Origin of the sequence: Hydrotalea sandarakina (assembly GCF_003254115.1) — a bacterium.
In the GTDB taxonomy this organism is placed as follows: Bacteria; Bacteroidota; Bacteroidia; order Chitinophagales; family Chitinophagaceae; genus Hydrotalea; species Hydrotalea sandarakina.
The window spans coordinates 1-57,671 of sequence record NZ_QKZV01000011.1 but is presented as its reverse complement, the minus strand read 5'-3'; the positions used below and the strand labels follow the sequence as shown (position 1 = coordinate 57,671).

The window sequence follows — 57,671 nt, the reverse complement described above, 5'->3', positions numbered from 1 at the left end:
AGTGCCGGGAATGGTATATGCTTCTATAGAACGTTGCCCTGTTTTTGGTGGCAAACTGGTGAAGTATGATGATACCGCCGCTAAAAAAGTGAAAGGTGTAATTGGGGTAGAAACTTGTGAGCGCGACATTAACGGGCATCATTCGGTTGGAGTGGCTGTTTTAGCAGAAAACTACTGGGCGGCTTTGCAGGGAAGAAAAGCATTGAAGGTAACATGGGATTATGATGGGCATGAATCATTCAACTCCAACAGCTTTGCCGAAAGTTTACGACAGGCAGCAAAAGAAGAAGGGGCCATTGATCATGAACAAGGGAATTTCGATAAGGCTTTTGCCGATGCCCCTGTAAAATTAGAGGCATTTTATGAAACGCCTGTTGTATCGCATTCTGCTATCGAGCCTATGAATTGTATCTGCAGTTGGTACGATAATAATAAAATTGAAATATGGGCATCTACGCAAGTACCCGGTCGTATCATGGATCAATTCACGAAAAAATACAATGTGCCTGAAGAAAATATTACCATACATGTTTTATTCAGTGGCGGTGGTTTTGGAAGAAGATTATATCCCGATTATGTGGAAGAAGCATTGGAATTAAGTAAAAAAGTGGGCAAACCCGTTAAATCTATTTGGACAAGGGAAGATGATACAAAAATGGGTCCTTTCCGTCCCATGACTTTCTCTGCATTCAAAGGGGCTTTAGACGCAAATGGTAATCCCGTTGCCTTTCAACATAAAGTAATTGCCCCAACTTTAGATGGAAATAAAAATTATGATAAAACAAAGACGAACAAAACTATGACTGAGGGAATTAGCGAACAGAAATACGAAATTCCTAATATGAAAAATCTGTTCGTATTCCATTATATGCCTGTACCATTGGCTGCTTGGCGAGCAGTTACCAGTACCACTTTAGCGTTTGCACATGAATGTTTTTTGGATGAAATGGCGGTTGCTGCCAAAAAAGATCCTATGGATTTTAGAATGGCCATGCTTACCAAGCCAAGTGATACCAAAACATTGATGCAAAAATTACGCGAAGTATCAAAATGGGACACACCTTTGCCCAAAGGTTGGGGTAGAGGCGTAGCACAATGGGAGTTTTTTGCCGGATTAGCAGGATATGTAATTGAAGTTTCTAAAAAAGGAAATGGCATTAAAATAGAAAAAGCATATGCTGTTATTGACTTAGGAACAGTGGTAAATCCCGATACAGTAGAAGCGCAAGTGCAAGGTGCTGCGGTAATGGCATTAGGTGCCGCCATAAAAAATGGTATTACTTTTAATAACGGACAAACTGTTCAAAGTAACTATAACAATAATCCTATTATTCGCATCAATGAAATGCCGCCGGTAGAGGTACATATAATTGCTAATGGAGGTCCTGTTATTAAAGGCGTGGGCGAACCCGGATTACCACCCTTTGCCCCTGCATTGTGCAATGCTATTTATGCCGCAACCGGAAAAAGAATAAGAAAACTTCCATTTGATATAAACAATATTGTTTAACCTAACTATACGCACACTTAAATATGAAAAAAATTATTAGCAGCATGGCTTTATTAACGATTGGCTTTTTGGCGGTTTCATTTCAACAAGATAAAGCATTAAAGGAAAGTATAGCAAGAGGCAAAGAAGCCTATGCTTTGTATTGTCAAAACTGCCATATGGAAAATGGAAAAGGGCAAGAAGGCATGTTTCCGCCTTTGGTTAAAACCGATTTTATGCAAAAGCCTGTTGAGGCATTTATAAACGTAATTTTAAAGGGTCAACAAGGTACCATAACCGTTAATGGCGTACAGTACAATAACGTTATGCCTGCTCAGGATTATTTAACCAACGAACAAATTGCAGACATTATTAATTATACACGAAACAGTTGGGGTAATAAATTAAAAGGCATGGTTACACCCGACAAAGTAAATGGTTTGCGTAATTAAGTAGTTTTAAAATGAGGCATGAAAGAAATAAAAGATATTATTGTTGCTTACACCAAAGCCTGTGCTTTACAACAACATACGGCTTTGGCAACAGTGGTAAAAGTTGAAGGTTCCTCATACAGAAGGCCGGGTGCCAGAATGTTGGTAAACGAAACGGGTGAACTTACAGGTGCCATAAGTGGCGGATGTTTAGAAGGTGATGCATTGAAAAAGGCACTGTTGGCCATACATCAAAATAAAAAGAAAATTGTAGTTTACGATACTACCGATGAAGATGATGCTAAATTGGGCATTCAGTTAGGATGTAACGGAATTGTATCCATTTTATTTGAGCCATTACCATTAGAAGTTGAAGTGCCCAACAATCCGATAAATACCTTACGGAATGCCATTGCCGATAGAGGAAACACTGGTATTGTGATATGTGGCTTTGATTCCGCCTCACAAAAACACTTAGGAACCACAGAATTGAACTTACTCCCATCTTCCATACAGAAAGCCATTACCGATATTTTACAAACAGAAAAGATTAATAATGGTCATATTACGCAAGAATGGGAGGGTTCCCAACAGCAATTGTTTATACAACAGGTTCAACCTTCCATACAATTAATAATTGTTGGTGCGGGAAATGATGCCATTCCTTTAGCCAAAATGGCTGCAATAGCCGGCTGGCAAATAATATTGGCCGATGGCAGAAAAACACATGCAACGGCTCAACGTTTTCCTCAAGCGGAACAAATACAGGTGGGAAAACCGCATGAAGTGGTTCCGCAATGGCCGATAGATACAAATACCGCTATTGTATTAATGACCCACAACTATAATTATGATTTAGCTGTGTTAGCGGAATTGCAAAAATTACCTCCATTGCCATACATCGGCTTATTAGGCCCCGCTTCTAAAAGAGATAGATTATTGAATGATTTGGCTGAACAGGGAATTGAGTTCTCTGATGATCAAAAAAAGAATATTTATGGTCCTACCGGCTTAAACCTTGGTGCAGAAACTGCAGAAGAAATTGCCGTTTCAATTGTAGCAGAAATTATGAGCGTATTAAATAAAAAAAATCCGTATCACTTACGTGATAAATCAGCGGCCATTCATGCAAATCATTTATGAAAACAGGCATTATTATATTAGCTGCAGGCGCTGCAACAAGAATGGGTAAACCTAAAATGTTATTGCCATATGGCGAAAAAAATCTATTGCAACACATTGTTCAACAAGCACAACAAATACCATCTGAAGGCATATTAATTGTTACCGGTTATTATGATGCCATGATAAAACAAGCATTCAACAATTATCCAATAAACTTGGTTTACAATGAACAATGGAAGGAAGGAATGGCTTCTTCTATAAAATTGGGATTACAGTGGTGGCTTGAACAGAATAATGCTTTAACACAAATAATGATTTTAGTGAGTGATCAACCTTATTTAAATGCTGATATTTTAAATAAACTATTACAGCAACAGCAACAAACACAAAAGGGAATCATAGCGGCCACTTATGATGGAATAACAGGAACCCCTGTTTTGTTTACGCGCCCATATTTTCCCCAACTACTTCAATTGATGGGTGATAAAGGTGCCGGAAATATTTTAAAAGCATTTTCTGAAGATGTAGCTGCCATTTCTTTTGAAGCGGGAAAATATGATATTGATACACCGGAGGATTATGAACAATTTTGCCTCCACAATAACTAAACCATGTTAATTGATTCGCATCAGCGCATACATACTTATCTACGTATATCTCTAACCGATAATTGCAACCTGCGATGTTTTTATTGTATGCCGGCTGAACAATATAGTTTTATGCCTACAGCACATTTAATGCAGCCTTCTGAAATTTTTCAGTTGGCCAAGATATTTGTTGCACAGGGTGTTACTAAAATTCGTTTAACCGGTGGTGAACCTTTGGTAAGAAAAGATATTGCTGAAATTATTCATTTGCTGGCAAGCTTACCGGTATCATTAACCTTAACAACCAATGGAATAAGGGTTCACCGATTTATTGATGTATTCAAAGCAGCGGGCATAACATCAATCAATGTTAGTTTAGATACCTTACAAAAAGATAAATTCAAACAACTAACCCGCCGCGATGAGTTTGAACGGGTAAAAAATAATATTGACTTGTTGCTTCAACATAATTTTAAAGTAAAGGTGAATGCAGTAGTGGTGAAGGGTGTGAATGAAGATGAGTTGTTAGATTTTGTGCAATGGACTCAACATACCCCCATTGACGTACGTTTTATTGAATTTATGCCTTTTGAAGGAAATCAGTGGAAAAGCGATAAATTGGTAACCTATCAACAAATGTTGGATAGAATTGCATCAGTGTATGATATTGTGTCCATTCCGGGTGATATACACGACACAAGCAAGCAATTCAAGGTGCATAATTTTGTAGGAACTTTTGCAATGATAACTACCATGAGCGCACCTTTTTGTGAAGGTTGTAATCGTGTTCGATTAACGGCAGATGGTAAAATGAAAAACTGCTTATTTGGTGCCGAAGAAACAGATTTGCTAACACCTTTAAGGAATCAACAAGATGTATTGCCATTAATTCAACAAAATATATTGGCCAAACATAAAGCTTTGGGCGGTCAATTTTCTAATCAATTTAATTTAATTGATGCCAATAGCTTGCACAATAGAAGCATGATTGCTATTGGCGGATAATGTGAATAATAAAATTATGGTTGCAGTAAATACCGCAAAAAAAATAATTGCTGAACAATGTGTGCAACTGCCTGTTGTGCAGGTTGATTTACTCAATGCCCTGAATTATGCATTAGCAGAAGACATATTTAGTCCTATTCAATTTCCGGCATTTCGTCAATCATCAATGGATGGCTATGCAATTTATTGGGAAGAAAAAGCCAACCCCTTATTCATTCAGGCAGCCATGCCGGCAGGTACAGAACAACCCTTGCTGTTACAGAAAGGAAAAGCCATTCAGGTATTTACCGGAGGTCCTATACCGGATGGTGCCAATTGTGTGGTTCAAAAAGAATGGGTTACCGTCAACAATTCAACCATTGAAATTCAACTCAATAACAACATTCAATTGGGTGATCATATTCGCAATATTGGCAGTGACCTGCAAAAAAATACTTTATTGCTGCAAAAGCATACAGTTATACAACCATCGCATATTGCTTTAATGGCTAGTGCCGGTATTACAACCGTAAAAGTTTTACAAAAGCCTTCTGTTGGTATTTTAATTACCGGTAACGAGTTGGTACAGCCCGGTAATACATTATCATTTGGTAAAGTGTACGATTCAAATGCTTTTACCATTCAAGCACATTTAAAAAAGGTTGGCATAACACAAATGCAAGTGCGTTATGTTTCCGATAATTTGCAGGAAACGGAAAATTCTATAAAAGAGTTACTACTGCATCACGATATCGTAATTATTACCGGTGGCGTTAGTGCCGGTGATTATGATTATGTTCCACAAGCTTGTATCAATGCCGGCGTGCAACAACATTTTCATAAAGTAAAACAACGCCCGGGCAAACCTTTGTTTTTCGGCACACAAAAAAATAAGCTGGTATTTGGTCTGCCTGGAAATCCGGCCGCGGTAATTTCCTGCTTATACCAATATGTTATTCCTGCTATTGATCAAATATGTGGTACACATACTATTCAATCCACAACAGCTAAAGTAAGTACAGCATTTCAAAAAAACATTCCATTAACCCAATTTTTAAAAGGATATTTGGAAGGAAACACGGTTAAAATTCTTCCTGCTCAGGCTTCCTATCAATTAAGTGCTTTAACCAATGCCAATTGTTGGATAGAATTAGAAGAATCAGATACACAAATTGAATCAGGGACAGAAAAAAGAGTTTATTTGTTTTTATAATGTAACTGTATGCATGAAATTTGGATTTATTTGTTATTCTTTTTGGTGGCTTTTTTCTATTCCAGTATTGGACATGGAGGCGCCAGTGGTTACTTAGCTGTAATGGCGCTTTTAAATTTTACACCGGCAGTAATGAAACCAACTTCTTTGCTGTTGAATACTTTGGTTTCATTCATTGCATTTGTATCATTTTACAGAGCCGGACATTTTAAATCAAAATTATTGTGGCCGCTAATTGCAGCTTCCATACCCTTTGCTTTTTTAGGCAGCATTTTACCTGTATCTGAATTGATATATAAGAAATTATTGGGTGTGGTATTGCTTATTTCTATTTTACGCTTGTTGTATCAAAATGCAGAAAAGCCCGTGGTAAAAAATCCGAAGTGGTATGTATTGTTTATCATTGGTGCATTAATTGGTTTAGTGTCGGGTATGATTGGTATGGGCGGAGGTATATTATTGGCACCGGTTTTATTACTGATGAGTTGGGCTACACAAAAGCAAACAGCCGCTATTTGTGCTATCTTTATTTTCTTAAATTCAATTTCGGGTATGGTAGGGCAACTAAACACCGGGTTCCCACTCAGTGCCCAAATTATTAGCATTATAATTATTGTTTTAGCAGGCGGATGGTTGGGTGCGTACATTGGTTCAAAAAAATTAAACGAAAAAGGCATGAAATACATGTTGGCCATTGTACTAATCATGGCATCCATTAAATTATTATTGGTTTAATTTGTACGTATGCAAGTATTGGTTTTTGGAAGTCTTACAGATATTGTTGCGCCTTTGCCTAACGATATAATCTGTGATAATACAGAACAATTGATTGGCTTGCTGGAAGCAAAATATCCGGCTATAAAAACAACTACCTATTTTATAGCTGTGAATGGGAAAATGGTACGTGAAAATACTTCATTACAACCAACAGATACGGTAGCCTTAATGCCGCCATTTTCAGGAGGATAGTGCATGTTAAAAAGCATAAATGAACGGTATAGCCGTCAAATCATATTACCGGGTTTTGGAGAAGCTGCCCAGCAAAAACTACAGCAAGCCAAAGTATGTATTGTAGGTATGGGCGCTTTAGGATGTCCTGCATTACAATATTTAACGGCTGCAGGTGTTGTCAATATGGGTATTATTGATGGGGATGTAGTTCAATTACACAACTTACATCGTCAACCGCTTTTTTTTTCTAATGAAGTTGGCGCATTAAAAGTAATGGTGGCAAAACAAAAAATGCAGCAACTCAATCCGTTGGTAAACATAACGGACTATCCTTTCCATATTCATCCGAAAAATGCATTACAAATACTCAGCGAATACGATATAGTTATTGATGCAACCGACAATTTTCCAACAAAATATTTATTAAATGATGCTTGTGCAATATTGCAAAAGCCATTGGTGTATGGAGCTGTTTCGCAATATGAAGGTCAAGTATCTATTTTTAATAATAATTTGAATGGCGGAAAAAATATACAATATCGAGATGTATTTCCAGACCCTGCGGCTACTGCAAATATTCAATCCTGCGAACAAGCGGGAGTGTTAGGCGTATTGCCGGGAATAATCGGCACATTACAGGCAACTGAAGTGATTAAATTCATTACGGGTATGGGACAGTTGTTGGATGGTCGTTTATTAACTTATAGAAGCTTAGAAACTCAATTTTATGAAATTGAACTTACTAAAAATGCTAATACTGTAAACATAAATGTAACCGAGTTTCAGCAAACAGATTATCAGCACATCTGTAATGCAGCGTCAACGGAAGAGTCGTTAAGTGTTGATCAGTTTAAGCAAATGCTGCAACAGCAATTATTGTTTGTTGTAGATGTTAGAGAGATGGGCGAATTGCCGCATGTAAATTTTGTAGATCATCAAATACCTTATTCACAAATAATACAAGCGAAAAATAATTTGCATATTCCCGTAACGAATAAAAACATTTGTATAATTTGTCAACAAGGTATTCGTAGCAGAAATGCTGCTACTATTTTTCAAAGCAAAACTTTGCAAAAAATATTTCATTTGCAAGGCGGGTTAAATGCATATTTCAACAGTTAAATGTATGAGTGAAAAAAAAATAAAAAACATTTTTGTAGAAGGGCCTATTTCCCCACAAAAAATAGCAGAGAGTATTGCACAACATGCCAGTAAAAAAAATATTGGAGCACATAGCATATTTTTAGGACAAGTACGGGCCGATGAAAAACCCGAAGGCATAGTTACTGCTATTGAATATACGGCATATGTTGATATGGCATTGGAACAAATGCATACCATTCGCGAAGCTATATTTCAAAAATATGCACTCACCTGTATGCATGTATATCATAGTTTAGGAGTAGTACCTGCCGGCGAGTTAAGTTTATTTGTATTTGTATCATCGCAGCATCGGAAAGCCGCTATAGATGCTTGTGAAGAATTGGTAGAAGCCATTAAATTTCAGCTGCCGGTTTGGGGCAAAGAATTATTAGATAATCAGCAAACCATTTGGAAAGAAAATCATTAATATGGTCAACATCACCCATAAATCAAACACTTTACGCAAAGCTGTTGCCGTTGCAAACGTAATGGTTTCTTTGCAAGAAACCATTCGGGCAATCAATGAAAAGCGAGTTCCTAAAGGCGATGTTTTTTCATTTGCTAAAGTGGCAGCACTGTTTGCCGTAAAAAAAACAGATACTGTTATACCCGATTGTCATCCTTTACCGGTTGAGTTTACTGATGTTCGATTTTCCGTGCATGATTTATGCATTACTTTGGAAGTAGAGGTGCACACCATTTATAAAACAGGCGTTGAAGTGGAAGCCATGCATGGGGCAGCTGTTGCAGCACTTACCTTGTATGACATGTTAAAACCAATTGACCCGCATATTGAAATACAACAAATAAAATTATTATCAAAATCTGGCGGCAAAAGTGACAGAAAAAATACGGAAGCCATCAATGCGGCAGTAGTGGTTTGTTCCGATTCTATTTCACAACAAAAAGCGACTGATAAAGCCGGCTTGGCTGTGGTTGATAAATTGAAGCAATGGCAAATTAATACCTTGCATTATACTATTATTCCCGATGAAGTAACAACAATACAAAATACTATTCATGAATTTGTGAACAAAAATATTCAGCTATTGATTTTTGTTGGGGGAACCGGAGTGTCTAAGCGTGATGTTACACCCGATGTGGTAAAACCTTTATTAGAAGTTGAATTGCCCGGCATTATGGAGCAAGCCCGCAGTTATGGTCAGGAGCGGATGCCATATGCTATGTTATCGCGGAGTGTAGCAGGATTTATTCAAAACACATTGGTATTAACCTTTCCGGGCTCAACAGGCGGAGCCACGGAATATATGGATGCTTTATTTCCTGCAGTATTGCATGCATTGAGTATTCGCAACAACGAACCACATTAGCAAATCTTCTATCTTTTTCATCTATCAATTATTTTATACTACTGTACGAAAATGATACAGTTTGGTGTGCCACCCATCATGCAAAAGCATGAAGTTTAGTTAATAAAAATAAAATAAAAATATATATGTAAAAAATTGAACAAATAAACTTTCCTTATATCATATTAAAAATACCATTTACCCTTTTTCAATTGTTACGCGAAATAATGCTTAAGAAATTTGTTGTGTAAATAAACCCTGCATGCAAACTTTTCTTGCTTATTTAAATAATTGGAAGTGGAACGATGAAAAAGCTTTGCATCATTTTGCAGATGCATTTACACCTTTGCGTGTAAAACGAAAAACTTTATTAACAGTAGCCGGGGAAACAGAGCGATACTTATATTTCGTAAATGAAGGTGTGCAAAGAATATTTTATGTAACCGATGAAGGGAAAGACATTACTTTATTGTTTGGTTATTCGGGTTCATTTTTTGGAAATGCAGATAGCTTTTTATTACAAAAGCCCGCAGCTTATTTTTTTGAAACACTAACGGCAAGCCATTTTTTACGCTTGCATTATGATCGATTACAACAATTCGTTCAGCAATACCCTTTCATTCAATATTTTTTATTAAGTGCAACCGCAGCGGCTTTACAAGGTACTATTCAAAGGCAAATTGAGTTACAGACTTACAGTAATGAACAAAAATTTCATGCTTTAATGCAGCGCAATGCCCACTTGCTAAATAAAGTGCCGCATAAATACATTGCTTCTTATTTGGGTATGGATGCTACCAATTTTAGTAAACTGCTTAATCACCAAAAAATTACAAATCATGGTAAATGCCAACATTTAGATTAATGCCATTGTACATTTTTGCATTGCGTATTCATATTTGATAGGTATATGTAAAATAAAAATTACTGTATGAAAAAAGTTGATACCCATTTATTCATTGAATCATTAATAGAAAAAGTACGTTCCACGATTTTTGAAGTGCAACAGTTAAGCCATTTCAACACAACGGTTTTATCTCTGCAACCAAACCGGCAATCATGGAGTGTGGCACAGGTTATTCAGCACTTAAATATTTATAACGAGTACTATATTCCTACTATAGAAAACAAGTTACATCTGCATAATACTAAGCCATTGCCAAAATTCACATCAGGTTGGTTAGGTAATTACTTTACTCATTTAATGGAACCTAAATCAGGTAATAATATTGGCAAAAAAATGAAGGCAATGAAAAGTGCTATTCCACAACAACAGCCCAATGCAGCAAAGGAAATCAGTGCCTTTATTCAAAATCAACATCAATTATTACAATTGCTTCAAGTTGCTACTAATGCCAATTTACAGACAATTCGTATTCCTACCTCTTTAAACAAATGGGTAACTCTAAATCTGGGTGATACGTTTCGTTTTTTAATTGCCCATCAAGAACGCCATTTCATTCAAATTAAAAATACTTTATCCATTACATCACAGCAAAACAAACAATATTACCCATCTGGTAGTCATGTTGTCCATCATCAATAAACTTTAAAAAATAAATTTATGTTTACTTTTAAAAAAATATTTGTCGTGTTATTGAGTGCAGCAGCATTTTTTTCCTGCACAAAAAAACCGGTTTGTCCAATACCTCCGCCGGAACCTTCATCCAATATGGTATATTTTAATTTGAATGACAGGGTTGTTAAACCCAATCAGAATGCTATTTCTATTGATGTAAATACCGATGGCAGGAAGGATTTGTTTTTTGGAGTAATGATGGTGGGTGATCCTATATTAAAACAAGACAAATGGGAGTTTATGGTTACATCGGATTTATATACACTTTTAGCGGTAAATTTAAATGAAGAAATGCCGGTAATGGAAGCAAACACGCTCATTCCTACCAATACTTTTTCCGGATATTTCTGGTATGGTGCATCCAGCATTATGATGGTTCAAAAGGTAATTAGCTTCGATAGGCCTGATTATTGGGAGGGCCACTGGATGCATGCCACCAAAAAATATTTACCCTTTCAATTGGTAGTAAATGCCAGACCTTATACCGGTTGGATTGAGCTAACCGTTGATACTGATAATGAACGAATAATTTTACATCGTGGCGCCATTTGCACACAAAGTAATGTTGCTATAAAAGCCGGGATTTAATGAAAGATACAATGTAGGAATGTGTTGCCGCAAAGCCTTGAATTGCCAGGGGGTGTTTTGTGAAAGCAATATATTCCTACATTGTTTTTTTTCTTTTATTTGCAAATGGAAAAAGTTGCAAATAAAATTATCATTATTACAGCCCCATCCGGTGCAGGTAAAACATCAATTACGCATTATTTATTAGCCAAATATCCCAAATTAGCATTTTCTATTTCAGCAACTACTCGTAAACCGCGCAATAATGAGCAAGATGGGAAAGATTATTACTTTATTAGTACCGATGAATTCCAACAAAAAATAAAAGAAAATGCTTTTATTGAATGGGAGATGGTATATGAAGGAAAATATTATGGCACCTTGCATGCTGAGTTAGAGCGTATTTGGGCGAATGGTAAAGTGCCTGTTTTAGACATAGATGTAAAAGGTGCTATACATGTGCAACAGCAATTTCCTAATCAAACGCTTTCCATATTCATTGAAGCCCCCAGTTTAGAGGAGTTGAAAAAACGGTTAGAAAGCAGAGGAACGGAAACCCCTGAAAGTTTGGCTACCCGATTAAATAAAGCCAGTTATGAAATTTCATTTAAGCATCATTTCAATATTGAGATAATTAATAACAATCTACAAGAGGCCTGCCATCAGGCAGAAACAGCCATTTGCAATTTTTTAGGCTGGTAACAATTGTGTAATTACAATAAATTTTTAACACCGCAATTTTTATAAAAACAAATAGCTTATCTTGTTTCCAAACAAGTAGCTTATGTTGTTTCAAAATAAAACCGTTTTCATTACCGGTGCCAGCAGAGGTATCGGCAAGGCTATAGCGTTAGCTTTGGCTAAGCAAGGGGCTAATATTGTTATTGCAGCAAAAAGTACTGAAGAAAATCCCAAATTGGGGGGTACTATTTTTTCTGCTGCTGATGAAGTAAAAGCGTTAGGTGCAAAAGCATTAGCTGTTCAAACCGATATTCGTTTTGAGGAACAAATACATGCAGCAGTTGATAAAGCAGTAGCCACTTTTGGTGGAATTGATATTTTAATTAATAATGCTTCAGCCATTCAACTTACCGATACACTTTCAACCGAGGCCAAACGATTCGATTTAATGCATAGTATAAATGTAAGAGGCACTTTTTTAGTAACGCAGGCTTGCATTCCACATTTAAAAAAAGGAAAGAATCCCCATATTTTAACCCTTTCACCCCCTATTAATTTGCAACCTAAATGGTTGGCACCACATATAGCTTATACTTTAACCAAATACAATATGAGTATGATGGCCATTGCTTGGGCACATGAATTAAAAGGTGATGGTATAGCCTCAAATGCCTTATGGCCCAGAACTACTATTGATACTGCTGCGGTGCGCAATTTGTTGGGTGGTGTTGCTTTGGCCAATCAGAGTAGAACACCACAAATTTTAGCGGATGCAGCTTCCTATATTTTACAAAAAAAATCAACAGAATGTACCGGCAATACTTTTATTGATGAACAGGTATTAACGAATGAAGGGATTACTGATTTTGATGTTTATTCCGTTGTTCCGGGTGCTACTTTGTTTAATGATTTATTTGTGTAAATTCATGGTTACATAATTTTCCTATTACTATATTACCAAAACTAAACACTTATGCGAAAATGGAAATTAATACTATTGGCCGGTACATTTATTTGGCCAATGGTTACAATGGCGCAAAATAGCCCATTAAAACAAACTGCTTTAACCGATTTGCAAGGGCAATACAACCACTATAAAAATGTGGAATTGCAAATTTGGAACTTTGCTGAAGTAGGGTATAAGGAAGTAAAAAGTTCTGCATTATTACAGCAGCAATTAAAAGATGCCGGATTTACTGTAGATGCCGGTGTTGCCGGTATTCCTACTGCTTTTGTTGCAACGTACGGCAATGGAAAGCCCGTTATTGGTATTTTAGCCGAGTTTGATGCATTGCCCGGTTTATCACAACAAGCGGTTCCGGAGAAACAACCCATAAACGGGCAAATAGCAGGACATGGATGTGGACACCATTTATTTGGTACTGCATCAGTAGCAGCAGGAATTGAAATTCAAAAACTAATTGCTTCAGGTCAATTAAAAGGAACTATTAAAGTTTATGGGTGCCCGGCTGAAGAAGGAGGAAGCGGAAAAGTATATATGGTACGTGCCGGATTATTTAACGATGTAGATGTTGTTTTGCATTGGCATCCCGGTGCAGAGAATGGCGTAACCATGACCAGTGCGTTGGCAAACATATCTGCCAAATTCCGCTTTCATGGTATTGCTGCACATGCAGCCGCTTCACCCGATAAAGGTCGTTCTGCATTAGATGCAGTAGAAGCAATGGATTATATGGCCAATATGATGCGTGAACACGTGCCACAAGAAACCCGCATTCATTATATTATTACGAATGGAGGTAAAGCACCCAACGTTGTGCCCGATTTTGCAGAGGTATATTATTATGTACGTCACCCCAATAAAGAACAAGTAAAATCAATCTTTGATCGATTGGTAAAAGCCGGTGAAGGGGCTGCATTGGGTACCGGCACCACAATGGATTATGAAATTATTGGTGGCACGCACGATTTATTGTTGAATAAAACCTTAGCACAGGTTATGCAAACCAATCTGGAACAAGTAGGTGGAGTTAGCTATACTGCCGATGAAATTGCATTTGGAAAAAAATTGCAATCCACATTCAACTTCACACCGCCACCTATTGAATCTGCAGCTACTATTAAGCCATTGAAAGAAGAACAAGATGCCGGAGGTGGTTCAACCGATGTGGGTGATGTTAGTTATGCAGTGCCAACTGTTGGTTTAAGAGCTGCAACCTGGATTCCCGGAACCCCGGCCCATAGTTGGCAGGCAACAGCTTGTGGAGGCACTGATATTGGCGCTAAAGGTATGATGGTGGCAGCCAAAACCTTAGCATTAACGGCAATTGATTTATACCAAAATCCATCGGTGATAGAAGCCGCAAAAAAAGAATTTGTACAAGCCAAAGGGAATTATCAATACAAGGCATTGTTAGGCGATAGAAAGCCCGCATTAAATTACCGCGATTAAACTAATAAGACTCATTTAATAGAAACCGCTTTCCGGAAAGGAAGCGGTTTTTTCATGTATTGGCAAATTTGTTTACAAAAAATTTTATTACTTCTTGTTTTTCTTCAAAATTGTTAACAGTAGTGCCCTAATTTTGGCAATTAAAAGCATCGCAACCATTTATACAAAGCAATGAAAGTAACCGAACACATTCAACAAGCTAAAAGCACTTTATTATCTTTTGAAGTTTTACCCCCGCTTAAAGGAAAAACCATCACTTCTATTTACGACCATTTAGACCCCTTAATGGAGTTTAAACCTTCTTGGATAAATGTAACTTACCACCGCAGTGAAACCATGTTTAAGAAAAAGGCAGATGGTTCGTTTGAAAAGGTTGAAGTGCGTAAAAGACCCGGTACGGTTGGCATTTGTGCTGCTTTAATGAACCATTATCAAATTGATACTGTTCCACACTTAATTTGTGGTGGCTTTACGAAACGTGAAAGTGAAGATGCACTTATTGATTTGAATTTTTTGGGCATTGATAATGTTTTGGTTTTACGAGGCGATGCTGCAAAAAATGAAGCCGGCTTTGAACCCGAACCTAACGGACACGCACATGCCATTGATTTACAAAAACAAGTAGTAAACCTGAATCACGGAATTTATATTGATGAAGATATTCGCGACGGCGGCAAAACCAATTTTTGTATTGGAACAGCGGGCTATCCTGAAAAACATTTTGAAGCGCCTAATTTAGAAATTGATTTGCAGTTTTTAAAAGAAAAAGTAGATGCCGGTGCCGATTATATTATGACGCAAATGTTTTTTGATAATCAAAAGTTCTTTGCTTTTGAAAAAGCTTGTCGCGATTTAGGTATTCAAGTTCCTATTATTCCAGGCCTAAAGCCAATAACTACTAAGAAACAATTAACCGTATTACCTCGTATTTTTCATGTAGATATTCCAACCGATTTATCGAATGCTATCCTAAAATGTAAAACAGATGCCGAGGTTGAAGCTATAGGAACAGAATGGTTAATTCAACAATCTAAAGAATTAAAATCGCACGGTGTTCCTGTGTTGCATTACTATACTTTGGGAAAACCTAAAGTAATACGTAATGTGGTGAAGGAAGTGTTTTAAACGTATTGGAAAGAAATATTTTTACGCCTCAATTTTTTTCTTTCCGGAGGTGTAATTAACCTCATCTGATTTTTCATTTTATAATGAAGGCTTTTTTACGCAGTTATTCGTGAGTTTCATCTTAACTTTAAAACCAAGTAAATGGAATTAACTACTTGCTAAACATGTTAAGATAAAACATCAACAAGATATATGCGTAAAATAATTATAGTGCTTGGTTGCCTTATGATATGGGGAACAACAAGTGCACAAGATGATAGTTCATATCAACCAAGTTCAGAAAACCTCAAAGCACGCCAATGGTTTCAGAATGCCAAATTTGGTTTGTTCATTCATTGGGGGCCTTTTAGTATTCCCGGTGAAGGGGAATGGGTAATGAATAATAGAAATATTACGGTAAAAAATTATACGCGCTTAATGGACTTCTTTAATCCTATTGCCTTTGATGCCGATGCATGGGTTAAAATGGCCAAAGATGCGGGCATGCAATATATTACGTTAATAACCCGACACCATGATGGATTTAGTATGTGGGACACTAAGCAGTCCGACTTCAACATAATGAATACCCCCTATCATAAAGATGTAGTAAAAATGATGGCAGATGCCTGCCACCGACAAGGGATAAAGCTGTTTTTTTATTATTCCTTGTTAGATTGGCGAAGGGAAGATTATTCGTGGACTACAGGTAGAACTGGTAAGGGAACTGGACGAACCCATCAAGAAGATTGGAATCATTATATACAATTCATGAAAAACCAACTTACAGAATTATTAACTCAATATGGACCTGTTGCGGGCATTTGGTTTGATGGTTATTGGGATCAGCTGCCAAAGGGTGAGAATAGTGTTAATGCACCTTTAGTAAATTGGCATTTAAATGAAATATACAAGCTTATTCATCAATTACAGCCGGCCTGTTTAATTGGCAACAATCATCATTTGCAACCTCTTTCCGGTGAGGATTTTCAAATGTTTGAAAAAGATTTGCCCGGTGGTAATACAACCGGTTTTGGTGGAGCTTCTATTTCCGGTTTGCCATTGGAAACCTGCGAAACCATTAACAATTCATGGGGGTTTAATATAACTGACACCAGTTACAAATCAACTACGGATTTAATTCATTATTTAGTACGTGCTGCCGGTTTTGGCGCCAACTTCTTATTAAATATTGGTCCAATGCCCAATGGTGCTGTGCAGCCTGAATTTCAGGAACGTTTAGCTTTTATGGGCAAATGGTTAAAAACATACGGGACTAGTATTTACGCAACCAGGGGAGGATATATACGTCCTCAACCATGGGGTGCCATTACACAAACTAACGGTAAGGTATTTGTGCATGTATTGGCAGATAGTGTTACTAATTTACAGTTAACTAATTTTCCTTTTCAGCAAATAAAAAAAGTGTATTGGTTAATGAATCAACAACAGGTTCCGGTAAAAATGCAAAATCATGTTTTAAGCATATCGGCTATTCAGCAGCAACCCAACGAGCCGGATAGGGTAATTGTTGTGGAAGGTGAATAAACAAGTATTGATGTAATTGTATGTTAATTTCAATTGCTTCAATTTATAGCTATTTTTGTACTAATGTTTAATGTTTTATTGGCACATATTCAGGAAAAGGTAACCCTTTCAGTGGGTGATGTAGATTTACTAAAATCATTCTTCATTCCTAAGAAGCTAAGAAAGCGCCAATACATTTTACAGGAAGGTGATGTTTGCAAATATTTAATGTTTGTAGAAAAAGGGTTGTTACGCATGTATCATGTGGACGATAAAGGTGCCGAGCATATGATACAATTTGCTTGGGAAGGCTGGTGGATGGCGGATACATACAGCTTTTTATCCGGCGATATATCTCAATATAATATTGACGCTATTGAAGATGCTGAATTATTGATGATTACTCTTCCCAATTTTGAAGCCATGTTACTTCAACTTCCTGTAATGGAAAGATATTTTCGCATACTTTTTCAAAATAATATTATTTCCAAGGAAAGAAGATTGATTAATACTATCAGTTATTCGGCAGAAGAAAGATATAAACGTTTGGTTGCTGCTCATCCTGAAATGATTCAAAGAATTCCGCAAAACCTCATAGCCTCTTATCTTGGATTAACACCTGAAACCCTCAGTCGAATTCGCAAAAAATTAATTCAATCTTAATTAACGGGTTGATGTAAATCAATTGAATTTCTTGTGCTGGCTCAAGTTTCTAAAATTACTAACGGAGTAGCTTTGCAGTATGAAAAGCATAGGCTATAATAATAGTGTAGCAATAATTGGTGCAAACAGTAATATGGGCGCACAATTTGCAATGGCAATAGCTAAAGCATATCGTTTGTTGTTAATTGATAGTGACGAAATGCAAACGTCATTATTAGCTGCTAAAATCAAACATATAACACAATTACCTGGTGCTGTAGAAGTGCTTTCTTGCAGTAAAGATGCTTCTTGGGAGGCAGATATTATTGTATTGGCTTCTCCAACAGTTACACATGCTTTAATTGCAAAAAAAATTGCAGAAGTAACTACCTGTAAAACTATACTGCAAATTTCAAATGCAAATGATGAGTTGGTCTCAATCCAGAACATTCTACCCCACTCTCATGTTATCAAAGTAACAATCAATGATTCAATTGCTATGTTTGAGGGAAAAAATAGGGAAGCCATACAATCAGCACTGCAATTGTTATCATTTACTAATTGGACTATAATTGAAAAAACAAATTAACATAAATTTATTATTGATATTTTTTACAATTTATATAAAATAAAAAAACATGCAGCAAGAACTTTTATTTACACCTTACAATTTAGCAGGATTAACTTTAAGTAATAGAATGGTTATGGCACCAATGACTAGAAGCCGTGCAGATAACCCAGGCCATGTACCTACAACGTTAATGGCTGAGTATTATGCTCAAAGAGCCAGTGCGGGATTAATTATTACGGAAGGCGTGCCTGTTAGTACAAAAGGAGTAGGTTATATTAATGTTCCCGGCATATATACACAAGAACAAGTAGAAGGCTGGAAACTGGTAACCAAAGCAGTACACGATAAAGGCGGTAAAATTTTTGCTCAACTTTGGCATGTTGGACGCATATCGCATCCTGATTTTCATAACGGAGAATTACCTCTGGCGCCTTCAGCCATTAATCCTAACGAAAAATCATATACCGTTAATGGATTTGTAGATACCGTGACCCCAAAAGAAATGACTTTGGCCGATATTCAACAAACTATTCAAGATTTTAAGCAAGCAGCAATAAATGCTATGGCTGCAGGTTTTGATGGCGTTGAAATACATGGCGCAAACGGATACTTATTGCACCAGTTTTTTAATGGAACTTCTAATAAGCGTACCGATGCTTATGGCGGCAGCATTGAAAATCATGCCCGTATATTGTTCGATATTTTAGAGGCTATACAACAAGCGGTTAGTTTGCAAAAAGTTGGGGTTCGGTTAAGTCCTTCGTTAAATGGATTATTTGGAATTACCATGGATGAAAATACCATTCCTACCTTTGAATACATAGTAAAAAAATTAAACGACTATCCGTTAGCTTATTTACATTTAACAGAGCCATTTGTGTCTGTTGATCATTTGCCTTATGCGGTTACACATGTTGCAAAACATTTTAGACCTTTGTATAAAGGAACTTTGATGATTAACAAAGGGTTTAATAAAACAACTGCCAATGCAGTATTGGCTGCCGGCGAAGCAGATCTGGTATCTTTCGGTGTGCCCTATTTAGCGAATCCGGATTTGGTGGAAAGATTTAAGCAAGATGCACCATTAAATGCACCGGATCAAAGTACTTTTTATACCCCCGGTGCAAAAGGATATACAGATTATCCAACTCTATCCACAACAACAGTTTAAACAATTTTTATAACCATCAATTAATTAAGACTATGGAATCATTAAACGGAAAAACAGCCATTGTAACCGGTGCAGGTAAAGGCATTGGTAAAGCGTTGGCACTTGCTTTAGCCAAAGAAGGTGTTCATGTAGGATTAATTGCCCGTAGCGAAAAAGATTTGGAACAAGTAGCCAATGAAATTAGGGCAATGGGTGTGAAAGCTACTTATCACCATGCCGATGTTAGTAATCGTCATGAAGTAGAAACAGCAGTACAGCACATCCAAAAAAAATTAGGCCCTATTGATATTTTAATTAATAATGCCGGTACCGGTAAATTTGGTAAATTCTTAGAATTAACCCCCGAAGAATGGGAATACCAGGTGCGTGTGAACCTATTTGGTGTTTACCATGTAACCAGAGCCGTGTTGCCGGAAATGATAGAACGCAAAACCGGCGATATTGTAAATGTTTCCTCAACAGCGGGTTTAAGAGGGGCAGCTTTAACCAGTGCCTACAGCGCTTCAAAATTTGGTGTAATGGGATTAACAGAATCTTTAATGCAAGAAGTGCGTAAACACAATATTCGCGTAACTGCAATGGCACCTAGTACGGTAGTAACAGATTTGGCTATACAATCCAATCTCATTAATAATAATGAAGAAAAATTAATGCATCCGGAAGATTTTGCCGAATTGGTAATTGCTCAATTAAAATTGAATAGAAGGGTATTTGTAAAAGATGCTTCTATTTGGTCAACAAACCCCTAATTTTTATTAAGAAAGTTTATTACATGAAGAAAGTATGGTTTATAACCGGATGTTCCACCGGATTTGGTCGTGCCCTAGCCAATGAAGTATTGGCGCAAGGCTATAATGCTGTTGTTACAGCGCGTAATACAGCCGATATTGCAGATATAGCTTCACGCTATCCTAACACCGCATTGGTATTGTCTTTAGATGTAACAAGCACTACAGCTATTAAAAATGCAGTAACTAGGGCTATAGAACATTTTGGACAAATTGATGTGTTGGTAAACAATGCCGGTATTGGTTATTTTGCTGCAGTAGAAGAAAGTGAGGATGCCGAGGTAAGGAAAATGTTTGAAATTAATGTGTTTGGATTGGCTAATGTTACCAAAGAAGTATTGCCCTACATGCGCCAACGCCGAAGCGGGCATATTCTAAACATTGCTTCTATTGGCGGTTTGCGATCTTTCCCCGGGGTTGGTTTTTATAATGCCACAAAGTATGCGGTTGATGGGTTAAGCGAAGCATTGTATAAGGAGGTTGCCCCATTAGGCATTAAAGTAACCATCGTTGCGCCAAGTGGTTTTAGAACCGATTGGGCAGGTCGTTCAGCCAACAATTCATCTATACAAATTGCCGATTATGCTACTACTGCCCACAAAAACATTAACGATATAAGAGGGTATAGTGGCAAACAACCCGGCGATCCGGTAAAAGCAGCAAAAGCAATGATTCAAATAGTTGAATCTGAAAATCCGCCTTTACGATTATTGTTGGGAGCAGCTGCTTTACGAGGTGCAAAAGCCAAGTTGGCAGAGCTGCAACACGATTTTGAAACTTGGGCCACTGTTACGGAAGGCGCCGATTATCCTAAAGAAGAATAGATAGAATAGAAAATTAACACACACACTAAGCGGTAGTAACAAGCGTAGTTACTGCCGCTTTTTTATTTTCCATTAATTGAAGCAAATAATATGCTTGTGCTATTATTAGCTTAAGCCAAATAATGCATTTACAATACATTGGTTAATAACCAACTATGTTAAATATTGAAAATCAATTATTTTGAATGTTTTATTTAGAATCTTGGTTCACAACTGTTTTTTTAACTATTCTTTAAATTTTTTAGTATAGTTCAATAAAATTTGTAAAGTAATAAAAAGAACAACTATTTAAGATTTAACCTCTTCTGGCTCAGTTCAGTATTTGAGTTTTAAAAATTAAATAAACTGCATTTTCAAATTTATTATAAAAAATTAAGCTATATGCCTAAAATAATGCTACAAAATCAGGAAGATTTTCAATATAAATCAGATATAGAACAAAAAGAAAAAACGGACGGGCGTTCTTCAAGTTCGCATCAATTTCTCAATTTAAAGAAGCGATCACTTGCCTATATGAATTGCATTGAAAAACTTGATGCAGGAAATTTAGCGAATAACACAAAGAGTATAGAAGAAGTAATTCAAACAATTAAATCAGAATTTTCGAAAGATGATTTGGTTGACCTGCCATTAGGAATTTTATCGAAGTGTGCTTTAGGTCATCCGTACGACGTGCATTTAATTGATTTAAGTGGCAAACAAATTATACGTCATTACAAAATCAGCGAATTTTTAGATGAGCAATTTGAGAGGGGACGCAATTTGGCCAGGCATGATGCTTATAAGATGATAGAAATTTATACAAATAAAATCGTGTTGATTCGCAAAGATGGTTCTACAGTACAATTATAAAAAAACAACATAAAAACATTAATATGGCAAATCATGTAATATCCTATGCCGACCTTTCTTACATCAATAGCGCTTTAAGAGCAATCAGTTCTGATGTATCGGAAATTAACTCTGAAATCAGTTTATTGAAACTCAGTCATCAGTCAATTCAAGCCGAATTAACAATATTAGCCAGCAAGTTTTACCAATTTTTAAAAGAGGATGCCAAGCATAAAGCCTTACAACTTGCTGAAACTAGACAAGGAAATTTAAAGCAGGATTTGCACATTAAATACGGATATTATGCAGAAGTGAGAAGATTGGCTACGGGAATACTGCAAGGCGTTGATGCTGGAATTGTAAGTGATGGGGCAATAAGAATGGCTACTGAAGAAATGATGTTAAAGGCGCCGGGATATTGGTTAGCCCCTGCCTTGGTAACAATAGCATCATGGATTAGAAATGATAAATCAACTTGCGAAAAAGCATTAAAAGAAGCACTAAGGCGTGATGATTACAGGACTTCCCTATTTTTAATGCTAATAATGCGCAGATTAAAAAGGATGCAAGCCAGTACAAAGTGGTTAGAGCGCTGTTTTATGCACCAAGATCCATTTAATCTTGAAAGAGAGTTCATAATAATACTAGAGGCAGTTACTATGGGCTTATTTTTGCCTTCTGCTCGCCAAATAATGATGTCTCATATAAAAAATTGGCTAGAAATAATTTCTCAAAAGGAAAACTTTATAGAGGAACAAAAATTACAATGGGTTAATTTCTTTGCCTCAAAAGCACCAATTAAAGAGAATGAATATGTATTATTAGAAAAATTTTCAACTAATTGGAATGAGTTAGAAAATTCATTAAAAGAGGCAAGAACTCATGAAGTTTTGAGCAATTATTTTAAAGATATAATTAACCCTTCCAGAGATTTTTCGAAAAATGTGGTAGAACAACTAGACGAAATACTTAATTTATTGGTAACAAATTTTGATGACGAAGAATTACCATTGCAAAAAGAGGTTAGATTAAATCAACTCATCATTCAAATGGAAGGTGATAAAGCTGCTGCTCAGGCGGTAATGGATGCGGAAAAAAATATTTATAAAGAAAAAGTAAATTTTTTACAACTACTTGCAAATGCCACATTCAATCCTGATATATCAGGTGCTAATAAAGTAACACAAGCATTAGCTGTTTCAATTTGTTTGCCGTGGATAATACCTGCCTATGAAACATTTACGGCGCAATGTAGAAATAAAATTCCAGCAACAGTAGAGTTAGACATTGACGGGTTTAAAGCAACTACTATAGATGGTAGCAACCAAAACGAATTGTTCGAAAAGCATGATGCATATTTTCAACAAATTTTATTAAAAGAAACAGAAAAAATACCTCAAAATACTGCTGGTTATTTAATGGCACTTTTCTTTATATTGATAAGTATTTTTATTTTTTACAACTACAGTAGTTTATACTTTTTTAGTGCTGTCATTTTAATATTTGGTATAGGATTTTTTATTTATTTATTAAATAAATACAATAAAGCCAAGAAAGCCGTTAATCAAAGAATTAATGAAAGAAAAGAAAAGTCCAGTATTATTTTAAATGGCTGTATTACTGAAATTGTAGATTATAGAAAAGAACTAACACTTGAAGATGCCAAATCGGAGAAACTTTCAGAACTGCTGGCATCTATTGTTCCTGAAAACTTTACCGGTATATCAAGAGAAACTGCTAGAAATATTATATAAATTAAAATATTTTTTTTATGGCCAATATTTTGTTTAATCAATCTGAAAATCAATCTGAAAAAAATCAAATTTCAACCGAAAAAAATATTGCAAATATGCAAGATGTAAATAATAAAGAATATTTACAAAGCATTAATGAAAATAAAAATTCCATATTTCCTGATTGGGATATCTTTCCGCCATATGAGTTTATTAATCCTCGAATTAAAAAACAATCATAATGTCTTTAAAAACATATTCAGAATTTGTAAATCTTTTGGAAAAATTTAGTAAGGGTGATGATACTGTATTGAATCAATTGATGGAATCAGATTTCAAAATTGATAAAGGCAGTGCTTACCGCTACTGCCTGAAAGTAGAATCGGCATATAAGGAGCGAAAACTTAGCTGGCTTGATAAATTTCATCGTTCTTTTCAAGTTCAAACCTATAAATCTATTAATGAATTTGAAATTACATTGCATAATGCTTTTCAAAATTTTATACCGCTTGCCAAATTTATTGCTTTGAAAGACTTACCGAAAGAAGTAAGTGAAGCTTTAAAAAAGGATCTTGAAAGCTTTATAGAAGAGATCAAAAAAACTTTAAGGAAAAATATTTCCCCGTATTCTAATAAAAGCGATCATATGCTAATGCTGATAAATGCATTTACATTGAGTAATATTTTAGAAAATTTCACAGCAGTTAATACGGGTAATAAAAAAGAGAAATCTAATTCAAATGATAAACAACCGCCATTAGGACGGCAAATCATATTCTAACATGTCAAATAAAAAAGAATTCAAAACATCACTGCAACGAATGCTAAGAGCTCGTATACCATTTATTTCAATTAGAAGTATTGAAAGGACAAGGGTATTAGAAGTTATTCAGCAATTGGCAGAAGAAATTAATATTCCCATTTATGTACACAGTTTATCACATGGTACGTTTGATGTTAGAACCAAAAAAAATGTGAATGATGATCGGACTGTTGCGGGCGGATTAGATTTTGCTGTTCAAAACATTGCACAAAGACTTAATTTGACCTTCGTTTTTACTGAAGTCAGTGATATTGAAGATGATAACATAGTTTCTCGACACATTTATGATGGTGTTGTACAAGCAATAGAACATGGTGGAAGTATCTGTTTAATTACAACAAAAAGCATTTGGCCACAATTACAAAGATTGGGAATGACAATTACTTTGGATACACCGAATGAAGAAGAAATGTTAGAAGTTGTAAAAGATTGTGTGCTTCCATATAAAAATTCCATTACGATTGAATGGGATGAATCAGATTATAAAATGGCTGCATCCATTTTGGCAAATATGACCAAAATTGAAGCTGAAAATGTTTTGGCTACACAAATGGCAAAGGGTAATTTAACAAAAGATGACCTTAAAGAACTAGTTAATGCGAAAGATAAGTTATTTAGTGATATTTCAGGTCTTGAAAAAGTAAAAATTGAACCTTCATTACTTTCTGTGGCCGGATTGTCTGGTTTGCAACATTGGTTAGAACATCAAAAAAAATTATTAACTGCAGATTTAAAATCAAGAAAATTAAGACCACCTCGTGGAGTATTATTGGTTGGTGTGCCGGGATGTGGAAAATCTCTTTCCGCTAAATACATTGCAGCAAATTGGAATTTACCTTTATATAGGTTGGATCTTGCAGCAATTCAGGGGCAATATCTCGGTCAATCGGAAAACAGATTAAAAGACGCATTAGCTTCTGCTGACAATGCAGCACCCTGCATTTTATGGATTGATGAAATAGAAAAAGGCTTATCGGGTGCAACTGCTTCAAGTGATGGTGGAACTTCAGTAAGAATGGTAGGCCAATTTTTATTCTGGTTACAGGAAAGCACAGCAAAAGTTTTCATAGTTGCAACAGCTAATGATGTGTCTAAATTACCACCAGAACTATTGCGCAAAGGAAGGTTTGATGAACTTTTTTTTGTTGATTTACCCGGCGAAGAAGAAAGAAAAGATATTATTCAACTTTATATACAACGTAATCTCTTATCAAAACCCTCAGATCAAATGCTGCAACAGCTTATTAATATATCAGAGGGCTTTGCCGGTTCTGATATAGAAGGTGCAGTAAGAGATGTTGCCATTCAAGCTGTAATACACGGTGATAATTTTGTAGATGATACCTTATATGAAAAATGTTTTAAAAATATTGTTCCCTTAAGCAAAACCGCACCGGAAAAAATTGAAGCTATTCGAACTTGGGGAAGAGAACGAGCTCTCCCCGCCTCAGGTGTGGCATGGGGAAATACCATGAGCGATAGAATATTAAATAAACGTTCAATCATTGTTTAAAATGAAAGGAGTGTTATTGATAATTGCATTTTTCATATACGGTAGTGGCTTTTCGCAAAAAGTTTTTGTGGTAAATTATGCCAGCCAAGCCGATGTTAAAGTTTTTATTGTAAACTATGAGTCGCAGGCCGATTTAAAAGTATATAAAGTAAAGTACCAATCAGAAGCAGGAAATAACAATGGAAAATGGTTTTTTGTAAACTATGCATCAGAGGCAGACAAAAAAATTTACTTTGTTAATTACGAAACACAGGCCGACCTTAAAATTTATTTTGTAAAGTATGAAGCACAAGCAGGGTGGAGAAATAAAAACAAAGCATATTTAATGTATTAACTATGAACAGATTGATACTTAAACGAATAAACATTTTGACATTGCTGAACGAATAATATTTAAACGTTAATTTTTATTGATAATACATAAATACAATGTTGCTTCATTAAAGAGCTGATAAAGAAAAATAATTTAGTTGTTTACATTGTTTTGAATAGCGACTCTTTAATTAAAAAATAACAATTACAAAATCAATCTTAAACCACAATTGTATGGAAAATTTCAACAATCAAAAACCGCCAAAATCATGGCTGGTTGAATCAATTTTGGTAACGTTATTTTGCTGTTTACCATTTGGCATTGCCGGAATTGTAAATGCTTCAAGAGTAGAATCAAGGTTCTATGCCGGTGATATAGAGGGTGCGAATAGAGCCTCTGCAGAAGCAAAAAAATGGACTATGGTAAGTTTCTTTATTGGTATTGCTATCGCTATTATCTATTTTATTTTAGTAATAGCCGGTGTAGCCAGTGCTTTTAAAATTGCCGGTGCTGCAAATGCGTACACTTAATATTTTTAAATGGGCTATTGCAATTATTTTCATTGTAATGATGGCAATGGTGTATAGAATTTTTAATCCTATTCATAGTGTGTTTTTTCCAAAATGCCCATTTCTATTATTAACCGGTTTAAAATGTCCCGGTTGTGGTTCGCAACGTGCAATACATTATTTGTTAAATTTTGATATTTTAAAAGCAATAAATGAAAATGTTTTGCTGGTGCTTTCTATACCATACCTATTAGCAGGGATAGTTTTTGAATCATTATTGTTGCCTAGCGATAAAATGTTGAAATGGAGGAAAAGGTTGTTTGGACAGCGAGCAATAATCGTCATTATAGTAATTGTAATGGTATTTTGGATATTTAGAAACATAACAATGAATAATATGATTTTTATAATTCTCTAATATATATTTGTAAAAATTAATTTGAAACGCCATTCATTCATCATTAACAATATACCCATGAAAAATATTTTAATGGCATTGGTTTTATTAACTATATGCACCAATGCTATTTCCCAACACAAATACATAAAAAAATTTAAACCATTGGTTGATTCGCTTTCTACTGTTTATGAAATTCCTTTTTCTGTTATTATGGGAGTATCAATTATAGAATCGGGGCTTGGTAGAGACAGAAATGCAAAATTATTAAACAATTATTTTGGTTTTGTTGGTAAAAATAATTTGATGAAAACACATGGCATTAAAACAAGGTATAAGCAGTATAACTCGGCAAAGGCTTCATTCGTTGATTTTTGCGAAAAAGTTTCTAAGCAATCATATTACCCCAAATTGCGCGGTAATATGCAATATGATTTATGGTTGAATGCTATGGCAAAGTCTGGTTATTCAAGTAAACCGGATATATGGAAAAAAGAAGTTACCTCAGTAATCAAAAAATATAAATTAGAACAATTATAATTTTTGATCAATGGATTATACTAAAAACCTTATTCGTTTTGTTATACTAATTACTTTTTTACTGTTTGCCATTTCTATTATTAGCAGTTATTCAAAATTTAAATGGAAACCGGTAAATAGCATTAACATTATAGCTGATGTAATTAAAGCCGATACACCAACATTAGTATTGGCTGAAACATCTGTTGACACAACATCTAAGTTTAATACTCCCGCTGTAGTAGTTGATTCTATTCAAGTAAATGATACACTGCAGAATAAAACAAATAATGATACATTAAGGACAGAAGTAGTACATACTGTATTTCAAAATTTTAGTGAACCTAACAGGATAACTGATTTTCAGCAAGATCCATCTGGCATCGTATTAAAACGATTCATAAATAAATTAATTGAACTGAAAAATGGGCAAAGAAAAAAAATTCGAATTGCATATTTAGGCGATAGTATGATTGAAGGCGACTTAATAACACAAACGCTTAGAAAATTATTGCAACAAACTTTTGGGGGTTACGGTATTGGCTTTATGCCCATGAGCAGTTTATATGGTGCTGATAGAAACTATGCTAATACAAGTTATTCCAACTGGCAGGAATCAAATTTTATTGCAAATAAAAACGGAAAAAAATTGTTCTTGTCAGGTCGTTGCTTTGAAGCAAATGGTTATGCTTATACACAAATAAAAGATAAAACTGCACCTTCAACCAGTATATTAGAAAAACATTTATTGTTTGGTAATACTTTAGGAACAACTACTGTTACTGTGAATGGTAAACCTGTCACCATTCAATCTGCCAATATTATGAATGATACCATTTTGGAAAGCAGTGCGGGCAATGCCCTTCGTTTTGAAGTTGTAAATGCGAATAATTTATACGGCTTTTCCTTAGAATCGCCTTTTGGTATCATTCTCGATAATTTTTCATTTCGTGGAATTAGTGGCCATGAATATGGAAGAATGGATACTGCATTTCTTTCCGCTATTGCAAAAACTCACTCCTACGATTTAATTGTTATGCAGTATGGCGTAAATATGTTTGTAAAACCTACCGATAGCGAGTTTAATTGGTTTTTTGGCCCTTTCACAAAATCTATTTATAAGTTAAAAGCGGCATTTAAAGATGCCGATGTTTTATTGGTTAGTTCTGCTGATAAAGCATTTCGTTATGATGATAGCTATAAAACGGCTATAGGTTTGCGTAACCTGCTAACCTTTCAACAAAGAGTTGCTTATTCAACCGGTTCGGCATTTTATAATACTTACGCCAGTATGGGTGGTGAGGGTAGTATGGTGCGTTGGGTGAATAGTAATCCGCCATTGGCTTATAAGGATTATACGCATTTAACACCCAAAGGCGCCGATATAATTGGTAAAAGCATTTATGATGCCATTTTATTTGAATATAATAAAGCTGTACAAAATAGTTCTAATTAACCCAATATATGTTCCCAACATTCGACCTTGATAAATTCTTGCACCAATTAGTATATGATGAAAACAATCCCTTATTGTTTAATAATGGTTTTTTTGTATACCTCTTCTTTATCTTCATTATACTGTACTATTTGCTTCGAAATAATTTAACGGCACGAACCAATTTGTTTTGCCTAACCTCTCTTTATTTCTTTTATAAAGCAAGTGGCTATTTTGTGGTGTTGGTAATTATTTCAGCTATTGCCGACTTTCTTATATCGAATGCCATATACAAATCTAAATCTCTCATTAAAAAGAAAGCGTTACTAATATTTAGTATTACCCTTAATTTAGGCTTATTATTCTATTTTAAGTACAGCAATTTTGCTATTCAAATACTCAATGACATATTTTTATTTCAAGTTCATCCGTTAAATATTTTATTACCCGTTGGTATTTCATTTTACACTTTTGAAAACATTAGTTATACGGTAGATGTGTATCGTGGTGAATTTGTTCCGGTAAAAAAATTTAATGAATATCTATTGTTTCTATCTTTTTTTCCTAAACTGGTAATGGGGCCTATTGTACGTGCAAAAGATTTTATTCCTCAGATAACCCTTCCTTTTCACATAACAAAAGAAGATTTTGCAAATGGTTTTGTATTAATTGTTTCGGGCTTATTTAAAAAACTGATTATTTCAGATTACATTACTTTAAACTACGTAAACTATATTTTTGATGCTCCTGAGCGATATAGCGGCTTAGAATGTTTGTTTGCTGTTTATGGCTATGCGGTAGTTATTTATTGCGACTTTAGCGGGTACAGCAACATTGCCATAGGTATTGCACAATGGTTAGGCTTTAAAATTCCCCCTAATTTTTTATATCCCTATCAAAGTTTAGATATCACTGATTTTTGGCGCAGGTGGCATATTTCGCTTTCAAATTGGCTAAGAGATTATTTGTATATACCATTGGGTGGTAACCGAAAAGGTAAATTAAGGCAATACCTAAACTTGGCTGCCACAATGTTACTAGGGGGTTTATGGCATGGTGCAAGTTTTAATTTTATAATATGGGGTGGGTTACATGGTATTGCTTTATCCATACATAAATTGTGGCATCAGGCTACGAAAAAAATTACCAATCATTGGCAAAAATTCGGTATTTACCAATTTTTCTCATTGCTGCTTACCTTCAATTTCGTTTGCTTTTGTTGGATATTTTTTAAGGCCAGTTCATTAACCGAGGCTGTAACCATGATTAACCAAATATGCTATCATCTAAATTTTTCTGTCTGGAATAGATTTTGGGAAAACTATCATAGTGTTATTATAATGATTGCCTTTGGTTTAGGCTTGCATTTTATACCGGCTCGTTATAATCATCGCTTTACATTGGGTTTACAACGGATAGGCCTTGTTGGTTATGCCATTATTTTTTTGTTATTGGTTCTTACCTATGGGTATTTCAAATCTAGCGATCAGGTTTTACCCATTTATCTTCAATTTTAAAAACCAATTCAACTAATATAAAAAAAGAGAGGCTGCGTTTTATAACAACCTCTTTGTATTGATTATATAATATTATAATGAATATGTGATTAAGTCATTCAATAAAGGCTCCCTTCAATGAATACTTATATGCCTACTTTGGTACTTCTTCGTTCCATTAGAATGGTGTTTTTCCATTCACTACCCAATTGGCCAATTTTTTCGCGATAGCCCACTAATCTAAATCCTACAGACTCGTGCAGTTTTGCACTGGCGGTATTTTCAGCAAAAATGCCGGCTTGTAAGGTCCAAATTCCATTGGCTTCACTTTCTGTAATTAATTGTTGTAATAGCTTTTTGCCTACACCTTTACCTCTTTGTTCAGGCGCAATGTAAACACTTACCTCTGCTACACCTCCATATACACATCGGTTTGATACAGGGCTAAGTGCGGCCCAACCAATTACCTTGTTATTTTCCACGGCTACCAATCTTGCAAAGGGTAAGTGGCTGTTATTCCATTGCTCCCATTCAGGTGCTTTGGTTTCAAAAGTGGCCATACCTGTGGCTATACCACTTTCGTAAATAGATTTTACTTGCTGCCAATTACTTGGTAAAAGCGGCATGATGATAAATGTTTCCATAACTGCCGGTATTTTTTGAGGTTAAAGCTTCGGTTTGTGGTATGTTAGCTTTTTGGCCATCATTGCCAGCCCATTGTTCCATTACTTCGGGTGCGGGTTTGGCATTAATGCCTTCGCCATAAACAGTTGCTGTGCCATGTGTATAAAACACTTCCCAATCAACGCCTTGTGGGTCGGTAATCCAGCTTTTTTGCGATTTTGCATAGCAACAAGTGCATTCACCTTCTTCTCTAACCGTGCCTTTTGCCTTTTGCATATGCTCATAAGCTTCATGTAAATCTGTTTCAGATTCAACTTGTAATCCCAGGTGTTCAATACCGTTTTCACTGTGTCCGGTTGATATGGCATAATTAATGCGTGGATCTTCTAACATCCATTTGGCATAATCGGGCTTTACAACAGTAGGTTCTGTGTTGAATAAAGCGGAATAAAAAGCAATGCTTTCTTGTAAGTTTTTTACACGAACGTGTACATGGAATCGTTTCATAAGTTTAATGTTTTTTGATAACGATAACAAGACGAAGCAGTGCTAAAAAAGACGCAAATTATTTTTCAATTTGCTTTTTTAAGTTTTGTAATGGCTCACAAGATGCTTTAATTTGGAAGGATATAAGATTTCCTTGTTTGTCGGTTTCAAAACGGCAACAAGTAATAAACTCGGCCTTTAATAATTGCCTGGCTCGTTGTATTCTGCTTTTGGTAGCCGATAATGTTAGGTTAAGTTCACGAGCAATATCGGCTTGTTTTTTATTGTCAATATCGTACATTTTTAATGGCGTTGCATATTCTTCAGGCAGAAATGCTAACATGGGTAAAATGTATTGTTGTGCTTCTAAAAATGCAGCATTGTCTTCTTGCTCTACAACTTGTTCCTCAATATATTCTTCTGAAATGGTGTTTTTATTTTTACGGTAATAATCGGCAATGGTATTTTGTGCAATTTGAAATAGCCAACTTTTCAGATTTTGAACTCCTGATTTGGAAAGACAAAATCCATAAACTTTTAATAATACTTCTTGCAAAATATCTTCTGCAATAGTATTATCCTTCACCCGCTTAACAATATAGCGGTATAAAGCTTCTTTGTATTCCTGCCATATAGCAGGTACATTGCAATTGGGGGTTTTGTTTTTAGGTAAAGTCATGCTAATTTATAAATGCGTGTTGTAATAACCGCCAGATAAAAATATTGAAAACAATTGAACTGATGTGCAATTAAATTTTAGTTCTGTCAGATTTCCATCATCCAATCTTAATTATATGCATAAAGTACTAAGGCCAAGAATTTATTTTGAAAAGCGGTAGTGACCCCGCAGGGACTCGAACCCTGGACCTACTGATTAAGAGTCAGTAGCTCTACCAACTGAGCTACGGAGTCAATTAGATTTTGCTTTCATAAATTTATTGAAAAATCCATGTGTAACCCCCTCTGGAAATTGCTATTAATGCACAATTAATATTTCAACACCTTGCTTCAACACATTTATTCGTAACTTAACAGCTTAATAAATGAATGCGCATGAATGCTGACTATCGTATATATGCTTTAAGCGATACAGCTATGGTTATTGATTGGGGTAACTTAATTAATGACGATATTAACCACACAGTACTTACCCTTTTTCATTGTATTAAGCAAGAAAATAAACCTTTTGTTCGCGATGTAATTCCTGCTTACAGTACTTTAACTATAGTGTACAATCCGGTAATGCTTTGGAAACAAGGCATTGAAAATATGGAAGCTTATTTGCGCAATTTTATTGAAACGGTAATGGGTCATTGCAGTGAAGAGGTCATGCAGCAACAGCCGCTTATTCAAGTGCCGGTGTGTTATCATCCACAAGTGGCACCCGATTTATTGGCATTTTGCGAAGCGAAAAATATTACGGTTGAAAAATTGATTGAGTTGCATAGCCAAACAATTTATCGCGTATTCATGTTGGGCTTTTTACCGGGTTTTGCTTATATGGGAACTGTTCCCGAAATATTGGAAATGCCGCGAAAAGCTTTGCCCGCTCAACAAGTGGCGGCGGGTAGTGTAGGAATTGCGGGAAGACAAACGGGTGTATATCCCTTCAATTCACCGGGCGGGTGGCATATTATAGGGCAAACACCCGAAGCAATGTTTCAACAAAACCGAATGCAACCGGCTTTATTACAGCCGGGTAATCGGGTTCAATTTGTGCCTATAGATTTAAATACTTTTAATTCATTACTTCAAAATAAAAACTAGTGTCAGTTGTTGTTATAAAACCGGGCATTGCCGATTCTATTCAAGATAATGGTCGTTATGGATGGCAACATGTGGGTATTAATCCCGATGGTGCTATGGATAAAACTGCGGCAGCAGTTGCTAATATTTTGGTGAATAACACTTTGGATTGTCCGGTATTAGAAATGAGTTTTCCCTCTCCGGTTCTGTTGTTTCAGCAACAGGCATTGGTGGCAGTAAGCGGCGCTAATTTTACGGCATGGGTAAATGATATTCCTGTACCCGTAAACACACCATTTATTATTCAAAAAAACTGTGTGCTGCAATTTAAACAGGTAAAGCGAGGTGCTTGGTGTTATTTATCTGTAAAAAAAGGATTTGGTATTCCTACCTGGATGGGAAGCTATAGCACCAATACTATTGCCGGTACCGGCGGTTTTAAAGGTCGCTTCTTGAAAAAACAAGATGAACTTCCGTTGGTTGATACTACTGATTACAGCCCTGTATTAGAGAATAAAGATGTATATGTTTTTCATGTTCAAGCCGATGCTTTACAATGGTATTTAAACACCAATGCCATCCCCGCTATTTTGAGTAAAGATTGGCATTTGCTAAATAAAGAAGCACAGAAACAATTTCAAGACAATGAGTTTCAGGTACAGCCCAACAGTAACCGCATGGGTTATTACTTACAAAGTAATGCCATTAAACCCGACCATCCTGTAACAGTTGTTTCAACTGCTGTTACCAATGGTACCATACAGTTGTTACCTAACGGACAGTGCATTGTGTTAATGTCGGGACACCAAACCACAGGCGGTTATCCTATATTAGCTACTGTTTGTAGTGCAGCACTATCTACATTGGCACAAGTTCGGCCACATGAATATGTGAAATTTACGCCTGTAACTTTGCGATATGCACACGAACTGATGCAACAACAACAACAATATTTGCAGCAATTACAATATGCTGCCATTGCCAAATTAAATGAATTGTTTTCAGCTTATGCTATCCATTGATTTGAACTGCGATATGGGCGAGGGAATGGAAACGGATGCCCAACTAATGCCCTATATTTCAAGTGCCAATATTGCTTGCGGTTTTCATGCCGGTGATGCCCAAATAATGCAACACACGGTTGCATTATGCAAAAATTATGGCCTTGCTGTAGGTGCACATCCGGGATTTAATGATAAAGAAAATTTTGGTAGAAAGCCAATACCGTTATCTGCTCATGAAATTGAAGTTTTATTGCAACAACAAGTGGATGCATTACAACATATTTGTACACAAATGAACGTGCCTTTGCATCACATAAAACTTCATGGAGCACTGTATAATATGGTATCTGCCGATGCTGCCTTAGCCAAACAAGTTGCGGATATTTTATATAAACTGTATCCAAACATTATGGTGTATGCATTAAGTGGAAGCCATTTTATGCAAGCTTGCTTGCAAAAGCAGTTGCCGGTTGCTGCCGAAGTTTTTGCCGATAGAACTTATACCAATGCAGGGCAATTAACACCACGTACACAACCCAATGCTTTAATACACACTACATCAGAATCGTTGCAACAAGTATTGCGTTTTATACAAGAAAAGGCTGTAATTACTACCTCAGGTAAAAAAATTGCCATTGCTGCTGATACCATTTGTTTGCATGGTGATGGTGCGCATGCAGTTGCTTTTGCAAAAACTATTCATGAAACGCTTCAACAACAAGGTATTGGCATACAAACCCTCTAACACACGTTCCGCTATTATAGGCGCTGCATTTTTAATGGCAACTTCTGCCATTGGGCCGGGTTTTTTAACTCAAACTACTGTTTTCACCAATAAACTGGGCGCTGCTTTTGCTTTTGTAATAGTAGTAACCATTTTAATTGATATAGCCGTACAGCTCAATATTTGGCGAATGATTAGCATGAGTAATTTACGGGCACAGGATTTGGCTAATAAGGTATTACCGGGCCTAGGCTATGTGTTAGCCGGTATGATTGTTTTTGGTGCTGTGGCATTTAATACTGGAAATGTTGCAGGTGCAGGTTTGGGTGTGCAAGTATGTACAGGGTTACCCACCCCCATTGGTGCAGCAGTAAGCGCATTGGTGGCTATTATTATTTTTTGGCAAAAAGATGCCGGCCATGCCATGGATGTATTTACCAAATACATGGGGTTATTAATGATTGTACTAACTTGTTACGTTGCATGGATAGCGCATCCACCTATGATAAGTGTGGTACAACAAATATTTTGGCCACATACTACCAGTACTATGGCAATTGTTACCATTGTTGGTGGAACAGTAGGGGGTTATATTTCGTTTGCAGGGGCGCACCGTTTGTTAGAAGCGGGAATAGTTGGTGCATCACAACTTAACAAGGTAAACAAAGGTGCTATTTCAGGAATTGTATTAACAGGCATTATGCGTTTTGTTTTGTTTTTGGCAGCATTGGGTGTGGTAATGCAAGGGAAAAATTTAGATGCAGCTAATCCTGCGGCAGCTGTTTTTAAATTATCTGCCGGCCAATTAGGATATTTCTTTTTTGGAATGGTGATGTGGGCTGCTGCTGTCACCTCCATTATTGGTGCATCTTTCACAGCCATTTCATTCATTAAAACATTTCATCCGGCAATTGAAGCACAACAAAAAATATGGGTAACGGGTTTCATACTACTATCTACCGGAATATTTGAATGGATAGGCCAACCTGTTAATGTGTTGGTATGGGCCGGTACCGTGAATGGGTTTATTTTACCATTAGCTTTATTTATTATTTTGATTGCAGCCTTACAACATAGGCTTACACCCAATTATAAACATGCACTTTGGTTACAAGTGGCTGGGTGGGTGGTAGTGGTAGCTTTATTATGGTTGGCGATGGAAACAATAAAAAAAATTTAACATTTGTTTCCATTTTATTAAATTCGAAAAAATATTATTTTATGACTTACCTCCCCGCAGTTAACTAGTACAATAAAAAATCATAGTATAAAATGTACCAATCTATTTATAAGCAAACTAGCGATTACTATATTATTCGTTAGTTTGTTATTTGCATCCTGCACAAAGTATACGTCGGTTTTAATACAGATCCGTCTAGCACAAGGAATATTGGCTTTTTTATTCAACCATTACAAAACGGCTCAGCTGGCACTAAATGCAATTAAATCAAACATCTTTTTTATGTTAATGCGTTATATACAAAAAATAAAATTTTTATTCATTATTGCTCTGGTATTTCCAATATCCTGTATTAGCCAAATAGACTCATTACATAATCTTGAAATCGAACAATTTTTAAGTAAAAATTTGCTTCATGGAGAAAAAATAATTCAAAATTTCACTAAGCCGGGCATCATTACCGATTCTAATAAAAAATACATTAGAGATACTTTGTTTAAACCATTTATGAACATTAATAGTATTGCTGCCTTTCCCAATTTTATTAAAAATGTCCATATGGGCATTGTTATAGATTCAGTAAAAAAATTTTTAAATTATAAGGGTAAATTTTTGCAAACAGATATTCAATCTAAATATGGTATTTGGTCATCATCCTCTTATGTTGTTTTAAAATATAAAATTAGAAACGTCCATTTTATAACTGAAAGTGAGTGCGTTTTTGATGGTAAAAACTGGTTTTACCCAGGTTTATCTTGGATTTTTCACATTCCAATTTTCTTTAATGATAAATATTGTGCAATACAAATTAGTGCAGTATATAATGACGAAGAAACGTGAACTACAATTACAAATCTTTACATTCTTCAAAAAAGAAATAAACACTGGGTTTGGATTAAGAACTAAATGAACATTCTAACAAAGCATTTAATAAATATAAAATTATTAATTAAATATGCTATATTATAAGATGAATTTACTCATATCTATTTAACAATACAGACAGTCAGTGTTATAAAGCTCTTTTGCTAATTCATGAAATTGTACATGCTTATATATTCACAAATCCTGAAGTATTAAATGGGTTAACGCAACATGCTTATATGTTACAGAACTATATTGATGGCATTATTGGGTCTTTGCAAACTTTCTTTCCCTCTTTAACTTCGCAACAAGCAGCCAGCTTAGCCTTAGGTGGGTTAGGGGATGATATAACCGGTACACAAGCTTTCGCTGATGTGTTAACTAAATATGGATTTACAACCAATATGAATAGTAGAGATTATTTTGCGTTTTATTCAAAACTTTATGAATATGGCACATCTGGAACAAGTTGTAAATAAATAAAATTAAAATAAATATGGTTACAATAAAACATGGATATACATTTTTGCTCACTGTCATTTTGATAAGTAATGTCCTATTTACCCAAAATGTTTTTGCACAACAAGTTAGCAGTAAATACAAACATGAATTAAAAAAATTCATGAAATTTATTAGAAATACTGAGTTTAAACAATATGATACTTTAAAAATTTATCCATATTTATCCAATAAAAATTTGTTTATGATTTCTTTATTTGGAACTGGTGTATATGGGCTTTCAAATGAAGAAAAAACATACTTAATTAAAGAAATACAGTCCGATACAGCCAAATATTATTTTAATAGACATTGGATGAAAAATGTTCAGTTCGTTCCCCAAAATCAGAAAGATGGATGGCGACTTTCAAAACCTATTTTTTTAAGAAATTATTTATTGTGTGCTTTTTCATTTGCAACTCCATATGACCCTGATTTTGCTTCTCAGTGGACATATTTGTATAAAAAGGAAAATGGGAAATGGAGTAGATTGTTGTTAATGGGTAAAATATTAGGTTATTAACAAATTTGCCTGTTCCGATTTGTAGTTTTTTATTCAATGATATTGTAAATATTATACCGGTAGCAATTTTGTTAATATGCGTATTTATGTTTATTCCCTATTTAAGGGAATAAAATATGGTTGATTACTGTTTCTAAGTACTAATTTGTTTTAGTGCTATAACTTCTGTTATTAATGCATCTTTTACATTTATTAAAATATTTCATTCGACCAATGAATTAAAACAAATTACATGTACTGCATTGCCGCTAACACAATATTATATGCTCGGCTTTTTCCTTTTGTGATAATAGGAATGGTTGATGATGAAGCATACAAAACTTTAATATATCTGAAAACCTTTTTGATCTCTAAATCTTCAAGTCAATACCCTAAAAAACGAATGAAAATTAATTTAACTAAGTAGGGTAAATTTTTCTTACATAAAAAAATGGTCCTATTTAGGACCATTTTTTTATGATTATGATTAATTACTCCAGCACTTTTTCTATGTGTGTTAATTTGCCATCTGCATTAAAGCCTTCTATAATTACCTTTAGTTTTTTACTAATGTCATTATTAAAGAAGTCTAATTTAACCTGTGGACTTTTTTTATTGGTTAACACAAATGGGTTCCAGTATAGGGTGCTTCTTACATCATCACCAAAAGCATCGGTTGATTTTTCATAATCCGGATTAAAGAATTGTTTAAAGCGTGTATAGCCACCCAATATCGTATTGTCGAGCCCGGGTGTGTTGGCATTGTAATTCTTTTTACCATCATTGCCACGCTTGGTGTAAATAGCTATGGCACCGCCACTTCCACCACCTACAGACCCAAAAAACGGTGGGCGAAATACTTTAATATAAGCCACGTCTGTAATAGGTAGGCTTTGTATCATGTCGGGTTGTGCCGGGCTTTCATCTAAATACAAATCGGGTGTGCTGCCGCGCCAGGTTAATGAGGGTGTGCCACCACTCATGTTAATTTGCAAACCTGCTACCTGCCCTTGTAAATAAGTAAATATATCTAATGCGCTATTGGCTCGTGGATCATCCATTACATCAAATCCGTAACTATCTCCTCCGGAAAATAAGCCGGTGGCGTATTTTTCATCTAACACCTGTAACGCACTTTTTACTTTGGCTCTAACAGTTACTTCTTTTAAAGTAGCAGAAGCCATTAGTTTGCGTAACCGTTCTTGTTCATCCATAAAATATTGCATACGGCGCAATGCCATACTATCGCTCCAGTTGGTTAAAGTAGAATTAATGGAAACATGCCTAGGTTGTAAATTGTATAAACCATTGGTAAAACTTACAACAGCTCCACTATTGCTGCTGCGTTTTCCATTTAGCATATAAAACAACTTTACAGTATCATAAAAGAAAACACCATCCTGTTCAAAAGTTCCATCTCTGTGAATCGGTAAAACCAAAAATTGCTTACTACTATCTTTTCCTTGAACAATTACATTTAAAAATGAGGACTCGCCTCCCAAATTATTGCTTCCATATACTTTGCCCTCTATTTTCAAAAAATTGGTTTCAGGCGGATATTTTATTGCCGGAGTTTTTAATGCCGCTAAATCAGCCCAATTATAACGACGCCACCCATTGGTCATCATTACTAAATCTAAATGGTGTACAACACTATCAGCATTACTGCTAAAATAGTAGGCAGGATTGTACACTTTTCCTTTAATGTCATCACTTAATAAAAAATCAGTGTATATTGAATGTTTATCATCTACCGGAACATCGGCATCGGTTACAGCAACCGACATGTTGGCGAATGCTGTATCAGATACAAAAAATTCAATGGTGTTTTTACCGCGCTTGGAAAGATTTACTGTGGGAAAACTAACCCTGGGTTGAAAGCTATAGTTATCATTGTTTACAAACACTATTCTTTCGGCAACGGGTATCCAATTTGCATTAAACAAAGTAACCTGAAGAATACCGGTTGGTAATTCTGTAGTCGGCAAGTCAGCCACTACACTGGTTTTGGCTGAGAAATTAATTCTTGATTTGTACACCAATTGCTGATTCATTTGTGCCATTAGGTACATGGTTTTATACAATGGATCATCATTGGCAGAACGTTCAACAAATAATATAGCTTTATCGGGTGCGGGTTGTACAGAAAGGGTAGCACCGTTAGGTAACGCTGTGGGTAATGCCGTGGTACCGGATTGCCCATTTTCATCCATCCAATAAATTTGATAGGTTTCACCTGCTTTAGGTTCAACTGAAAAACTGCCCATACCGTCATGTTCGGCCATAAATGAATCAATCAGTTCTTGTTTATTATTTTTAATGGCCCCTTTTATAAATACCGGATTGCCAAATTGATTGGTTGCCTTGAATGCTACCCTGCAGTTTAATCCGTTTACTAAGTTTCCGCCTTCAGGAAATAAATATACCTGGGTTTTCGGAATGGCAATACTGGTTTTAACCTGCGGTTGAATAACGGTAATATTGCGATGATATAAAAATGCGGTATCAAAATTCAACATCCAGCGCGTATAAGCTCTTACTTCTAATTTGTTGCCGCTGTAATTAGCAGGAACATCGAATGAACCGGATGCGGTTGCCTGAAATAAAGGTGCAACAGTATGCATTAATAAATTCCCCGAACCATCATACCAATCAACATAAAAATTTTTGCTGATATATGATAAGTCAATACCCGTCATTAAATAAGCTTTGTACCAAATAGTTTCACCTTTGTTATAAGCTCCTTTATCAAATTGCAAATGCACTTTTTCTTGTGGATAACGGTTGGCGTACACTTCCATCATTGAATCTAATACCTGAGCCTTTGTAGTTGATTGAAAGGTTAATAAAAACCCCAGGCATACCATAGCAAGCAATTTGTTCATGTGGTATAATTTAGGTTGATGATATAGGTTTGGTTTTAACTTTCTAATGTGTTTATTCAGCCACACCATTATTCGCCCTTTGCACCAATAGCAATATAAATTAAAAAAATTATTTGCCTGTAACAAACCTACTTATAAAAATAAGTTACTGGTGTTATAATTTAATTAAAGGTAAGAGAAAGCAAGAGTTTATAACAGCGTATAGCTCATGCTTCCGTCCTTTTCATCTTTAATTTGAATGCCTACTGCCAGTAATTCATTGCGAATAGTATCGCTGGTAACAAAGTCTTTTTTGGCTTTGGCTTGTTTTCTAATATTTAATAAAACTTGCATTACTTTTTGCAACAAATCGTTTTGTTCCGTTGAAGGATTTTGAAGACCAAATATATCTTCAATAAACAGCTTCATTTGTTGTTGCAATAGTTGTACGGTATGGCTCGACAAACTGTTTTCGGGAATTTGTTTGTTTTTCAAACTATTAATAACCGGTGCCAATTCAAACATATTGGCCAACACTTTTGCAGTACTTAAATCATCATCCATAAACTCGGTAAATTGGTTTACCCATTCTTTTACCTTATTATCTAATGCAGCGTCAGCCGGCTCCGTATTGTCGGGAATGGTTAAGCTTTGTAAGTTGGTATAAGCTTCCCAAAGGCGCTTCAACGCTTTTTCAGCCGCTTGTAAAGCTTCATTACTAAAATCGAGCGTAGAACGGTAATGCGATTGCAGTATGAAGAAGCGAATGGTCATGGGGTGGTAAGCTTGGGCTAAAATAGGATGTGTGCCACTAAATAATTCCGTTAGTTTAATAACATTGTTATAGCTTTTTCCCATTTTTTTCCCGTTAATAGTAATCATGTTATTGTGCACCCAATAACGGGCCGGGGGTTGGTGGTTGCAAACGGTGCTTTGTGCAATTTCACATTCGTGATGTGGAAATTGCAAGTCCATTCCGCCGCCATGTATATCGAATTGTTTTCCCAGGTATTTTGTACTCATAGCAGAGCATTCAATGTGCCAACCGGGAAAACCTTCGCCCCAGGGGCTGGTCCACCGCATAATGTGTTCAGGTGGGGCATTCTTCCAAAGCGCAAAATCGTTTTTATTTCTTTTTTCGTCCTGATTTTCTAATTGTCGGGTGGTTTCTAATTGTTCTTCTATATTTCTTCCACTTAAAATGCCGTACGGTTGACCAATTTTAGAAAAGTCGTTGTTATATTTTTCTACATCAAAATAAACAGAGCCATTTACCACGTAAGCATATCCATCGGCAATAATTTGTTGAATCATGTTAATCTGTTCTACAATATGCCCGGTTGCGGTAGGTTCAATACTAGGCGGTAGGGTATTAAATTGTTGCATGGCCCAATGAAACAGGTTGGTATATTTTTGTACCAGTTCCATGGGTTCTAATTTTTCTAAAATGGCTTTACTGCTAATTTTATCTTCAGCAACACGACCTTCTTCTTCAAAATGTCCGGCATCGGTAATATTGCGTACATAACGCACCTTATAACCCAGGTGTAAAAAGTAGCGATACAAAATATCGAAAGTAATATAAGGGCGTGCATGGCCCAAGTGACTTTCACCACTTACGGTGGGGCCGCATACATACAATCCCACTAATCCGGGGGTAATAGGTGTAAATACTTCTTTTTTACGCGAAAGGGTATTATATAATTGTAATGGCATAATAAAATTTATAAGGCTGTATGGTACTTACAAGCTGCAAAAGTAGCCAATGTGTACAGTAGCAACAAAAGGAAAATGTGCTGGGTTTTATTAAAGTTTATGAATCATTAAAAAAAGTATGGAAATACTAAAATTTATATTGCAACGAAAACAAAACAAAACGTCGTAGTAGTTGATACTGAGATGAAGAAAAAAAATAAGGCGTAATGCTGTTATTTGAAAAATTGGACTGATTAAAAATGTTTTTGACAGTACAATACATAGCATATTTTTTGTTTTCCGGCTTCCATAAAATACCGGCATCATTTAAAAAAATGTTGTTAGACGTGCCTACATTGCTGTTTAAGGAATTGTAATTCAAATTATAATTTATTTGAAATTTTTTCGCAAACTTATAATGTAATTCCAGCTGTCCAAACAAAGTAGATGATTCATTATTATTAAATAATTGATTTTTGAAACTGTTTCTTTGATAAATTGATATAATTGAAAAATTGAATCCTTTTTCAAAAACGGAATTATATTGTATTTTAAGCTTAAAGCCTTTAGTACTGTTTTGCTGTAAGCTGGCATTATAAATGGCGTATGATTCACCTGTATAATAGCTGGTATTTAATTTTATTTGCGATTTTATGGGTTTGATTAATTTTTCTGCATAACCGTAAAATGCAATGTTATTGCCTAACAATTTATCTTCATTGATTAATTCTTTTTGTATTAAATAAGGCCCGCTGCTGCTGCTTGCTGTTATGTAAGGCTCATAAATTTGGTTATAAAATGAACCAATAGAAAGTAAAATACCGTTACGCAATAAATCTAAATAAGTGTAGGATAAAAGAAAAGTATTTGTTCTGCCAATATTTAAATTAGTAGAGCCATTTTTTAAACTTAAGAATTGTGTAAAAGAAAATCCATACAATAAATTTTTTATGGAAGGTAAATTGTTATTACTTGAGTAACTAATTGAAAAAATGTTTTTAGTATTGGGTTGATAAGCAATTTCAACATTAGGAAGAAAATACATTTTACTAAAATTAGTAGTGGTGTTTGAATTTTGCTTTAGTTGTTGGTATAAGAGCGATGTGCTGAAGGTATAAGTAAAATATTTGTTGATATTGGCGGTAAAGAACGGCTCAACAAAAAAACTGTGATTATTATAATGGCTAGTATTTTGAAAACTACTATTCAGTAAATACAGTGAATCAAAATGATTGAATGCGTAAAGGTTACTATTAAAACGTTCATTGTTATAAGTAAAGCCGGAATTAAATCCAATGCTTTGTCCTTTTTTTAATGTTGTGTGATAATTGGCTTTAATGCTAAAATTTTCCTGATTATTGTTTGTGTTTTCATAAGCAGAATTATAAGGTTTATTTAATTGGAACAAACTATCTGCAATGAAGGGATTGAAGCTAAACTGTTGAGGTAGCTTTCCGTTTTCATAATTAAAATCTACCGTAATCACCTCTTTTTTAAATAGAATAAAAATAAGTTTCAAACTATGCATACCATAAACCAACTTTTGGTTTAAAAGTTGCATTAAAGGTGTATTGTATATATATCCGTTTACTTGATTGTTTGCTTTGTTATAATGAAATAAACCATTGTAAGTTGCCTGAAATTTACTGCCTAAAGTGTAGGTAGGATTTACTTCTAACTGAGTTCCGAATATTTCTTTGTTAATATTATTTTCCTCTGTTATGGTAATTGGGTTGGTTGCATTGAAATAATTTTGTGTTTGGCTATAATATTGAGAAAATGCATCGTTGTTCAATTGGATTTTAGATTTTAACTTAAAGCGTTTAGAAATATTGAACTGACTATTGAATTGATTTAACCAAGACTTATTATCCATTACCCTGCTTTTATCAAAATTATTAGCAATGTTTATGTCCGGTATGTTAATAGCCGGTTGAAGTGTAGTGGCTTTATTGTTAGATGCTGTAATATTTTTTATATCATATTTTGCATTGAGTAGGGGTAACGTTAAATTTCCAATAGAATTAGCATTACTTAATAAAACGAATTTTGCTTTCGGTATTAAGGAAATGGCATTCAATTTTTCTTCATATCTATTAACAGGAACACTTACAGTGGCATCACCAAATACTTTTGCCAATTTATTTTTTTTGAACTTTAAATTTAATACTTGCTTATTGCCTTTACTTCCAGTCTGCGATAAATCTGCTTCATCTTTATAATTATTAATTATTTGAATTTGTTCAAGATTATCCGGATTTATATTTTGCGTTAAGGGTGTATAATCGTTGCCAAATAAATCATCTTTTTCTATTAAAACTTTGTCGATGATTTTGCCATTAAATAGTAAACTGCCATTATCGGCAATTTGAAAGCCCGGCATGGTTTTTAAAAGTGATTCTAGGTTTGAAGCATTGTTTTTATTGAAAGCGTTTACATTAAATGAAATAGTGTCTTTATTTTGAGTAATAGGTGGAATTGTTTTAACATCAACAGGAGGAAGAAAACGATAATTGTGTTGTAATATCACATCAATATTTTTGTGCTCAATCTGGGAACTTGAGAAATGCTTGTAATAAGTATTAAAACCTATAGCTGACACTTCTAACCATAAACTATCCATTTGATTTTTGAATGTAAGTTCATAATATCCCTGTTTATTGGTTAAGTTATAAGCTACAATAGCTTGTTGCGAAGTATCTTTCTTAATTTTTACAATGGCACCTGAAATGGGAGTTTTGGAAGAGTCACGAATAATTCCGCTAATTTTTATAACATTTGTTTGAGCAAATGAAATTTCAACAAATGTTATAAGTAACACCACTAAATAAAGCTTCATTTCTGTGCGGGTATAATTAAAAACTAATTGCTTTTTTGCAATTGCAGCATCATTTTTTCAAAATTGTTGTTATTCTCATTTATCAATTTTTGATACTGTGCTTTTGTTACAAGTTTTGCGTTATTGCAAGGTTGTAAATTACTGTTGTCATTAAAAGGAATTTGAATTTTTTTCAGCTTAATGCTAAAATTGCTGTTATAACTTCCCACTTCTAAAATAAATCCGGGTAAGCCATAAAGTGTTTCAGGACCAAAGGGTACGGGAATGTCAGGGCAATACCATACAAACCCTTTTTGCCCGCTTTTAAATTCAAAGTTGGCTTTTAAACATTTGTATCCTGCAATAGTTAATGTGTCTGAAGTTAGTTCCCAATCACGTGGTGGTATGGTATCATAATAACAATATTTCTTCTCATCAATTGTTGAAGAGCGAATGAAATAGGCATCTTCTATGTTTTTATAAATAGTACGCGTATCAGTTTTAATAAAAAAGCTGTCTAACAATTTAATCATTTCAGCATCATGTAATGAGTCTGATAGGGAATTATATTGTTTTGTTTTAAAATTATTCCAGTTGCGGGCACTGGGTGGGTACACCGTTTCTAAACATTCTTTTGCATTAAACTTTAATACAATGGTTTGGTTCATGGAGTTTCCATTATTGTATGCAAATTCCACATAAGCAGTTTGTTTATTTTGCTGCGCAAGGCTAAATGTGCTTGATATTAATAAAAAAAATATAAGTAACGTATTCTGCATATCTTTCAATTTAAATTATTAAAAAATGCCATTTTAAGTTTGCGGTTTTTTAAATACAGTTTACTAAGCAGGTATTACCTGTGTTAATGAATTGAACATTTTCTATTTCTTTCGTTTCGGTATCAAACTGAATAAACAAAACAGATACTATTATTTTGCTGCCATCGCAGCATTCCTTGTAACTTGCCATTATTTGTAATGCAGGAATAAAGAAAGGTTTTTCTTTAATCTTAATTTTACTCTCATTGTGATGTTTTTTCTTTATAAAATCATTATTTTTTGACGTTGTTGTTGCATGGACTTTTGCCATACAAATGATTGCAATCAAAAATAAATAAATCTTTTTCATTTTCTTAAATTTTGGTTAAAAACATTAAAATGGCATTTTCAAGCAAAATATAAAAAAAAACCACAATGTAAAATTATTTTTAAATATTAAATTTTGCAGTGATTTACTAACGCAGTAAGTACCAATTAAATATTAGGTTTCAATACTACATCGCTTACCAACATAATATGGTCGCTTAAATCTTCATCTACCATATCAAATTGAAGAATTTGAAATTGTGGGTTGGTAAGAATATAATCAATACGTAAAGTGGGTGCTAAACTGATGAAACTGCGGCCAATACCAAAACCTTTGGCCAAAAAGGCATCTTGAAGATTTTGCCGAATATGAAAATAGGTGAAGCTGTTGGGTACATCGTTAAAATCGCCACAAATTAAATAGGGGTAAGGACTTTTGTTTAAATGGGTTTTTACCAAAATAGCTTGAGCCGTTCTTCTTCTAAAAGCCAATAACATTTTTTGTATAATGCCTTTTGATGCAGCCAATGCTTCTTCATTTTGCTTAATTTTTTCCATGCCTTCATAATCATCTTGATTAAACTTGTACGATTGTAAATGCGTAGTAAATACTCTTATGGTATCATTGGCTTTTACAATGTCTGCATATATCAGACTTTCTGCTGTTTTAAAAGGGATACGCTCGGTACGAATAATGGGGTACTTTGAAAAAATAATACATCCCGACTGATAATTATTTTTTCTTCTATAATCCTTCGAAAAAAAATGATAAGGGAAACTGTCGTTGAACAATGCAATATGATTGGCTGACGCATTGCCATTTTCGGCGTTATTAAATTCTTGCAGGCATACTACATCAGGGTTTAGCTTTTGAATGGTTAGCAATAAATCTGAAGGTACTTGCTGTTTGGCGGCTTTGCTTTTAGATAGCCCATTAAAACTTTGTACGTTCCAGCTAATAATACGTAAACTATTAGGGGGTTTTGTTTTAGTAAATCCTTCTTTTATATTACCGGCAAACATTACTTGCAGTTGTTGGTAGCTCAGTAATAAAGCAATGAGTGATAAAAGCAAGTATTTGGGTTTTACAATTATCCAAAAAATAATGAAGAAAATATGGATGAGCGCTAAATAAGGCATTAAAATAGCAATGAAGCTAATGGGTGTAAAATAAGTGGGGTCTATCCACGGACTTAAACAGCCCAGCAGGTAAATAAAAATAATCAGCAGGTTAATACCAATTACAACACGCTTAATAAAAGGCCTGATGAATGCCAATGCCATTGCATAAAAATAGGAATTGTTCGTGTAAAGGCAAAGTGGCTTTGGTTGAATGGTAAATTAGTGGGGAAATGTATTATAGATTAAATAACTATTGCAATTTAATATCTGTAATGCTGGGGTAATGGTCAGATAAATGAAGTGGAAATGTTTTGTGTTGCAATATTTGTATGGGCTTTCGCATTAACATTACATCAATGCGTAAAGTGGGTGAAATACTATCATAAGTGCCGCCTAAGCCCCATCCGGTTTTTAAAAAAGCATCTTGCAGTCCTTTGCTTAAGTAGTGATACACATACGATGAAGGTACCGAATTTAAATCGCCGCAAAACACAAAGGGTTGGTCCGTTGTATCCATTACCGAGCGAATGGTTTTAGCTTGGTTTACATGCACTTTGTCGAAATAGCGTAGTTTGTAAAAAGTTGATTTTTGTAAGAACAAAGTGGTATCGGGTTTATAAAATTGCGATTCCATGGGTAAAGCCTGATTGCCATGTAAATTCATGGAACGCAAGTGTGCATTGATGATTTTAAAATTTTGTTGCCCATATTGTAAGGTTACCCATTGAAATTCTTCTTTAAAGTGTTCCGCATTGGGAAGGGAAATTACAGCAGAATCAATAATGGGTAATCGTGAAAAAATAATTATGCCATTTCGTTGAATACCATAGCCTTCAATGCCAAATGAAAAGTTATTGACAAAGGAACTGTAAGGGTAATGCAATGAATCGCGAATATAGGGAAGAGTGCTTCGAAAATGCCGCCCTGAATCCGTTGCAAAATCCTGAAAGCAAAGCACATCGGCATTGGATTGACGAATAAAAGCCAACATTTGTCTGCGCGGATTACCGGGTGTATCATTCTTGATGGCTGCATTCAAAAATTCGTTTACATTCCATGATAGAATGCGAACACTACCCGCCGGCTTTTCCATTGTGAACTTATTGTTAGGATGAAATCCCCAAATAGCCAGTATATTTTTGTAGCCAAGGCACAAAACAATCCAAAAAAAGAAACTGTATTTTTTAAAGATGGGAATAGATAAGCCACACGCCAATAGCATTGCAGCTAATACCAATGGGTATGCCAATGCTAAAAAAGTTAATGGCCAAAAATGAACGGGATTAATGTAGGGAGTTGCTATTGCAATAATGTAAGGAATACTTAAGCCAATACAAAGAACGCCTAAGGTTGTTTTTATAAATGATGCTTTCCGTGAAGCCATAATGGGATTATAAATCTTTACTGGCTTTCTTTAAAAATTCTTTTTCTTCGTCGGTAAGCATATGGTAACCCTGTTGATTAATCTTATCCAAAATATCGTCTAATCTTTGTTGGGTAACGTTAGGGGTTTTGTTATAAGGCTTAACGGTAGATTGATAAAATAACTTTTCTTTAGTACCGGAAGGAGTATGTTTTTTTTCCGGATTAAATAAATCATCAACCCAACTTACTAATCGGTGCATCCATGCTCCCCAGTCGCGACCACGCTTTAATTGTTGTATGTATAAAAATCCAACTACACCACCTGTAAGGTGTGCAATGGCATTGCCGCCATTTTGGGTAGCAATGGTGGCATAATCAATAGCAACAAATACAAGGGTTAATACCCAAATGGGAATTCCGCCATTAATTAAAGGGAAGATTCGATAATCGGGTGCCAGGGTAGTAGTTGCAATGGCTATGGCCATAACAGCAGCACCACCGCCCATTAAAGCGGGTGTAAATGCCATATTTTGGTACAAAGCAGGAATTAAATTCATGCTTAATATAAATGCAATACCCCCGAAAAAGCCCCCATATAAATAAATTGGAATAATATTTTTATTGCCGGCTAAGTCTTGCAATATGTAGCCAAAGGCCCAAATCCAAAATACCGTGCTAATAATACCCCAAATGCTGTGGGTTGTAAACATATAAGTAAGCAGCGTCCACGCACGGGGAAAGAAAACATCAGTATCGGCGGGAAGTGCTAACCAATCAATAATTTGTTTTTGAAAAAAAAGGGCAGCAGTATTATTGCTATCGTAGGAAATGAAATAAATAATTTTAATGAAAGTAAGGGAAACAAAGAATATTGCATTTACAATGATTAAAAATACCAGAGCATTTTTATCATCGCCCAATAATGGTCTATGGCGGGTATTACGTATTTCACTTAAGTTCATAATATAAAGTTACAATATTCAATTATTACCGCCGTTGTACGGTGTTAATAAAACGTTTTTCGGTTGTTTTTGTTCCAAAAATAAACCAAAATAATGCCTACCAAAGCTCCACCCAAATGGGCAAAATGGGCCACATCATCACCTGCTGAGTTTTTAATACCCAAATACAATTCGAATGCAGCATACATAATTACAAACCATTTGGCTTTAATGGGAACAAAAAAGTAAAGGTAAATTCGGGTGTTAGGAAATAAATAACCAAAAGCTGCCAAACAGCCAAACACTGCCCCTGATGCGCCAATGGTAGCTTCATTTAGTTTAGCTAAAAAATTATTTCTGTATAAATCTTGTGTGGCGGGATCTAAACTGTTAAATGCTTCAATTAAGTGTTGAGTTTGAAAATACAGTACAATTAAATGGCTGAATGCTGCTCCTAAACCACATACAATATAAAAAGTTAAAAAACGTTTTGGCCCCCATAAGTTTTCTAAAACTGAACCAAACATCCATAAAGCGAACATATTGAAGAAAATATGTTCAAAACTGCCATGCATAAACATATGGGTAATTAGCTGCCAAGGGCGAAATAAGGGGCTTTGAAAAGCATGTAGGGCAAATAAATTATCCATATTAACAAAACCCTGACGGCCAATGGTCATTTGAGCCAGAAAAACCAAGCCATTAATAATAATCAGGTTTTTTATAACAAGGGGTAAAATTTGAAATCGTCCCGGCCTAAATTCAGTCATGCTACAATTTTATGGTTTACAACTATATTGATTTTAACGTTAATTGCACAATGTTTTCTATATGAAAAGTATGCGGAAACATATCAACCGGCTGCACTTTGGTTACATTATATTTTTCTGACAGTAAAGCTAAATCGCGAGCCTGTGTAGCCGGATTGCAACTGACATAAACGATGCGTGGTGCAGCAATTTCCAGCAATTTTTCAATTAACTTTTCATGCATACCGGCCCTTGGAGGGTCGGTAATAATTACATCGGGTTTACCATTTTTGGCAAAAAATGAATCATTGCAAATTTTTATAACATCACCGGCATAAAAAGCAGCATCTTTAATATTATTCAGTGCCGCATTTTCTTTGGCATCGGCAATGGCTTCTGCAATGGTTTCAACGCCCACAATTTTTTTTGCCTGTTTACTAACAAAAATACCAATACTTCCAGTTCCGCAATATAAATCGTAAACAGTTTCGTTGCCTGTTAATTCGGCCATTTGCCGGGTATATTGGTATAGTTTTTCTGCTTGTGCAGTGTTGGTTTGGAAAAATGATTTAGGGCCAATTTTAAATTGATAATCCTCTAATGTCTCCAAAATATAACCGGGCCCTTTATAAGTGTTTACGTTTAAATCGTAAATACTATCATTCCATTTAGGGTTAATGGTGTACAGTAAAGTGGTTATTTCAGGAAATTGTTGGTCAATGGTTTGCAATAAAGCTTCGCGAAGTGTAGGCTCATCATACGCTAAAACAATATTCACCATTAATTGTCCCGTTCGGGTTAAGCGTATCATTACATTGCGTAACCAGCCGGTATGTTGGCGAGCATCGTAAAATGGAATGCCATTTTCACGTCCAAAGTTTACTATGGCTTTGCGAATAGCATTGGAAGGTTCATTTTGTAAATAACAGGTATCTATTTCAACTACTTTATCAAAAATTCCTTTGGCATGAAAACCACCGTAGCCTGCAAGGGTATCGGCAGGTATTGCTTCTGCAGGCAGTTGTTTAAAGTCGGACTTGGGAATATATTTTTTATTAGAAAAAGTAAATTCAATTTTATTTCGATATCCCCGTGTGGTATCTGCCCCCACAATGGGTTCAAATGTTGGCAAAGGAATTTTGGCAATACGGGTTAAATGATCATACACTTGTTGTGCTTTATACTGCAATTGCAAATGATAGGGTAACATTTGCCATGAGCAACCTCCGCAGGTACCAAAATGGCTGCAAAAAGGTTGTTCGCGTTGTGGCGAAAGTTTTGTGAATGAAAGGGCTTCACCTTCTGCCCAGTCTTTTTTATTCTTGTGTAATAAAACATTGGCAATGTCACCCGGCACGGCTTTCTCCACAAAAATTACTTTGCCATTTACACGGGCAATTGATTTGCCTTCGGCAGCATAGTCTTCTACCAATACATTTTCCAGAATTATGCGTTCTTTCTTTTTTCTCACAGCCGCAAAAATAACATTCACAGGCTTAGTTTAGCAGTTTAGCCGGAATTATTGGGGTTTTTATGGAAGGATTAACGGAATTCTTTAATGCAATGCTTATTTTTACACAGTATAATGAATATTATGAAGAACCTATACCTTGCATTTTGTATTAGTCTAGTAACATTAGTTAATGTTTGTGCACAGACAAATAAATCCAATAATATCAATACAACCGGTCACAATATTCACATTCAACTAAAGCCCTATAAAAATACTACCATTTATTTAGGCACTTATTATGGCAAAGGGAAAACATTGGCCGATTCAGCTTATTTAAATAGTAATAGTGAAGGTGCATTTAAAGGTACAAAGCCATTAACAGAAGGTATTTATTTTGTAGTATCACCACAATACACCATTCAGTTTGAAGTATTGGTGGGTAAACAACAACATTTTAGTATTGTAGCCGATTCGGCTAATAAACTTCAACCGGTTATTACCGGCTCACCTGATAATACCCTGTTTCTTCAATATTCGCAAGAAAGTTATAAGTTGGGCAGTGATATTGATGCTTTACAAAAACAGTTGGCCCAACAACACAACCATACCGATTCTGTAAAAATTGAAAGTGAAATAAAAACGGCAAGTCAGAAATTACATCAGGCCCGCGAAAACATTATTCATCAACATCCACAGTCGTTATTGGCTTTCTTACTACAAGCCATGCAAAGGCCTGAAATACCTGCTATTCCGGTAGTAAATGGCAAGCCCGATTCATTATACCCATTTCGTTATGTAAAAGAACATTATTGGGATGATGTTTTATTTAATGACGACCGCCTTTTACATACACCTTTTTTTGAACCCAAACTAGATGATTATTTTAAATATTATGTTTCACCCGAACCCGATTCTATTATTAATGAAGTGAATTATATCTTGCTTTCAGCCCGTACCGGTAAGGAAATTTATCCTTATTTGCTTACCAAATTCACTAACAAGTATTTGAATCCGGAATATATGGGGCAGGATAAAGTTTTCTTATTCTTGTATGAAAATTTTTATGCAAAAGGCGATACCGTTATTTTAAATGCCGAATCTAAAAAAATGATAACGGATAGGGCTTATAGTATGATGGCTAATCAAATTGGTGCAGCTGCACCTGAATTGAATTTAACCGATACTGCCGGAAAAAATATTTCACTATACAGCCTTAAAGCACCCTTTACTGTGGTAGTATTCTGGGATCCTACCTGTGGTCATTGCAAAGAAGAATTGCCTCGTATTGACTCTATTTACAAAGCTAAATGGAAAGCAATGGGGGTAAAATTATACAGCGTAAACGTAAATGAAGCCAGGATGGATGACTTAAAGCAATTTGTAAACGACCACCATTTTAGCCCCGATTGGATTTTAACTTATCAAACCAAAGCGGCTCGCCAGGCCGAACAAATTGCCAATGAACCCAATTATCGGCAATTGTATGATGTGTTTAAAACACCCACCTTGTATTTGTTAGATGCGGATAAACACATTATTGCCAAACAATTAACCATTGAGCAAATTGATAATTTGATGCAAGTAAAACGAACCCCAAAACAATAATTGTTTTTTAAGGCAAAATATAAATTGCTTGTTGTATTTTACTTATTCAATTGCAACCTAAAGTGTCTTCCATAGCAGGGTTGTTTCAAATATTTACAATATGCAAAAATTTAAGCTATTGCTTTTTTGTGCTGCATTGCTGCTGCTTGCACAACCATTATTAGCACAGAATGGCACACCTTCACCCTTTGATACAACTATGTATGGCCGTAATGAAAAAGCAGGGCATTACGTACATACCCGTGGTATGAATATGTATTATGAAACATATGGTAACGGTGCCCCCTTGCTGATTATTCATGGTAATGGTGGTTCTATCAATAATTTTTTATACCAAATTCCCTATTTCTCAAAAAACTATCAGGTAATTGTGGCTGATAGCCGGGCGCAAGGTAAAACTGCCGACACCGGCGATTCATTGAGTTATGAAATGATGGCCGATGATTTAAATGCATTACTCGATTCATTACACAAAGACTCTTGTTATGTAATTGGCTGGAGCGATGGTGGCATTAATGGTTTGCTGTTGGCCATTCGGCATCCTGAAAAAGTGAAAAAATTAGCAGTTACCGGTGCTAATTTATGGCCCGATACTTCAGCTGTTGATGCATGGGTGGTACAAACAACATTAGACCTAAATGATTCTTTGGCAAAAATGAAACCCACACCAGAAGTAAAGCGGGAACGTAAGTTGGCTCATTTATTATCTTATGAGCCCCATATTTCACTGGCACAATTGCACACCATTCAATGTCCAACATTGGTAATTGGGGGCGATCACGATGTAATTAAACCCATACATACTTTGTTAATTGCCGAAAGTATTCCTAAATCCTATTTATGGATACTGCCTAATTCAGGGCATTCAACCCCCATTGTTTATAAAGATGATTTTAATCGGCAGGTTGATTTGTTTTTCAAAACACCCTATCGCATTATAGAAAAGGAAGCAAGATTTGAATAAATTCCTAAGCAGTGCTTTTGCTTGCTTAGCAATTTTTTTCTGTTTTGAAAAAAACCTTTTTACTTCAGTTTATTTAAATTTTTGTGTTTACCTCTTTGCAATAGAAAAATGTCTATATGAGCATTTTGAGCTTTTGTTCTAAAAATTGCAATGAATAATTGAATTTAAAAATAAACCGCTTTGTGAAAGCCCAACTTATATTCAGACTTCCCTTTTTTATAGCAATTTTTTGCTATAGTTGTTCAAAAGTGCCTGCACAAAGACCCTCTAACGTGCAGCAAAATTCAGAGCTTTTGAGTGATGATGGTATTATACAAATCAAATTAGATTTAACAAGGGGTGGGGCAATTAGTTATATTTCTTTGTCTGGAAGTGATCGTAATTTAGTTAATATACACGATGAAGGCAGGTACATTCAACAATCTTATTATGCGGGCAAGCCTTTGAATCGTATTGCGGAAGGGCAAAATCCTGCCTGGTCGCCTTGGCGTTGGAATCCAATTCAAGTGGGTGATAGTTATGGCAATCGTGCACAAATATTGGATAGTAAAACAACGGGCAATACGCTATATGTAAAATGTATTCCCATGTTATGGGACATGAATAACAAACCTGCCCAGGCAATTATGGAACAATGGAATATTTTAAATGGAAATGTAATTAAGGTGCATTGTAAACTTACATGTCAAAGAACCGATAACTTATATGCAGAAAACATTTCAAATGCTCAAGAGTTGCCGGCTGTTTATCCGATAGCTTCACTCAATAAGTTAGTTACCTATTTAGGTAATAGTCCGTTTACAAATGATACCTTAAGTACACCAACGGTAATAAATCTATCAAGTGGCTTTTGGGGACGTTATTCAAATGTAACAGAGAATTGGATGGCTTTTGTTGATAGTACAAACTGGGGTATAGGTGTTTATAATCCAAATTGTACCTCATTTTTAGCAGGTATTTCCGGCAAACCCAATGGAGAGAGTCTTGATGCATCTACCGCTTACATAGCACCTACTCTTAATGTAATTCTAAACAAGAATACTGTTTTTGAATACGACTATTACTTAATTGTAGGCACAATATCACAAATAAGAAATAAAATATATCAACTAAAATAAATTTGATAAAATTGAATAGAATTTCATTTATCCCTATTTTTTATTGATGATGATTTTGTGGGAATAAAATTTCAATCAACTTATCCAACCAATTATGGGTGAAAAATTGAAAATTTCAAATGCTAATCAGCTTTCAAATAATCATTTAGGTGCAATACTTTTTTAAATATGAATTGAGAGAAGTTTTATTGCTTGGAGAATGTTAAAATAACTGTGTAAGCAGAGATAGAGAGTAGTTTAGAAAACTGCGTAAAGGGTATTAAGTTTTTACATCACACCTTTGTTCACCAAAGATATCAATAAAATTAAGTAACATCATTGGCCAAGCATCTTGAGGCTGCGTCCATTTTTTCTGTATTTGCATCAGAGCCAGGTAAACAACCTTTTCCAGCGACTGGTCATTCGGTAACATGGTCTTGTTTTTTGTGTATTTGCGGATGATACGATTAATGTTTTCAATGATATTTGTTGTATAAACGATTTTTCTGATGCAGGCAGGAAATTCAAAGAAAGTAGCGAGATTAACCCAATTGGTTTTCCATGATTTGGCTATGTAGGGATACTTTTTACCCCATTCAGTTTCAAAATTTTCCAGATAGTGTAATGCCGTGCTTTCATCGCAGGCATCATAGACTTTCTTAAGAGCTGCAGCTACAGCTCTTCTATCTTTCCATACTACAAATTTCAAAGAGTTTCTTAGTTGATGAACAATGCATATTTGTGTTTTTGTCAACGGATAAACTGTATTGATAGCTTCTGTAAAACCTTTAAGATTGTCCGTACTGCTCAGCAGTATATCTTCCACTCCACGACTTTTTAAGTCGGCCAAAACATTCATCCAAAAAGCGGCACTTTCATTGTTACATAGCCACATGCCTAATACTTCTTTATATCCTGTGTTGTTAAGCCCTATAGCTATCTGTACCGACTTGTCTTTCACTTTTCCTTCCTGACGTACCTTGAAAATGATGGCATCCATCCATACAATCATATATACCTTATTCAATGGCCTTTGTTTCCATTGGTCAATATGTTCAATAAGGCGATCTGTGACATGAGAAATGTGTGCTTCGCTCATAGATACACCATAGAGGTCTTTAATGGCACTTTCAATATCGCGAGTACTCATTCCATGCGTATATAGGGTGAGAACATGATCTTCAATCTCTTCCATAATCCTTTTTCGTTTAGGAACAATTAGAGGTTCAAAACTGCTATCCCTGTCCCTTGGAACTTCAATACTGATTTGACCTAGTTTTGTTTTGATCTTCTTGCTTGTTTTACCGTTGCGACTATTGGGGAAGGAGGAGGCTTCTGCCGAATGCTTTTCATACCCAAGGTGGTTGTCCATCTCTGCCTCCAACATCTCTTGAATAGCTTCTTTGAATACTTCCTGCAACAGATTGCTTACACCGGTAGTACTCTTCTGCTGTTTTACTTGTTCTTTCAGCAGTTGCTTTAAAAGTTCTTTGTTTGTCATATAATTTACTGTGTTTTAAAGGTAATTAATCGGCAGTCAACCCAAACTACTCATCTCTACTCATCTTTTAGCCTTTGACTGCCTCACCCCTTTACACAGTTTTCTAAACACTACC

At 35.3% G+C, this 57,671-nt stretch carries 59 protein-coding genes and 1 tRNA gene (1 of these 60 running past the window's edge); 45 read left to right on the top strand and 15 right to left on the bottom strand.

The annotated features are described in order from the left end of the window. The 35 genes from LX80_RS13235 to LX80_RS13065 form a co-directional block, all read left to right on the top strand. A protein-coding gene (locus LX80_RS13235; RefSeq protein ID WP_111297136.1) for a xanthine dehydrogenase family protein molybdopterin-binding subunit crosses the window boundary here: on the top strand, window positions 1–1,510 show its 3' portion. It extends 698 nt beyond the left edge of the window; only the last 1,510 of its 2,208 coding nucleotides appear in the window; its start codon lies beyond the left edge, outside the window; it ends in the stop codon at window positions 1,508–1,510. 23 nt (window positions 1,511–1,533) lie between these two features. Then, window positions 1,534–1,941, top strand: coding sequence for a c-type cytochrome (locus tag LX80_RS13230; RefSeq protein WP_111297135.1), 408 nt, complete (start codon window positions 1,534–1,536; stop codon window positions 1,939–1,941). An 18-nt stretch (window positions 1,942–1,959) separates the two neighbouring features. Next, window positions 1,960–3,063, top strand: a complete 1,104-nt coding sequence (locus tag LX80_RS13225) for an XdhC family protein (RefSeq protein ID WP_111297134.1) — start codon at window positions 1,960–1,962, stop codon at window positions 3,061–3,063. Further along, on the top strand, window positions 3,060–3,653 hold the full coding sequence (locus LX80_RS13220) for a nucleotidyltransferase family protein (RefSeq protein WP_111297133.1): 594 nt from the start codon (window positions 3,060–3,062) through the stop codon (window positions 3,651–3,653). The genes LX80_RS13225 and LX80_RS13220 overlap by 4 nt, the downstream gene beginning before the upstream one ends. Before the next feature lie 3 nt (window positions 3,654–3,656). After that, complete coding sequence (gene moaA / locus LX80_RS13215; protein WP_111297132.1) at window positions 3,657–4,637, top strand: GTP 3',8-cyclase MoaA; 981 nt, start codon at window positions 3,657–3,659, stop codon at window positions 4,635–4,637. A 16-nt stretch (window positions 4,638–4,653) separates the two neighbouring features. After that, window positions 4,654–5,829 (top strand): molybdopterin molybdotransferase MoeA, encoded by a 1,176-nt coding sequence (locus LX80_RS13210; RefSeq protein WP_146250529.1) that lies wholly within the window; start codon window positions 4,654–4,656, stop codon window positions 5,827–5,829. Window positions 5,830–5,838: 9 nt separating this feature from the next. After that, window positions 5,839–6,564: a sulfite exporter TauE/SafE family protein gene (locus tag LX80_RS13205; RefSeq protein WP_111297130.1), complete on the top strand. Its 726-nt coding sequence runs from the start codon at window positions 5,839–5,841 to the stop codon at window positions 6,562–6,564. Between the two features lie 9 nt (window positions 6,565–6,573). Continuing rightward, window positions 6,574–6,798, top strand: coding sequence for a MoaD/ThiS family protein (locus LX80_RS13200; RefSeq protein WP_111297129.1), 225 nt, complete (start codon window positions 6,574–6,576; stop codon window positions 6,796–6,798). Window positions 6,799–6,801: 3 nt separating this feature from the next. Next, a complete protein-coding gene (locus LX80_RS13195) occupies window positions 6,802–7,902 on the top strand; it encodes a HesA/MoeB/ThiF family protein (RefSeq protein ID WP_111297128.1) in 1,101 nt (366 codons plus the stop codon). Between the two features lie 4 nt (window positions 7,903–7,906). Continuing rightward, window positions 7,907–8,350, top strand: a complete 444-nt coding sequence (locus LX80_RS13190; protein WP_111297154.1) for a molybdenum cofactor biosynthesis protein MoaE — start codon at window positions 7,907–7,909, stop codon at window positions 8,348–8,350. Between the two features lies 1 nt (window position 8,351). Continuing rightward, window positions 8,352–9,254, top strand: a complete 903-nt coding sequence (gene moaCB, locus LX80_RS13185) for a bifunctional molybdenum cofactor biosynthesis protein MoaC/MoaB (protein WP_111297127.1) — start codon at window positions 8,352–8,354, stop codon at window positions 9,252–9,254. A gap of 241 nt (window positions 9,255–9,495) precedes the next feature. After that, the gene (locus LX80_RS13180) at window positions 9,496–10,098 is read left to right on the top strand and encodes a Crp/Fnr family transcriptional regulator (protein WP_111297126.1); all 603 of its coding nucleotides are present in this window, start codon (window positions 9,496–9,498) and stop codon (window positions 10,096–10,098) included. Window positions 10,099–10,164: 66 nt separating this feature from the next. Next, window positions 10,165–10,779, top strand: coding sequence for a DinB family protein (locus LX80_RS13175; protein WP_111297125.1), 615 nt, complete (start codon window positions 10,165–10,167; stop codon window positions 10,777–10,779). 18 nt (window positions 10,780–10,797) lie between these two features. Next, a complete protein-coding gene (locus tag LX80_RS13170; RefSeq protein ID WP_146250528.1) occupies window positions 10,798–11,400 on the top strand; it encodes a hypothetical protein in 603 nt (200 codons plus the stop codon). Between the two features lie 105 nt (window positions 11,401–11,505). After that, the gene (gene gmk / locus LX80_RS13165; RefSeq protein WP_111297123.1) at window positions 11,506–12,081 is read left to right on the top strand and encodes a guanylate kinase; all 576 of its coding nucleotides are present in this window, start codon (window positions 11,506–11,508) and stop codon (window positions 12,079–12,081) included. 82 nt (window positions 12,082–12,163) lie between these two features. Next, window positions 12,164–12,982 carry an SDR family oxidoreductase gene (locus LX80_RS13160; RefSeq protein WP_111297122.1) on the top strand — a complete coding sequence of 273 codons (819 nt, stop codon included), beginning with the start codon at window positions 12,164–12,166 and terminating at the stop codon, window positions 12,980–12,982. Between the two features lie 51 nt (window positions 12,983–13,033). After that, complete coding sequence (locus LX80_RS13155; RefSeq protein ID WP_111297121.1) at window positions 13,034–14,473, top strand: amidohydrolase; 1,440 nt, start codon at window positions 13,034–13,036, stop codon at window positions 14,471–14,473. A gap of 171 nt (window positions 14,474–14,644) precedes the next feature. After that, window positions 14,645–15,598 (top strand): methylenetetrahydrofolate reductase, encoded by a 954-nt coding sequence (locus LX80_RS13150; protein WP_111297120.1) that lies wholly within the window; start codon window positions 14,645–14,647, stop codon window positions 15,596–15,598. 192 nt (window positions 15,599–15,790) lie between these two features. Further along, entirely contained in the window at window positions 15,791–17,125 is a 1,335-nt protein-coding gene (locus LX80_RS13145) for an alpha-L-fucosidase (RefSeq protein WP_111297119.1), read from the top strand. Between the two features lie 63 nt (window positions 17,126–17,188). After that, window positions 17,189–17,767, top strand: coding sequence for a Crp/Fnr family transcriptional regulator (locus tag LX80_RS13140; protein WP_111297118.1), 579 nt, complete (start codon window positions 17,189–17,191; stop codon window positions 17,765–17,767). 79 nt (window positions 17,768–17,846) lie between these two features. Continuing rightward, window positions 17,847–18,335 (top strand): NAD(P)-binding domain-containing protein, encoded by a 489-nt coding sequence (locus LX80_RS13135; RefSeq protein WP_111297117.1) that lies wholly within the window; start codon window positions 17,847–17,849, stop codon window positions 18,333–18,335. A 49-nt stretch (window positions 18,336–18,384) separates the two neighbouring features. Continuing rightward, on the top strand, window positions 18,385–19,488 hold the full coding sequence (locus LX80_RS13130; RefSeq protein WP_111297116.1) for an alkene reductase: 1,104 nt from the start codon (window positions 18,385–18,387) through the stop codon (window positions 19,486–19,488). A 32-nt stretch (window positions 19,489–19,520) separates the two neighbouring features. Then, window positions 19,521–20,237, top strand: coding sequence for a 3-ketoacyl-ACP reductase (locus LX80_RS13125; RefSeq protein WP_111297115.1), 717 nt, complete (start codon window positions 19,521–19,523; stop codon window positions 20,235–20,237). Window positions 20,238–20,260: 23 nt separating this feature from the next. Beyond that, the gene (locus tag LX80_RS13120; RefSeq protein ID WP_111297114.1) at window positions 20,261–21,100 is read left to right on the top strand and encodes an oxidoreductase; all 840 of its coding nucleotides are present in this window, start codon (window positions 20,261–20,263) and stop codon (window positions 21,098–21,100) included. Window positions 21,101–21,481: 381 nt separating this feature from the next. After that, window positions 21,482–21,952, top strand: coding sequence for a hypothetical protein (locus tag LX80_RS13115; RefSeq protein ID WP_111297113.1), 471 nt, complete (start codon window positions 21,482–21,484; stop codon window positions 21,950–21,952). 23 nt (window positions 21,953–21,975) lie between these two features. Then, entirely contained in the window at window positions 21,976–23,685 is a 1,710-nt protein-coding gene (locus LX80_RS13110) for a hypothetical protein (RefSeq protein ID WP_111297112.1), read from the top strand. 17 nt (window positions 23,686–23,702) lie between these two features. Then, window positions 23,703–23,906, top strand: a complete 204-nt coding sequence (locus tag LX80_RS13105) for a hypothetical protein (protein WP_111297111.1) — start codon at window positions 23,703–23,705, stop codon at window positions 23,904–23,906. Further along, window positions 23,906–24,445, top strand: a complete 540-nt coding sequence (locus LX80_RS13100) for a hypothetical protein (RefSeq protein WP_111297110.1) — start codon at window positions 23,906–23,908, stop codon at window positions 24,443–24,445. Before LX80_RS13105 ends, LX80_RS13100 begins: the two co-directional genes overlap by 1 nt. Window position 24,446: 1 nt before the next feature. Beyond that, a complete protein-coding gene (locus LX80_RS13095) occupies window positions 24,447–26,000 on the top strand; it encodes an AAA family ATPase (protein WP_111297109.1) in 1,554 nt (517 codons plus the stop codon). A gap of 1 nt (window position 26,001) precedes the next feature. Next, window positions 26,002–26,334: a DUF6150 family protein gene (locus LX80_RS13090; protein WP_111297108.1), complete on the top strand. Its 333-nt coding sequence runs from the start codon at window positions 26,002–26,004 to the stop codon at window positions 26,332–26,334. Window positions 26,335–26,546: 212 nt separating this feature from the next. After that, window positions 26,547–26,843 (top strand): CD225/dispanin family protein, encoded by a 297-nt coding sequence (locus LX80_RS13085; RefSeq protein WP_111297107.1) that lies wholly within the window; start codon window positions 26,547–26,549, stop codon window positions 26,841–26,843. After that, window positions 26,830–27,240 carry a DUF2752 domain-containing protein gene (locus LX80_RS13080; protein WP_111297106.1) on the top strand — a complete coding sequence of 137 codons (411 nt, stop codon included), beginning with the start codon at window positions 26,830–26,832 and terminating at the stop codon, window positions 27,238–27,240. Before LX80_RS13085 ends, LX80_RS13080 begins: the two co-directional genes overlap by 14 nt. Window positions 27,241–27,297: 57 nt before the next feature. Further along, window positions 27,298–27,759 carry a glucosaminidase domain-containing protein gene (locus tag LX80_RS13075; RefSeq protein ID WP_111297105.1) on the top strand — a complete coding sequence of 154 codons (462 nt, stop codon included), beginning with the start codon at window positions 27,298–27,300 and terminating at the stop codon, window positions 27,757–27,759. Between the two features lie 10 nt (window positions 27,760–27,769). Then, entirely contained in the window at window positions 27,770–29,194 is a 1,425-nt protein-coding gene (locus tag LX80_RS13070) for an SGNH/GDSL hydrolase family protein (protein ID WP_111297104.1), read from the top strand. An 8-nt stretch (window positions 29,195–29,202) separates the two neighbouring features. Continuing rightward, the gene (locus tag LX80_RS13065; RefSeq protein ID WP_111297103.1) at window positions 29,203–30,690 is read left to right on the top strand and encodes an MBOAT family O-acyltransferase; all 1,488 of its coding nucleotides are present in this window, start codon (window positions 29,203–29,205) and stop codon (window positions 30,688–30,690) included. A gap of 125 nt (window positions 30,691–30,815) precedes the next feature. Here LX80_RS13065 and LX80_RS13060 read toward each other — a convergent pair whose 3' ends face one another. From LX80_RS13060 to LX80_RS13045, 4 genes are all read right to left on the bottom strand, one after another. Continuing rightward, the gene (locus tag LX80_RS13060) at window positions 30,816–31,313 is read right to left on the bottom strand and encodes a GNAT family N-acetyltransferase (protein ID WP_111297102.1); all 498 of its coding nucleotides are present in this window, start codon (window positions 31,311–31,313) and stop codon (window positions 30,816–30,818) included. Next, window positions 31,276–31,800 carry an ArsI/CadI family heavy metal resistance metalloenzyme gene (locus LX80_RS13055; protein ID WP_111297153.1) on the bottom strand — a complete coding sequence of 175 codons (525 nt, stop codon included), beginning with the start codon at window positions 31,798–31,800 and terminating at the stop codon, window positions 31,276–31,278. The genes LX80_RS13060 and LX80_RS13055 overlap by 38 nt, the downstream gene beginning before the upstream one ends. 58 nt (window positions 31,801–31,858) lie before the next feature. Beyond that, entirely contained in the window at window positions 31,859–32,458 is a 600-nt protein-coding gene (locus LX80_RS13050; protein WP_111297101.1) for a sigma-70 family RNA polymerase sigma factor, read from the bottom strand. 160 nt (window positions 32,459–32,618) lie between these two features. Beyond that, window positions 32,619–32,691 (bottom strand) — tRNA-Lys (locus LX80_RS13045). 141 nt (window positions 32,692–32,832) lie between these two features. Between LX80_RS13045 and pxpB the strand changes: the two genes are divergently transcribed. From pxpB to LX80_RS13010, 7 genes are all read left to right on the top strand, one after another. Beyond that, window positions 32,833–33,546 carry a 5-oxoprolinase subunit PxpB gene (gene pxpB / locus LX80_RS13040; RefSeq protein WP_170120463.1) on the top strand — a complete coding sequence of 238 codons (714 nt, stop codon included), beginning with the start codon at window positions 32,833–32,835 and terminating at the stop codon, window positions 33,544–33,546. Next, window positions 33,546–34,547 (top strand): 5-oxoprolinase subunit C family protein, encoded by a 1,002-nt coding sequence (locus LX80_RS13035; RefSeq protein ID WP_111297099.1) that lies wholly within the window; start codon window positions 33,546–33,548, stop codon window positions 34,545–34,547. Before pxpB ends, LX80_RS13035 begins: the two co-directional genes overlap by 1 nt. Next, window positions 34,534–35,274, top strand: a complete 741-nt coding sequence (locus tag LX80_RS13030; protein ID WP_111297152.1) for a 5-oxoprolinase subunit PxpA — start codon at window positions 34,534–34,536, stop codon at window positions 35,272–35,274. Before LX80_RS13035 ends, LX80_RS13030 begins: the two co-directional genes overlap by 14 nt. Beyond that, window positions 35,231–36,433 carry an NRAMP family divalent metal transporter gene (locus LX80_RS13025; RefSeq protein WP_111297098.1) on the top strand — a complete coding sequence of 401 codons (1,203 nt, stop codon included), beginning with the start codon at window positions 35,231–35,233 and terminating at the stop codon, window positions 36,431–36,433. Before LX80_RS13030 ends, LX80_RS13025 begins: the two co-directional genes overlap by 44 nt. A 288-nt stretch (window positions 36,434–36,721) precedes the next feature. After that, window positions 36,722–37,273: a hypothetical protein gene (locus LX80_RS13020; protein WP_146250526.1), complete on the top strand. Its 552-nt coding sequence runs from the start codon at window positions 36,722–36,724 to the stop codon at window positions 37,271–37,273. Window positions 37,274–37,536: 263 nt separating this feature from the next. Then, window positions 37,537–37,776: a hypothetical protein gene (locus tag LX80_RS13015; RefSeq protein ID WP_146250524.1), complete on the top strand. Its 240-nt coding sequence runs from the start codon at window positions 37,537–37,539 to the stop codon at window positions 37,774–37,776. Between the two features lie 143 nt (window positions 37,777–37,919). After that, window positions 37,920–38,318 (top strand): hypothetical protein, encoded by a 399-nt coding sequence (locus tag LX80_RS13010; protein ID WP_146250522.1) that lies wholly within the window; start codon window positions 37,920–37,922, stop codon window positions 38,316–38,318. A 470-nt stretch (window positions 38,319–38,788) separates the two neighbouring features. Here the strand turns inward: LX80_RS13010 and LX80_RS13005 are convergent, their stop codons facing one another. From LX80_RS13005 to rlmD, 10 genes are all read right to left on the bottom strand, one after another. After that, window positions 38,789–41,182 (bottom strand): hypothetical protein, encoded by a 2,394-nt coding sequence (locus LX80_RS13005; RefSeq protein WP_146250520.1) that lies wholly within the window; start codon window positions 41,180–41,182, stop codon window positions 38,789–38,791. A 189-nt stretch (window positions 41,183–41,371) separates the two neighbouring features. Continuing rightward, window positions 41,372–42,877: a cysteine--tRNA ligase gene (gene cysS / locus LX80_RS13000; protein ID WP_111297093.1), complete on the bottom strand. Its 1,506-nt coding sequence runs from the start codon at window positions 42,875–42,877 to the stop codon at window positions 41,372–41,374. Between the two features lie 127 nt (window positions 42,878–43,004). After that, window positions 43,005–45,695, bottom strand: a complete 2,691-nt coding sequence (locus tag LX80_RS12995) for a TonB-dependent receptor (protein WP_111297092.1) — start codon at window positions 45,693–45,695, stop codon at window positions 43,005–43,007. Between the two features lie 23 nt (window positions 45,696–45,718). Further along, window positions 45,719–46,453, bottom strand: a complete 735-nt coding sequence (locus tag LX80_RS12990) for a GLPGLI family protein (protein ID WP_111297091.1) — start codon at window positions 46,451–46,453, stop codon at window positions 45,719–45,721. A 49-nt stretch (window positions 46,454–46,502) separates the two neighbouring features. Then, complete coding sequence (locus tag LX80_RS12985; protein ID WP_111297090.1) at window positions 46,503–46,802, bottom strand: hypothetical protein; 300 nt, start codon at window positions 46,800–46,802, stop codon at window positions 46,503–46,505. A gap of 125 nt (window positions 46,803–46,927) precedes the next feature. After that, window positions 46,928–48,043, bottom strand: coding sequence for an endonuclease/exonuclease/phosphatase family protein (locus tag LX80_RS12980; protein ID WP_111297089.1), 1,116 nt, complete (start codon window positions 48,041–48,043; stop codon window positions 46,928–46,930). An 88-nt stretch (window positions 48,044–48,131) separates the two neighbouring features. Further along, the gene (locus LX80_RS12975; RefSeq protein WP_111297088.1) at window positions 48,132–49,265 is read right to left on the bottom strand and encodes an endonuclease/exonuclease/phosphatase family protein; all 1,134 of its coding nucleotides are present in this window, start codon (window positions 49,263–49,265) and stop codon (window positions 48,132–48,134) included. 7 nt (window positions 49,266–49,272) lie between these two features. Next, window positions 49,273–50,208: a rhomboid family intramembrane serine protease gene (locus LX80_RS12970; protein ID WP_111297087.1), complete on the bottom strand. Its 936-nt coding sequence runs from the start codon at window positions 50,206–50,208 to the stop codon at window positions 49,273–49,275. Between the two features lie 44 nt (window positions 50,209–50,252). After that, complete coding sequence (locus LX80_RS12965; protein WP_111297086.1) at window positions 50,253–50,957, bottom strand: rhomboid family intramembrane serine protease; 705 nt, start codon at window positions 50,955–50,957, stop codon at window positions 50,253–50,255. 22 nt (window positions 50,958–50,979) lie between these two features. Next, window positions 50,980–52,428 (bottom strand): 23S rRNA (uracil(1939)-C(5))-methyltransferase RlmD, encoded by a 1,449-nt coding sequence (gene rlmD / locus LX80_RS12960; RefSeq protein WP_245898063.1) that lies wholly within the window; start codon window positions 52,426–52,428, stop codon window positions 50,980–50,982. Window positions 52,429–52,530: 102 nt separating this feature from the next. On the opposite strand from rlmD, the gene LX80_RS12955 reads away from it, so the two are divergent. The 3 genes from LX80_RS12955 to LX80_RS12945 all read left to right on the top strand — a co-directional run bounded on the left by LX80_RS12955 (window position 52,531) and on the right by LX80_RS12945 (window position 56,076). Further along, window positions 52,531–53,994, top strand: a complete 1,464-nt coding sequence (locus LX80_RS12955; protein ID WP_170120462.1) for a TlpA family protein disulfide reductase — start codon at window positions 52,531–52,533, stop codon at window positions 53,992–53,994. A gap of 100 nt (window positions 53,995–54,094) precedes the next feature. Continuing rightward, complete coding sequence (locus LX80_RS12950) at window positions 54,095–54,958, top strand: alpha/beta fold hydrolase (RefSeq protein WP_111297083.1); 864 nt, start codon at window positions 54,095–54,097, stop codon at window positions 54,956–54,958. 248 nt (window positions 54,959–55,206) lie between these two features. Beyond that, window positions 55,207–56,076 (top strand): hypothetical protein, encoded by an 870-nt coding sequence (locus LX80_RS12945; protein WP_146250518.1) that lies wholly within the window; start codon window positions 55,207–55,209, stop codon window positions 56,074–56,076. A 259-nt stretch (window positions 56,077–56,335) separates the two neighbouring features. On the opposite strand, the gene LX80_RS12940 is transcribed toward LX80_RS12945, so the two are convergent. Further along, window positions 56,336–57,556, bottom strand: a complete 1,221-nt coding sequence (locus tag LX80_RS12940; protein WP_111297081.1) for an IS256 family transposase — start codon at window positions 57,554–57,556, stop codon at window positions 56,336–56,338. Window positions 57,557–57,671 lie beyond the last annotated feature (115 nt).

Bases quoted from the DNA above. Each gene is read 5' to 3' on its own strand.
- LX80_RS13115 (WP_111297113.1), top strand. From the start codon at position 21,482: ATGCCTAAAATAATGCTACAAAATCAGGAAGATTTTCAATATAAATCA.
- LX80_RS13230 (WP_111297135.1), top strand. From the start codon at position 1,534: ATGAAAAAAATTATTAGCAGCATGGCTTTATTAACGATTGGCTTTTTG.
- LX80_RS13210 (WP_146250529.1), top strand. From the start codon at position 4,654: ATGGTTGCAGTAAATACCGCAAAAAAAATAATTGCTGAACAATGTGTG.
- LX80_RS13220 (WP_111297133.1), top strand. From the start codon at position 3,060: ATGAAAACAGGCATTATTATATTAGCTGCAGGCGCTGCAACAAGAATG.
- moaA (WP_111297132.1), top strand. From the start codon at position 3,657: ATGTTAATTGATTCGCATCAGCGCATACATACTTATCTACGTATATCT.
- LX80_RS13070 (WP_111297104.1), top strand. From the start codon at position 27,770: ATGGATTATACTAAAAACCTTATTCGTTTTGTTATACTAATTACTTTT.
- LX80_RS13135 (WP_111297117.1), top strand. From the start codon at position 17,847: ATGAAAAGCATAGGCTATAATAATAGTGTAGCAATAATTGGTGCAAAC.
- LX80_RS13195 (WP_111297128.1), top strand. From the start codon at position 6,802: ATGTTAAAAAGCATAAATGAACGGTATAGCCGTCAAATCATATTACCG.
- LX80_RS12970 (WP_111297087.1), bottom strand. From the start codon at position 50,208: ATGAACTTAAGTGAAATACGTAATACCCGCCATAGACCATTATTGGGC.
- LX80_RS13050 (WP_111297101.1), bottom strand. From the start codon at position 32,458: ATGACTTTACCTAAAAACAAAACCCCCAATTGCAATGTACCTGCTATA.
- LX80_RS13200 (WP_111297129.1), top strand. From the start codon at position 6,574: ATGCAAGTATTGGTTTTTGGAAGTCTTACAGATATTGTTGCGCCTTTG.
- LX80_RS12985 (WP_111297090.1), bottom strand. From the start codon at position 46,802: ATGAAAAAGATTTATTTATTTTTGATTGCAATCATTTGTATGGCAAAA.
- LX80_RS13065 (WP_111297103.1), top strand. From the start codon at position 29,203: ATGTTCCCAACATTCGACCTTGATAAATTCTTGCACCAATTAGTATAT.
- LX80_RS13090 (WP_111297108.1), top strand. From the start codon at position 26,002: ATGAAAGGAGTGTTATTGATAATTGCATTTTTCATATACGGTAGTGGC.
- LX80_RS13020 (WP_146250526.1), top strand. From the start codon at position 36,722: ATGCGTTATATACAAAAAATAAAATTTTTATTCATTATTGCTCTGGTA.
- LX80_RS13060 (WP_111297102.1), bottom strand. From the start codon at position 31,313: ATGGAAACATTTATCATCATGCCGCTTTTACCAAGTAATTGGCAGCAA.
- LX80_RS13155 (WP_111297121.1), top strand. From the start codon at position 13,034: ATGCGAAAATGGAAATTAATACTATTGGCCGGTACATTTATTTGGCCA.
- LX80_RS12955 (WP_170120462.1), top strand. From the start codon at position 52,531: ATGAAGAACCTATACCTTGCATTTTGTATTAGTCTAGTAACATTAGTT.
- LX80_RS13110 (WP_111297112.1), top strand. From the start codon at position 21,976: ATGGCAAATCATGTAATATCCTATGCCGACCTTTCTTACATCAATAGC.
- LX80_RS13175 (WP_111297125.1), top strand. From the start codon at position 10,165: ATGAAAAAAGTTGATACCCATTTATTCATTGAATCATTAATAGAAAAA.
- LX80_RS13005 (WP_146250520.1), bottom strand. From the start codon at position 41,182: ATGAACAAATTGCTTGCTATGGTATGCCTGGGGTTTTTATTAACCTTT.
- LX80_RS13080 (WP_111297106.1), top strand. From the start codon at position 26,830: ATGCGTACACTTAATATTTTTAAATGGGCTATTGCAATTATTTTCATT.
- LX80_RS13095 (WP_111297109.1), top strand. From the start codon at position 24,447: ATGTCAAATAAAAAAGAATTCAAAACATCACTGCAACGAATGCTAAGA.
- LX80_RS13055 (WP_111297153.1), bottom strand. From the start codon at position 31,800: ATGAAACGATTCCATGTACACGTTCGTGTAAAAAACTTACAAGAAAGC.
- LX80_RS13225 (WP_111297134.1), top strand. From the start codon at position 1,960: ATGAAAGAAATAAAAGATATTATTGTTGCTTACACCAAAGCCTGTGCT.
- LX80_RS13085 (WP_111297107.1), top strand. From the start codon at position 26,547: ATGGAAAATTTCAACAATCAAAAACCGCCAAAATCATGGCTGGTTGAA.
- LX80_RS12940 (WP_111297081.1), bottom strand. From the start codon at position 57,556: ATGACAAACAAAGAACTTTTAAAGCAACTGCTGAAAGAACAAGTAAAA.
- LX80_RS12990 (WP_111297091.1), bottom strand. From the start codon at position 46,453: ATGCAGAATACGTTACTTATATTTTTTTTATTAATATCAAGCACATTT.
- LX80_RS13105 (WP_111297111.1), top strand. From the start codon at position 23,703: ATGGCCAATATTTTGTTTAATCAATCTGAAAATCAATCTGAAAAAAAT.
- LX80_RS12965 (WP_111297086.1), bottom strand. From the start codon at position 50,957: ATGACTGAATTTAGGCCGGGACGATTTCAAATTTTACCCCTTGTTATA.
- LX80_RS13025 (WP_111297098.1), top strand. From the start codon at position 35,231: ATGAAACGCTTCAACAACAAGGTATTGGCATACAAACCCTCTAACACA.
- LX80_RS13140 (WP_111297118.1), top strand. From the start codon at position 17,189: ATGTTTAATGTTTTATTGGCACATATTCAGGAAAAGGTAACCCTTTCA.
- LX80_RS12995 (WP_111297092.1), bottom strand. From the start codon at position 45,695: ATGAAGCTTTATTTAGTGGTGTTACTTATAACATTTGTTGAAATTTCA.
- LX80_RS12950 (WP_111297083.1), top strand. From the start codon at position 54,095: ATGCAAAAATTTAAGCTATTGCTTTTTTGTGCTGCATTGCTGCTGCTT.
- LX80_RS13180 (WP_111297126.1), top strand. From the start codon at position 9,496: ATGCAAACTTTTCTTGCTTATTTAAATAATTGGAAGTGGAACGATGAA.
- LX80_RS13205 (WP_111297130.1), top strand. From the start codon at position 5,839: ATGCATGAAATTTGGATTTATTTGTTATTCTTTTTGGTGGCTTTTTTC.
- LX80_RS13170 (WP_146250528.1), top strand. From the start codon at position 10,798: ATGTTTACTTTTAAAAAAATATTTGTCGTGTTATTGAGTGCAGCAGCA.
- pxpB (WP_170120463.1), top strand. From the start codon at position 32,833: ATGAATGCTGACTATCGTATATATGCTTTAAGCGATACAGCTATGGTT.
- LX80_RS13125 (WP_111297115.1), top strand. From the start codon at position 19,521: ATGGAATCATTAAACGGAAAAACAGCCATTGTAACCGGTGCAGGTAAA.
- LX80_RS13150 (WP_111297120.1), top strand. From the start codon at position 14,645: ATGAAAGTAACCGAACACATTCAACAAGCTAAAAGCACTTTATTATCT.
- LX80_RS13015 (WP_146250524.1), top strand. From the start codon at position 37,537: ATGTTACAGAACTATATTGATGGCATTATTGGGTCTTTGCAAACTTTC.
- LX80_RS13100 (WP_111297110.1), top strand. From the start codon at position 23,906: ATGTCTTTAAAAACATATTCAGAATTTGTAAATCTTTTGGAAAAATTT.
- LX80_RS13145 (WP_111297119.1), top strand. From the start codon at position 15,791: ATGCGTAAAATAATTATAGTGCTTGGTTGCCTTATGATATGGGGAACA.
- LX80_RS13075 (WP_111297105.1), top strand. From the start codon at position 27,298: ATGAAAAATATTTTAATGGCATTGGTTTTATTAACTATATGCACCAAT.
- LX80_RS12980 (WP_111297089.1), bottom strand. From the start codon at position 48,043: ATGGCATTGGCATTCATCAGGCCTTTTATTAAGCGTGTTGTAATTGGT.
- LX80_RS13130 (WP_111297116.1), top strand. From the start codon at position 18,385: ATGCAGCAAGAACTTTTATTTACACCTTACAATTTAGCAGGATTAACT.
- LX80_RS13010 (WP_146250522.1), top strand. From the start codon at position 37,920: ATGAAATTTATTAGAAATACTGAGTTTAAACAATATGATACTTTAAAA.
- LX80_RS13190 (WP_111297154.1), top strand. From the start codon at position 7,907: ATGAGTGAAAAAAAAATAAAAAACATTTTTGTAGAAGGGCCTATTTCC.
- moaCB (WP_111297127.1), top strand. From the start codon at position 8,352: ATGGTCAACATCACCCATAAATCAAACACTTTACGCAAAGCTGTTGCC.
- gmk (WP_111297123.1), top strand. From the start codon at position 11,506: ATGGAAAAAGTTGCAAATAAAATTATCATTATTACAGCCCCATCCGGT.
- cysS (WP_111297093.1), bottom strand. From the start codon at position 42,877: ATGCCATTACAATTATATAATACCCTTTCGCGTAAAAAAGAAGTATTT.
- LX80_RS13030 (WP_111297152.1), top strand. From the start codon at position 34,534: ATGCTATCCATTGATTTGAACTGCGATATGGGCGAGGGAATGGAAACG.
- LX80_RS12975 (WP_111297088.1), bottom strand. From the start codon at position 49,265: ATGGCTTCACGGAAAGCATCATTTATAAAAACAACCTTAGGCGTTCTT.
- LX80_RS13160 (WP_111297122.1), top strand. From the start codon at position 12,164: ATGTTGTTTCAAAATAAAACCGTTTTCATTACCGGTGCCAGCAGAGGT.
- LX80_RS13120 (WP_111297114.1), top strand. From the start codon at position 20,261: ATGAAGAAAGTATGGTTTATAACCGGATGTTCCACCGGATTTGGTCGT.